Raw genomic sequence first — 55,174 nt, 5'->3', positions numbered from 1 at the left:
TGGCGATCTACGACGCCCAAGCCCAACGCCGGGCCCTTCAGGTGGGCCTGAGCAGCCCGAACCGGCCCCCTGATCAACGGCTGGTGCGCTGCCTGGACTCCACCGCCCGCACCCGCCGCCAACTGGGCCTCGCCGGCATCCGGGTGATCTGCTCAGACGAGACCAACAAACTCTACGTCGGCTTCGCCACCACGATCGGCACCAGCGACAACAGCCGTTCCACAACAGCGACCCTCATTTTCCTCAACCCGCTGGTCGAACCCCAGTTCGGCACCCACTTGAAGGAGGAGCTCAACCGCATCCAGGTTCAGCTGCAGCCCATCCCCCCAGCTGGAGTCATCGCCACGGGGGAGCCCTTGGCTGCGCTTAAACCCAAGACCTTCGGCGAGGACGGGCGACTGATGGGCGTCAAACCCGCCAATAGCCAGGCAGAGCAGCGCAGGGAACTAAACCATCTGCTGCTGCTGCTAACCGGCGGGGGACTGATCGCCCTGGCCATGCGCTTCAGCTGGAAACTGGCCGAGCGCCGACAGAGATTGCTGCTGCGCAAGAAGGAACGCTGGGCCACCCAACGCATCCGCCGAAGTCACCGTGCACTGATTGAAATCCTTGATTTCAAAGCCCCCAAGTCGCTCCCTTCAGCAGATCACAGCCCTGCCAGCCCACCCCCTAGCAGCAACTTCATCTTCAGGGGGATGCTGCAGAAGGATCGGCGCCACCATGCCTCGCCACACGCAAGCCAACCGATCGAGGGGTCGACCACATCCGGCAGCGAACCCGCTGGTCGCCAACGAGTAGACATCCATTTGATTGCCAATCGGTTTGAACAGATTCTGGGCACCGCCCGCGATCTGGCTATGCACGATGCACTCACCGGCCTGGCCAACCGCCGCTATTGCATCGAACACCTTGAAAGAGAAATCGATCGCCTTAAGGAAGAGCAGACACTTCTTGTCCTGCTATTTATCGATCTCGATAAATTTAAAAGCATTAACGATACCTATGGCCATCGCATCGGTGATCAAGCCCTGCGCAAGGCAGCCAACCAACTCAAGGCCCTCTGCCGCCAGGGTGATTTCCTGGCGCGCTACGGCGGCGACGAATTCATTCTGATTCTGGGAGACTCTCAAAACGCCAGCAATGAAGATGATCTAGCCCTCCATGCCAAACAGGTAGCCCACCGGATCCTTGAGTCCTTTGAGAAAAGTCAAGTTGACTCCGCCTCGCCCTACCGACTCAGCCTGAGCATTGGGATCACGATCAGCGATCCACACCACTTCAGTAGTGAAGACATCATTCGAAAAGCAGACCTGGCAATGTACAAGGCAAAGTCATCCCAAGGGGAACACATTCACCTGTTCACAGCGGAAAATGAGTCCAATCCGCTCAGTGACTATCGGCTATTTACTGCGCTCCAACAGGCTTGCGAAGCATCACTTGAGCCATCGCAGCCCGACTCCTTCCGGATTTTATTTCAACCGATCGTCAACGCCGCAGGCGAAGTCCTAGCCGTTGAGGCTCTCGCCCGCTGGGATCACCCAGACCTAGGGGAAGTTCCCCCAACTCTATTTATCCCGGTAGCGGAACACTATCGAATCATGGGTCGCGTTGGCTGGCAGCTCATCGAAGCCACGTTGAAGACCTTCAAGCAGCTGATCCAAGCTCTAAAAGTAACCCCCAACCAGCTCAACCTAGCGATCAATATCAGCCCATCCCAGCTCACAGACGCATCTTTTTCAGGCCAATTAACCGACGCCATTGCAGCCCATGGAATCTCTTGCAACAACATCAATCTTGAACTCACCGAAACCGCGATCTTCAACTCCACTGCAGAGGTTAAAACTAATCTGCGCCAGTGTCGAGAAGCGGGAATGCGGATTTCACTCGATGACTTTGGAACGGGCTTCTCCTCCATGGGCCTGCTGCTATCGCTAAAACCTGACGAACTGAAGATCGATCGCAGTTTTGTAATCGGAGTTCTCAACGATTCCTATGCGGAACAAATCGTGGAACTGCTCCCTAGGCTCACGAACTCCGTATCGATGACCCTCGTCGCTGAAGGGGTGGATACCGAGGAGAGCTTTCAGCGGCTGCAACAGATGGGGGTGGCCCGATTCCAGGGCTATCTATTCTGTGAGCCCCTAAACATCGCCGCCCTGGTTGAGCTTGTGGGTGGAAAGCGACTCACAATCCCACTTCCCGCTGCATAGCCTGGGCCCAATAGCCCTAATGCAAGGAATGCCCGGCTCCCCTACCCCCAGCTCCGCCGAGCTGGCCACTTACCTCGAGCAACGCGGCGAGCTCAGCAAGCCCTGGATGCTGCAGCTACTACGGCTCACCAAGCTCAAGGAGGCCAAGGACAGCATGGACCCGGATGCCTACATGGCCAGTCTGCAGGAGGCCCACGCCGATCTGATGCGACTTGGCGAATTCTGGAAAGGTCGCGAGCAGGAAGTTTTCAGCGGCCGCTACCAGCCAGAGACCCTGATCGAACCCCTACCCGGCTCCCCCGAAGATCGATGACCGGCGCCTTGGCCGTCAGCAGCGACCGCTACCCGATGGCCGCGCTGATCCGCTTCACCCTGATCGCTCTCTACTTGGCAATGGTGGCGCCCCTGCCCCTACTGGCACCAGCAGAGCTCAAATTGCTGCTTTGGCTGGCTCTACCCCTGGGGCTGGGCTTGGTAGTGGCAGCCACCAGTGAAGCCGTTGAGCTAAGTGCCGATGGCATTCGGGTTGGCCATCCCAGCTGGTGTGCCTGGCTGCTGCGCCGCGGCTGGAGCCTGCCTTGGCAATCCATCAACGGGCTCACACCAGTAGCCACAAGCCAGGGGGGCCGGGTCTTTTACGTGAGGGGAGAAGACGGATCGGCATACCTGCTGCCGCAACGGGTCGCAGCCTTCGAGCAGTTTCTGGGCCGCTTCAGCCAGGAAACGGGCATCAACACCAGCTCAATCGGCCGCATCAGCCCACCTTGGACCTACAAACTCCTAGCCGGCCTGAGTGCCGCCATGTTGCTTGGAGAGTTGGTTTGGGCTCTTAAACCAATGAGTTGAGCTGCTGACGCGCTGGCTCTTCCTCGGCAGCAGCTTCGGGCAGGGTTTCCAGGCTGAAGCGATAGCCCTGCTGGCGCATCGTTTCGATGCCGCCTCCTTCACCCAAGCCAGCCTGCTCTAACTTGCGACGCAAGGTGAGCACTTGGGTGTCAACCGAGCGAGGACCTCCGCTGAAGGGAGGCCAGGCCATACGCAGTAGCTCCTGGCGACTGCGAACAACCCCAGGGGGCATTAGCAGGGCACAAAGCAGGGCAAATTCCCGTGGACTCAGCTCGACTGGCTGGTCGCGCAGGGTTACCTGGCGTAGCAATACGTGAACTTCAAGCGGACCAACACAGACCCGTTCCTGCAGACCGGTGCCGCCACGGCGCAGCAGGGTGCGGCAGCGGGCGGCGAGTTCTTCCAGGCCAAAAGGTTTGCGCAGCACATCATCTGCACCCGCATCAAGCAGGCTCACCACGGGCTCCGAACCGGTGCGGGCCGTGAGCACCATCACGGAGCAGCGCAGCTGGGCCGCCAGGCGCAGGGCGGAACTCTCATCGAGTAGTTCTGCGCTGATCAGCAGATCGGGAGATTGGTCCTGGCACACGTCCAGAGCTTCACGAGCCGTAGCAACCGCCGCCGCAAGATGGCCGTCCTGCCGCAGGCGCTGGGCCAGCACCGTGCGCAGGGTCGCGTGGGGATCAACCACCAAAACCCGCTGGGGCTGGCTTCCGGCCTGATTGGCGGCCCCAGAGGCCGGCAGTGGCGGGTTAGAGGAGTTGATGAAGTCCACAACTGTGTTGAATTCACCTTAACGGCAGCCGCCAGGGGATCCGCGTATCAGTCGATGCGTTTGTGTGGACACCACCAACTATGCGGAGACCACCCAATCGCGGCTTCTGCCTCCAAGGGGCAAAATAGATAAAGGTCCCACGACCCCATGACTTCGCTTCAACACCCAGACGCCATCCGCCACTTCCAGTCGCTGTGCGATGCCTGCCAGGAACTGGCCCATCGCTTCCACAGCCCTGCTGAATTGCGGCTCTACGCCGATGGCTACATCCACGCCCTGCGCCGCACTGCGGTGCTTGATCCGATCTCCCAGCGGCGACTTGAGGAGCTCACCGACCGCTGGATTCGAGATCCTTCCAGCTTTGTGGGTCCCGATGGTGACCCGCGCAGCCTTTACGAAAGCGAGCGCTACTGACTCGCTGAATTGCTAGCTGCCGCTTCAGCTAGCCAGAGCCACTTCCAGCTTCTCGCGCAACTCACCAGAGTTGTACATCTCGATCAGGATGTCGGAGCCACCGATGAATTCCCCTTTCACATACACCTGGGGAATAGTGGGCCAGTCGGAAAATGACTTGATGCCATTACGGATCTCAGCATCCGAAAGCACGTCGAAGGTTTCAAATGGAACCCCAACTGAGTGCAGTATCTGCACCACGTTGTTGGAGAAACCGCACTGGGGCATCAGCTTGTTGCCCTTCATAAAAACGAATACCGGGCTGGTGGCCAGGAGTTCTTCGATGCGTTGGCGGGTAGTGGCGTCCATGGACTCAGGCGGGAGTGGATGTTTGCAGGGCTAGGGCGTGGATTGCCTCACTGGCCAATTCCTGGCGTAGGGCGCCATACACGAGTTGGTGCTGCCTGACCTTGGTCAGGCCGTCGAACGCTGTGGAGACCACCGTGACCTGCAGATGGTCGCCGCCACCGGTGAGGTCTTCAACCTCCACCAAGGCATCGGGCATGGCCAAGGTGATTGCGGCCTTCACCTGGTCTGGATGCACCATCGAAGCGAAGAGGCAGCGAACAGGGCAAATCTAGTGGTCAGCTTCCAGGGGTTGCCGCGGCCCCTGCTGTGTAGGGAGTGGCGGCGAAGCCAATCTCGACCAGGCTCTGGAAAGCCTTGCGACCCTCCGGGCTGGCCGGGGTCATCACCTTGACCACCTCGACCAGCAGGGGCACCGCCACCTCAGGCTGGTTCTGGCGACGGAACAAGGCCGCCAAGCGCAGGTTCGCCTGAGCCATGGTTTCCAAAGCTTCCCGCCCCTTCTGGTCCATTTCACGGGGGATGCGGGCATCGAGTCCGCGGAAGGAGCCGCTCAGGTCGCGATAAAAGCCGAGCAGGCGGCGACAGGCATCGCGGGCCTGGTCGTAGAGCTTGCGGGCTTCGGCCAGATTGCCCTTAGCAACGGCGGCGTCACCGCGCACCAACAGGGCGCGCACACCCTCAAGATTGAACGGACTGCCGGTGGACTCCAGGGCCTTTTGGGGCTCCTGCTGAGCTTGCACCTTGGCCGGAGCTAGGGGCGCAGCGAGGGCCATCAAGGCCAAAGCGGAGCCACAAATCAAGCGGGATGGCCTACGCACAACCAGCAAACAAATATGCAACAACTTTAGGGGGCCAGACCCAGGGCTCCCTGGGCCTGGCCTTCAACCACCGCCATGGCGGTGGCGAGGTGGGCGGTGAAAGCACTCGCAGCCTGCCTTCCCTGGCCCTCCAAGCTGAGAGGTGGGCCGAAACAGAGCACGGCCCCATCCCCGCGGCGGGGGGGGCGATGGCCATAGGCGATGCCCACGGGCACCACCGGTACCGCCACGCCTTGGCCGGCGGCCAGCATGGCCAGGCGGGCGAGGCCCTGGTGCAGCCGCAGGGGAATCTCTTCGCGCACGATGCGCCCCTCTGGAAAAACCACTAGCTGCTCACCGGCAGCCAGTAGGTCCACGGTGTAGCGCAGGCTGGCCAGGGAGGGGCGCCCCTGACTCACAGGAAAGCAGCCCAAGCGGTGCAAAAACCAGCCCTGCAGCCCACGCATCTCATCAACCGTGACCATGAAGCGGCAATCCCGCCCCGTAATGCGGCGGCCTGCGGCGTGGGTCAACAGCAGGGCATCCCAGCGGGCCCGGTGGGTCGGAGCTAGCAGCAGCGGCCCACTGAGAGGCAGATTTTCGCTGCCAAGCACCTGGACGCTACGGAAAAAAAAGCGGAGGCCAATGTCCTGGCTAGCCACCATGGCGAGCGGTGCCAGCCAGGGGCTGATGCCATTGCAGAGCCCCTTTTCCCGGGAGGAGGGTGCCTGGGTGGACAACGCCGATGGGCCGGATTGAACCGCCAACAACCCGTTAAGTGCGACCAAGCTCAAAGCTAGGGGCTAGGCAAAGGAGCTCGGCTCGAGCGCGGGCAGTTGAACTGGCGTCCTGAGCCGGCGCAGGTTGCGGTATCCATAGGATTTGGGCGGGATCATCGCCTGCCACCACTCCCCAGCCATGGCCAGCCTCGGCGTCAACATCGACCACATCGCCAATGTGCGCCAGGCCCGCCGCGCGGTGGAGCCCGATCCAGTGAGCTATGCCCTGCTGGCCGAGCTGGGGGGGGCTGACGGCATCACCGTGCACCTACGGGAAGACCGACGCCACATTCAGGACCGCGATGTGGAGCTGCTGCGTCAAACCGTGCGCAGCCGGCTCAATCTGGAGATGGCCGCCACGCCCGAGATGGAGGCGATCGCCCTGCAGATCCGGCCCGACATGGTGACCCTGGTGCCGGAGAAGCGTCAGGAGGTAACCACCGAGGGCGGCCTCGATGTGGCGGGCCAGCAGCCAGCTCTCAGCGCTCTGGTGGGTGCGCTGCAAGATGCCGGCATCGGCGTGAGCCTGTTTGTGGACGCCGAGGCGAGCCAGCTGGAGGCCTGCCGCGCCACCGGCGCCCGCTGGGTGGAGCTGCACACCGGCGCCTACGCCGAAGCCAGCTGGAGTTTGCAGCCAGCCGAGCTGGCCCGGCTCACGGAGGGGAGCTTCATCGCCCGCAGCCTCGGGCTGCGGGTAAATGCCGGCCATGGCCTCACCTACCAAAACGTGGAGCCCATCGCCGCCATCGAAGGCATGGAGGAGCTCAACATCGGCCACACAATCGTGGCCCGGGCCCTGGCGGTGGGACTGGAAGAAGCTGTTCGGCAGATGAAGGCGCTGATACAGAATCCGCGCCGCGACCCCCTGTTCGGCAGCCGCCAGCTATGAGCACCTATCACTTCATCGCCGCCAGCGAAGCGTTCCTCACCGTCGAGGAGCCCCTTGAGGAGGTGCTGCGCGAAAGGGTGCGCCACTACGGAGAACAGGGCAAGGAAATCGACTTCTGGCTGGTGAAACGGCCGGCCTTTCTCGATGCACCCCAACTCGAACCGATCGGCAGCGCCGTGCCGAGGCCGGCGGCGGCGGTGGTGTCCACCGATGAGAAGTTCATCACCTTTCTGAAGCTGCGCCTGGAATTCGTGGCCACGGGCCGCTTTGAGGCTCCCAGCACCTCAATCCCCGACGCCCTCGCCAGCGCGTCCTAAAACAGCCCCAAAAAGCGTTTGCGCGGCCCGTCATCGGAGGCTCCCTGACCGCCATCCTGCTGGTAGCGAGGCTTGTTATCACCAATAGTGAGCAAGGCCTCCTTGTTTTTCCACCACACCCAGTCGCGGATTGGTGGGGTGTTCGCCAGTTGCTGGCGGCTGAGCCCTAGGCCGAGCTTGGCGGAGGCATCGAGCAGAACGTCGAGCATCTCCTCACCGTTGCCGCAGCGGGCCAAGGCCTCATTGGTGCGCTTAGCGCCATTTAGGGCTTTTACCAGGGCGTTTACCCGCTGGACCACCGACAACGACGCTGGATTCATCTGACTGTCACTGGGTGGGGCGACCGTACCAGCGCTGGCCGGTCGACATGAATCGCTGGGGGGCTGACAAGTGGCCGTCAGGCAGGCAAGACTGGAACTAACGCGATGGACTGATGACGTCCCCTTCACGTTCCTGCCACCACTGGGTGATCGGGGACGTCCACGGCTGTGCCGACGCGCTTGAGCAGCTGGTAGCTCGCCTACCTGCAGGCGACAAGCTCGTGCTTTGCGGTGATGTGATCAACCGCGGCCCCGAGATCCGCCGCACCATGGAGCTGGCCTGGGGCTTGGTGAGCTCCGGCCGGGCCATCTGGCTGATGGGAAATCACGAAGCCGACCTAGTGGCCGCCCTGCGGCAAGGCGACTGGACCGCTCAAAGGGCCTTGGCCGGCTGCGACACCTATCGCCAGCTCGGCGATAGCCACTGCCGCATCTGGCAGGAGCGGCTGGAGCAGCTGCCCCTCACCTACTCCGGCAAAGGCTGGCTCGCCACCCACGCTGGCTTCAATCCCGACACCTGGGAACCCGACCTCAGCATCCGCATGCCCTTCTGGCAGGCCTACGACGGTCGCTTCGGTGAGGTAGTGATCGGCCACACCCCCGGGCCCCAAGTGCGTCGCCTCGGCCAGATCGTGATGGTGGATACGGGCGCCTGCTACGGCGGCGAGCTTTCGGCCTACTGCCCCGAGACCGGAGCTATTCACGCCGTTTACGGCTTGCAAGAGCGCCGGCTCTCCTCCTTCAGCCAGGAGCTGGCAGGCTGCCTGCCATGACGACCCACAGCTGAGCATCCTTTGTGCTCACAGTTTTCCGGGGCAACCGGGCCGAACACCTAGCCGAACTCCTGGCCGCCCAGTTGCTGCTCACGCCGCCCGGGCCGCTCGAGACGGTGCAGGTGGTGGTGAATACCTGGCCCACCAGCCGCTGGCTTGGTGAACAGCTGGCCGTGGGACTCGGCGGCATCGCCGCCAACATCCGCTACCCATTTCCTGGCAGCCAGCTGCGCCAAATCGTGAATGGGGTGCTGGGCGAAAACGGCGCAGACCAGGATCCCTGGCGTGCCAGCCAGCTGGTGTGGCCCGTGCTGGAACTGCTCCCCCACCTGGTGGAGCAGCCAGAAGCTGCCTCGCTTAAGCACTGGCTAGGCCGCTACCCGCAGCACGGCAGCAACCTTGAGTTGGCCCAATGGCAACTGGGCCGCAGCATCGCCGACGCCCTCGACGACCTAGCCCTGTATCGCCCTGAGCTGCTGGCAGCCTGGTGGTGTGGGGAGGACGGCCCACCCCTGCCGCCGGAGCAGGAGTGGCAGCGGCTGCTGGTGGGGCGGCTACGGGAGCGCCTGGGGGTGAAGCCCTTCGGCCTGCAGGTGCTGGAGGCCATAGCCCAGCTGCAGATCAAGGCACCGCCGGCCGGCAGCCTTCCCGATCCCCTGCGCCTGTTTGGGCTCAGCAGCCTGGCGCCGATCCAGGTGCAGCTGCTGCAGGCCCTGAGCGTGCACACAAATGTGGACCTCTACCTGCTCACCCCCTGCCGCGACCTGTGGCAGCGCTGCACCAGCCGCCGCCAACTGCTCAGCGATGCGATCGCGCTGCAGCAGCCCCTTGATGGTGACTGGCTACTGCAGGCCCCTGGCCTGGAGGCCCGCTTCGGCCGACTCGGCGGCGAGTTTCAGCAGTTGCTCGAAGGCAGCGGCGAGAGCCTCCAGGGCCAGTGGCAGGAAAAGGATTTGTTTGTGGCCCCAGCCAGCAGCCATCGGGGCCAGGGGCCAGCGCCCCTGCTGCATCAGCTGCAGCAACAACTGGCGGATCCGGCTGCCCAACCCCTGCTGCAGCGGGCACCGGCAGACAGCTCCCTGGAGTTCCACCGCTGTCCCGGCCCCCTGCGCCAGGTGCAGGTCGTGCGGGACCGCATCCTGCAGCTGCTGGCCGCCGATCCCACGCTCCAGCCCCGCGATGTGCTGGTGATGACGCCTCAGGTGGATGGCCTAGCGCCTTTGGTGGCGGCCGTATTTGGCGATCAAGAGGCCACTGGGGTGCCCCTCAATTGGCGCCTCACCGACCGCAGCCAGCAAAGCGAAGCCAGCCTCAGCCGCAGCTTGCTGGAGCTGCTGCGGCTGGCGGGGGAGCGGCTCACCGCCTCCGCCCTGGAAACCCTGCTGGAGAGTCCGGCGCTGCAGGGGCATTTCCAGCTCAGTGGTGTCGAGATGGCGGCCCTGCATCCCCTACTGCAGCGGGGGGGCTTCCACTGGGGCCTCGATGCAGAGGAGCGCGGCGGCCTGGACAGCGGCAGCCTCAGCTGGGTGATCGATCGGCTGCTACTAGGCCTGGTGCTGCCCTGCGACCCCGGCCTGGCCCCGGCCGCCACCGCCCCCCTGGCCAGTGGCGAGAGCATCGAGCTGTTGGGCCGCTGGCTGCACCTGCTCACCCGGCTGCGCCACTGGCTGGTGGAGCTGCGGCGACCCCGCTCTTGCCTGGCCTGGAACACCTGCCTGCGGGCCCTGCTGAGCGACCTGTTCGGCGACGGCGACCAGGCTGGCGGGAGTGGCCAGGACTGGGAGCTGCCCCTGGTGCTAACCGCCATTGACGACTGGCAGCAGGCCGCCGCCGGCTGCAACCTGGAGCTGGCCGCACCCGTGGTGGCTGCCGTGCTCGATGAGCGCCTGGCTGCGGATTCGGGCCGGTTTGGCCACCGCAGCGGCGCCCTCACCATCAGCGCCCTCGAGCCGATGCGGGCGATTCCCCACCGAGTGATCGTGCTGATGGGCCTGGATGCAAACGCCTATCCCCGTCAGAGCAAGCGGCCCGGCTTCCACCTGCTGGAGCAGCAGCGCCACCTCGGCGATCCCAACCCGGCCGACCAGGACCGCTACGTGCTGCTGGAGGCCCTGCTCTCAGCCCGCGACCATCTGCTGGTGACCTGGAGCAGCCGCGACCCCCGCAGCGGCGAAGAGCTGCCACCGGCCACACCGGTACGCCAGTGGCTCGAGTGGCTGCAGGGGCAGCTGCCTTGTCGCGGAAGCGAACTGGTGATTAGTCACCCTGCCAACCCCCTCGACCGGGCCAATTTCCAAGCCAGCGGCGAGCGGCCCCCCGGCAGCTGCGACGAGCGTCTGCTGAAGGCCCGTGAGCTGCTCGATCAACCACGCCAGCAGAGCGGAGCACCGCAACCGCCCCGGCCCCTGGCGGCCAGCGAACCCCCTAGCGCGCCCCCGGCCCAACCCAGCGATGCCTATGGGGATCTGCGTGACTGGCTGCTTGCTCCCCAGGCCAGCTGGCTGGCTGAATTGGGGCTAAGGCCGCGGGAATGGGCCGACAGCCTCGACGACCTCGAGCCCCTCAGCCTCGATGAGCGCGAGCGGGCGCTGCTGCTGCGCCAGGCCCTCGAAAGTCCCACCGACGCATCTCTCCTCGATGAGCCCGCTGGATGGCTGGCTCGCCACCGCGGCCAGGGCTTGCTGCCTCCTCTAGCGGCAGGCGAACTGGAGGCCGGCGGGCTCAGCCAGCGCTGGCGCAGCCTGCACACCAGCCTCGAGGCCCTGGGTCCTGAGCGCCGCCAGCTGGCCCTCTGGCAAAACTGGCAGCAGGAGCTGCAGTGGCGGGGGAGCTCGGTGCTGGTGCTGCACACCGCCCGGCCGCGCAATCGCCACCGGCTGGAGCTGTGGCTGGCGCTGCTGCTGGCCGCCGCCGCCGACCAAGGGCCGCTGGATGGGGTGCTGGTGGCCCGGGGTGCCAAGGACTTCGGCGTGCAGTTGCGGCTGCAGGCGCCCCAGGTAGATAGCGCCCGGGCCGAACTAATGCGGCTGCTGGAGTTGCGCCAGCAATGGCGCCGGAGCTGCTGGCCGGTGCCACCGGAAACCGGCTGGGCCCTGCTCGATAAGGGTGAAGCACGGGCGATCGAAACCTGGGAAGGCGGTTTTCAGCGGCGCGGCGAGCGGCTTGATCCGGAGCAGGCCCTCTGTTTCGGATCTGAACTCAGCGGCACCGCCCTGGTGGCCAGCGGTGAGCTAGCCGCCCGGGCTGAGGAGCTGCTTGGTCCCCTGCGGGAGCGGTTGATATGAACCTGTCTGCCGGCAGCGATCAGGCTTTGGCATCTGAACAAGCCCTGCCACTCCCACAACCATTTGAGGCCAATGCCTTTCCCCTGGATCCCGGGCTGCGGCTGCTGGAGGCCAGCGCCGGCACCGGCAAAACCTTCGCCCTGGCCCAGTTGGTGCTGCGCTACGTGGCCGAGGCCGAACTGGGGCTGCGCCAGCTGCTGGTGGTGACCTTTACCGAGGCCGCCGCCGCCGAACTGCGCGATCGCATCGGCCAGCGCCTGCAGCGGGCCCTGGCAGGCCTGGAAAATCCAGATCTGGAGCCGCCCGATCCCACCCTGGCCGCCTGGCTGGAGCAGCAACGACCGCGGGCCGAAAAGTTGCGGGCCCGGTTGCTGCTGGCCCTAGAGGAACTAGATGCCGCCGACATCACCACCATCCACGGTTTCTGCCGCCGCACCCTGCAGCGCCACGCCCTGGAAGCGGGCCTGCCACCGGAGCTGCAGCTCGAAACCGACAAGGGCACCCTGGTGCGCCAGGTGGCACACGACTACTGGCAACAGCAGGTGCTGCCCCTGCCAAGCCACCTGCTGGCCGGGCTGCAGCAACAGGTTGGCGGCCCCGAAACCCTCGAGGGCCTGTTGCGCCAGCTAGATGGCGATCCAGCCCTAGGCCTGGATTCCCTGCCGGCAACCCTGCGGACCGACGCCCCCTTGGCGCCCCAGCTCGAGGCCCTATGGAACGAGGCGTGGCACAACTTCCAGCAGCTCTGGGCCAGCCACGGCCAAGCCCTGGAGGCCGGCTTTTGTGCCGCCGCCAGCCAATGGCGCGGCCAGGGCTTCAAAACCACCAGCCCCTACGTTCCCAAACCCACCAAGGACCGCTGCGCTCTATTGCGGGGCTGGATCGCTGCCCAGCCCATCGGCGGCGACTACGGCGCCACGGCAGGCAGCCAGGGCGGAGGCCAGGGCCTGCTGCGCGACTACTTCCACCCCGGCGCCTTTCTCAAAGTTGCCCGCAGCCTCGAACCTGGCGATGGGAAAGGCCCCGGCCCCTCCCTGCCCGAACGCCCCTTGCAGGAGGCGATCGCCCAGGTTTTGGATGGACCGGCCGAAGCCCTAGTGCTGCACGCCTGCCACTGGGGTCGGGCCGAACTGGGCCGGCGGCGGCGCCAGAGCGGAAGGCTGGGTTTCGCCCAACTGCTGGAGGGTCTTGATCCAGGCGAGCAGGCCAGTACCCCCCTGCTAGAGGCGGTGGGAGCCCGCTATGCGGTTGCCCTAATTGATGAATTCCAGGACACCGATCCGATCCAGTGGCGCATCCTGTCGCGGGCCTTCCAGCCTGAGCGGCACCGACTGGTGATGGTGGGTGATCCCAAGCAGGCGATCTATCGCTTCCGCGGCGGCGACCTGCGCACTTATCTGCTGGCCCGTCAGGCCGCCGCCAGCTTCGGCGGTATCAGCAGCCTTCGCGATAACTACCGCTCTAGCGAAGCCCTGGTCGCCGGCCTCAACGGCCTAATGGAGCCGGGGCTGCGCCGCAGCGACCTGGCCGTACCGGCGGTGCGGCCCCAGGCGAGCGACACCAAACTGCGCCTACCCGCCGGCCAGCACCCCCTGCAGCTGCTCTGGCTCGGCGGCAGCCGCCTGGCTGGTGAGAAACCACCCAGCCGCAGCGCCCTGGAGCGGCAACTTCCCGACCAGATCGCCTGCTTCAGCGCCGAATTGCTCAACCAGGGGCTGATGCAACAGCGGGGCGAGCAGCGCCAACCCCTAGGCCCCAACGACCTATGTGTGCTGGTGGGCACCCACCGTCAGGCTGAAGCGCAGCGCGCCGCCCTCGATCGCTGCGGCATAGCCAGCAAGCTAGTGAGCCAGGGGGATGTGTTTGAAAGCGCCGGCGCCTCGGCACTGCAACGGTTACTCGATGCCCTTGCCGAACCCGGCCGATCCCAGCGCCTGCGGCTGCTGGCCGCCTCTCCCCTGCTGGGCTGGAGCGCCCAGCAAATCGCCTCCGCCAGCCCCGAAGCCTGGAGCAACCTGGCTGCGCGCCTAGCCCAGCTGGCCGTTGAACTACCCCGCCGCGGCCTGCTTGGGGTGCTGGCGAGCCTGCTGGAGCAAAAGGGGCTGGCCCAGCTATCCCTCGGCGGCCGGCTGCTGGCGGATTTGCAGCAGTGCGGTGAATTGGTGGCCGTGCGGCTCCATGCCGACCAACTGGGTCCCGCAGCCGCAGCCGACTGGCTGCGGCGTCTGCGGCTCGATCCCGACCGGGACATCCCCGACGCCCACCAGCCCCACAGCGACGTGGTGGATGAGGCCGTATCGGTGCTGACGGTGCACCGCAGCAAGGGCCTGGAATATCCAGTGGTGATCTGTCCCTACCTTTGGCAGGCCGGCGCTGAGAGCCGCAGCGGCCAGTCCATCGGCGTGCGCTGGCACCCGGGCGGCCCTGAAGGCGGGCAGCCCGAAGCCGTGCTCGACCTGCACCTGAACAACAACTGGGGCCCGGGCCAGGGCGCCAGCCAGCAGCAGCTTGGGGCCGAGCTGCAGGAGCGGGAGCGACTTGCCTATGTAGCTGCCACCCGGGCCAAGCTGCTGCTGGTGCTGGCCTGGGGCCCGGCCTTGGGCCAGCAGGGCAATCCGCTGCACCCCTGGCTGTTCGACCAGGAGCAGCCCCCCGCAAGCGACCACGACCCCTACATCGGCCGCAGTGATGCGGAGTGGCGCCAGCGGCTGGAGCAAGCAATCGCTTGCCGCCAGCTGCCCCTCACCCTGGTGCAGCCCCCCGCCAGCGGCCAGCGCAGCCAGCTGAAACCAGGCCCGGCAGCTGCTGGCCTATCCCTGCAGCGAGGCCCCGTACCCAGCCATGGCTTCGACAGCAGCTGGGGCCGCAGCAGCTACACCAGCTGGACCCAGGGCAGCCACAGCGCCGCCCCCGCAGCCGTGGAGGAGGGCCGCGAAACCGATGCCCTGGTGACCGAACTAGAGGCAGCAACGGCGGCCAACGCCATGGGCGCCGATTCCCAGGACAGCCCTCTGGCCCCCTTCCCCCGGGGCGCCCAGGCCGGCGACTGCCTGCACCGCATCCTTGAGCAGCTCGACTACTGCCAACCCTTGGCAGCCCAGGCCGAGCTGGTGGGCCGCGAGCTGCAGCGGGCCGGTATCGCTGCGCAGCACGGCGAAGCGGTGCTAGTTGGGCTTGAGCAGCTGCGGCATACGCCCCTGGGCGGCCCCTGCAACGACTTCAGCTTGGCCCAGCTTGAGCGCGGTGCCCGCCTCAATGAGATGAACTTCGATCTGCCCCTCGGCCTGGTGCGCACCCCAGACCTGGCACGCTCCTTTGCCGACCATCATGAAGGGTGGTTTGGCAGCGCCTACGCCGAGCAGCTTGCCCAGCTGAAAGTGGAAAGCCGGGGCTTTCTCACCGGCTCGATCGACCTGGTATTTCGACAGGGCGAGCGCTGGTGGGTGGCCGACTGGAAGAGCAACTGGCTGGGCGAGCGCGACGACCAGGGGCAGCCGCTGCACTGCGGTCCACGCCACTACGGAGCAGCAGCCATGGCAGAGCTGATGGCCGCCAACCACTACCCCCTACAGGCCCACCTGTACCTGGTAGCCCTGCACCGCTACCTGCGCTGGCGCCTGCCCGGCTACCGACCCGAGCAGCACCTGGGCGGCTACGTCTACGTGTTCCTGCGAGGGGTGCCCGGACCCACCACGGCCAGCGCTGTGCCCGGCATGTTTGTGGAGCAGCCGCCCTTGGCCCGCCTGCTCCAACTGGACCAGGCCCTAGGGGGCACTCCATGAGCGGCCCCACCCCCCTGGAGCAACCTCGCTGGCTCCAGAGCCTGGCAGCGGCCCTGGCTGAAGCCCTGCCGCGGCTGCATGGCAGCAGCCCCGATCCATTGCTGGCGGAACTGATCACCAACCTGGCTGCCGCCCTGGCGGAGGGACGCCTGGAAATCAGCCTGCCCAGCACCGAACATCGTCGCGCCCTGGAGGCTTCACCCCTGGGCGCCGAGCCGGATGGTCCGCTGGTGCTGGAGGGCGACCGGCTGATGTGGCGCCGCTGGCAGCGCCAGCGCCAGCAGGTGCTGCAGGCACTGATCGAGCGGGCCCAGTTTCAGCTCCCAAATGCGAGTCCCGGCGCAAGCTGCAGCGACGGGCTGGATCCTGACCAGCAGCGGGCCGTCACGGCGGTGCTGCAATACGGCCTGGTGCTGCTTGAGGGCGGTCCGGGCACCGGCAAAACCAGCACCGTGGCTCGCATGTTGGCTGCGGTGCTAGCCCAGCAACCAGGCAGCCGCATTCAGCTAGCAGCCCCCACGGGCAAAGCGGCGAGTCGGCTGCGGGCAGCCCTAGCTAGCAGCAGCCTGCAACTTCCCTGCAGCACCCTGCACCGGCTGCTGGAGAGCCGCGGCGAGCGCTTCGGCCGCAACCGCCAGCACCCCCTTGCCCTCGACCTGCTGGTGGTGGATGAGATGTCGATGGTGGATCTCCCCCTGATGCAGGCCCTGCTGGAGGCCCTGCCCCCCAGCTGCCGGCTGGTGCTGGTAGGGGACGCGGCCCAGCTGCCACCGGTAGGCCCCGGACCAGTGCTGCTGGAGCTGCAGGCTCCCGAACGCCGCCAGGCCCTGGGCGGAGCCGCCATAGAGCTGCGCACCACCTACCGCAACAACGGGGCCATCGCTGCGGTAGCAGCGGCCCTACGGGAGGCTGAGCAGCCCCTCGAGGCCCTGCTCACACCACTGAACTCTGACGACAACCTGCGCTGGCTGCAGGCCAACCCACGCCAGCTGCCAGCAGAGCTGCTGCAACGACTGCGGCAGCACCAGCACCAACTGCAGCAATGCTGCCTGGCGGGCGATCTGGACGATCCCACTTTCACCGCGAGCCTGCTGGCGGGCCTGGATAACTACCTAGTGCTGACACCAGTGCGCCAGGGCCGCTGGGGGGTGGAAGCTATCCACCAAGCGCTGCTGGGGGAGGCTGCCGCCCGCTCGCCCCAGTTTTGGCCAGTGGGCACGCCCGTGCTGTGCCGCCACAACCTCAGCGAACTGGGGCTCGCCAATGGCGACGTTGGGCTGGTGGTGGAAAGGGAAGCCAAGCGGGGGCGGGAACGCCGCCTGCTGTTTGCAAACCAGGGCGGTAGCGAGCCTCTCTGGATTCACCCGGCCCAGCTACCCAAGGCCGAGCCAGCCTTGGCCCTCACGGTGCACAAGGCCCAGGGCAGTGAGGCCCAAGAGGTATGGGTGCTGATGCCCGACACCGGCAGACCCCAACGGCGCCTGCTCTACACAGCCCTGACAAGGGCCAGAGAGCGGGCCTGCCTGATCACCCCGTTGCGCGGAGCGGCGGCGGCTGTCAGCCTGAAATCGTGAAAATCCCTGAGCCCCTAAGTCCCGCCGGCCGGGTGCAACGCCCTTGGGGCTGGTTTGAACAGCTGGCCAGCGGAGATCAATACCTGGTCAAACGCCTACTGATCCGCCGCGGCCAGCGGCTGAGCCTGCAGCGCCACCAACACCGCTGTGAGCACTGGGTGGTGGTGGCCGGCGACGGTGAACTGCAGGTAGGGGAGGAGGCCATCACCGCAACGGCAGGGACCAGCGTCTTCATCCCCCAAGGGGCAATTCACCGGGCCCAAGGGGGTCTGGCGGATCTGGAGATCGTGGAGGTGCAGCGTGGTGACTGGCTGAGCGAAGCCGACATCGAGCGCCTTTCGGACGACTTCGGCCGGAAGTGAAGCGGACCGAGGGGTGATAAAATTTGTTTTCAGCCTTTTTCAAGGGCAGGGCAGTTTTGTTAATTGCGGGTCTGAACAACTGAACATCGGGTAAAGCAGTGCAGCTTCAGTTGCCCCGCAACGGCCCATCCGTTCAGTATTTCTTGGCTCAATTGGGTTTCTGCCGGCCTGCGTTCAAGGACTTCACCAAGCCCTGATCAACCAGGCCATTTTCATCCCGTGACCGAACACGCCAACGGCGGCAGCTTTGCTTGCTCCGTCGACATTGACGCGCCCGCCCAAACAACTGAAAAGAACGCATCCGAAAACAACACCGCTGAGATCAACTCAGCCGAGATCAATTCAGCCGAAAACAACTCAGCTGAAATCAAGACAGAAGCAACCTCTGCCTCGGGCTTTGCCCGCTTCGGCTTTGCCCCAGAACTGCTGAAGGCCCTTGAAGCCATCGGCTATCAGGAGCCCTCACCAATTCAGAAGGCCGCCATCCCCGAGCTGATGCTCGGCCGCGACCTGGTGGGACAGGCCCAGACAGGCACCGGCAAAACCGCCGCCTTCGCCCTGCCAATGCTGGCGGCCCTCGACCCCGAGCAGCGCAAGCCCCAGGTGTTGGTGCTCGCCCCCACCCGGGAATTAGCGCTGCAGGTAGCCGAGGCCTTCAACAGCTATGCCAGCCACCTACCCGGTGTGCGCACCCTGGCGATCTACGGCGGCGCTGATTTCCGCGACCAGATCCATCAGCTCAAGCGCGGCGTACAGATCGTGGTGGGCACCCCCGGCCGGGTGATGGACCACATGCGTCAAGGCACCCTCGATCTCTCCAGTCTTCGCGCCCTGGTGCTGGACGAGGCTGATGAAATGCTGCGCATGGGCTTCATCGACGACGTCGAATGGGTGCTCGAACAACTACCTGAGCAGCGTCAAGTGGTGCTGTTCTCTGCCACCATGCCGCCCGAAATCCGGCGCATATCACAGAAATATCTCAACGCGCCCGCTGAGATCACGATCAAGCAAAAGGCCGCCGATGCCACCCGCATTCGTCAGCGTTTCTTGATGGTGCATGCGCCCCACAAGCAAGCAGCCCTGGAGCGGGTACTGGAGGCAGAGACCAGTGAGGGTGTGATCATTTTTGCCCGTACCAAGGCGATCACGCTCACCGTGGCCGAATCGCTTGAACAGCACGGTTACGACGTTGCCGTGCTCAACGGCGACGTGCCCCAAGCCCAGCGAGAGCGCACGATCGAGCGGCTTAAGAGCGGCCAGGTGGACGTACTGGTAGCAACCGATGTGGCTGCCCGCGGGCTCGATGTAGAGCGGATCAGCCTGGTGATCAACTACGACATCCCCTTCGATTCGGAGGCCTATGTCCACCGCATTGGCCGGACCGGTCGAGCTGGCCGCAGCGGCGACGCTATCCTGTTCCTGACCCCGAGGGAGCGCCGTTTCCTGGGCGGCATGGAGCGGGCCGTGGGCAAGCCGATCGAAGAGATGGAGGTGCCAAGCAATGCCACCATCAATCAAAACCGGCTCGACCGGATGCGCACCAAGCTCACCAACTGCTTGCAAACCCCAGCCAGCAGCGAGCAGGAACGGGCCTTACTCAGTGAAATCCTGCAACGGGTTGCTCAGGAGCAGGGCTCCAGTCCTGAGCAGCTAGCCCTGGCGGCCCTAGAGCTGAGCCTGGTGGGCAAACCCCTGCTTTTGCAGGGCGAAGAGAACTTCCAACAAGTGCGTCAGAACGGTCCTGGCCGCGATGGAGGCCGCGATGGCGGTAGGGATGGCGGTCGCGACTTCGGCCGGGACCGGGGAAGGGGCCGGGAAATGGGTCGGGAGGTTGGCCGTGATGTAGGCAGGGGAGCTCCCAGGGGCGAACGCCCCGTGGGTCCGCCAGAGGACAACATGGAGCGCTTCCGGGTGGAACTGGGCTGGCGCGACCGCATCAAGCCCGGCAACATCGTGGGAGCCATTGCCAATGAGGCTGGTCTGAACGGGCGATCCATCGGCCGTATCCAGATTTTCGACACCCACAGCACCGTGGACCTACCCAAGGGCATGCCCGAGGATGTTTTCCAGGGTCTGCGCCAACTTCGGGTGATGAACAAACCCCTGCAGCTTTCCAGGTTCCAGGGATGAACTCCTCGGGCTTCCGCCCTTTTGCTCCATGAACCCCAGCCCCCCGCGCCCGGTTCTAATCGGACTGCTTTGCCTGGGGCTGGTGTCCTTGGTTCCCGCCAGCCGCTCTATCAGCGTTGCCGAGGTAGTGAAAGCCTTCTGCCTGTCGGCTTACCAGGCGGACCTGCAAAGGGAGGGCAAAGTTGCACCCGCTGCCCAACTCGACCGCACCTGCGCCTGCGTTGGTGAGCGAGTTGCAAAGGGCAGCGACGTGGAGGAAGCCCATGACGCCTGCGGGCGAACCCTGGACCAGCGCTCCGTGAGCAAGCCCAGCACCTAGCTCCGGGCGATGATCCGCCAGGCCAAAGCGCTTCAGGCGCAAAGGCTGGTTACGCCTCCCACACTCAGGCTGGTCAAATCAGTAATAGACAACCGTTCCACGGCGGCGATCAACGTCGATTGAACCTCTGCACTTTCGCAAGCAACCAGGCTCTGCAGCAGGTCAAAACGATCCTGGGTGGCAAGTTCGCCATCCTCACGCCAGGCGAGGCTCCAAGGCACAGGTGCTGTGATCATGGGTCCGCGTTGATCAGAGTTTGCTGACATTGGGACGACATCCGGGATCACCGGTTGAACCTCAGAGTCTCTTCAGAACCGCTTTACGGTTCTCCATGAAACGCCCCGCGAGTGCTAGCTGGGGGCCTGGCCACCCGGTATCATTTGCCGTGATTCAAAGGGTACGGCCTCTCTTTTGGCACCCCTAGTTCCCACTAGGACCACTAAGAACCGCAGCTTCGACCGAATCAGTTCCAGGATTTGCTCCAGTAATGACTATCTACGTTGGCAATCTTTCGTTCCAAGCTGAACGCGAGGACTTGCTTGATCTCTTCGGCCAATACGGAGAGGTGCGCCAGTGCAGCCTGCCCCTAGACCGAGAAACCGGTCGCAAGCGCGGTTTCGCTTTTGTCGAATTAGCCGACGATGCGGCCGAACAAAAGGCTATTGACGACCTTCAGGACGTCGAATGGATGGGGCGCATGATTCGTGTCAACAAAGCCACTCCCCGTGAAGGCGGCGGTGGCGGTGGCGGTGGCAATCGTGGTGGCGGCAATCGTGGTGGCGGTGGATATGGCGGCGATGGCGGTGGTGGCGGCAACCGCTGGTAAATCCAACCCCATCAGCCTGTACTGCAAGCTCTCTAGCTCCGCCCTGAGCGACACCAACCCTGCCGCGGAAGCGCCACGGCAGGGTTATTTTTTGCAGAGCGTCTAGCGGTGAAAGCGGTTGAAGACTCTGCTCTGCTCCATGGCATTTCCTGCAGGCCTGAGTCAACAACTTCATTAACTCGTTCGAGCCCGGCCACTCTAGGCAGCGGCAAGCCCCCATTTGTGAAAGGTTCGCTTGGTGCAATAGCTTTCAGGGGATGAGAACCCCTCCGGCCAAGCGGCCCCGCAAGCGGAGTAAACGCGGTGCCATGCTCCTGGCGATCGGAGTCGGCATGGGCGGAGGCCTGTTGCTGGCGGGGCCCCTCTCCGAACTGCTCAGCGACACCGCCTCAGGAGCAAATAACGCCATCACCAATCCGTTCGCGGCCTGGAGCGGCATCACCACCCAAGACATCCTGCTGCTCGGCACCGATGTGGGAGGTGGCAACACCGATGTGATCGCCAGCCTGCGAGTGGATGGGGGCATCACCCGGATCACCCAGATACCTCGGGACACCTACATCGAGGCAGAAGGCTACGGTCCCCACAAAATCAACTCCCTCTACAGCCTCGGGGGCACCGATCTGCTCAAACGGGAATTGGCCCGCAAGTTGGGTCGACCGATCACCCACCACCTAGTGGTGAACTTGTCTGCGATCCGGCGCATGGCCGACGCCCTCGGCGGCATCGAGGTGGACGTGCCGAAACGCATGGCCTACACCGACAACAGTCAGGGCCTATACATCGACTTGCAACCCGGCCTGCAAAATCTCAAAGGCCAAGACCTAGAAGGCTTCCTGCGCTTTCGCCACGATGAGATGGGCGACATCGGCCGACTGGAGCGCCAGCAAATAGCCCTACAGGCCCTCTTTCGCAAGCTCACCAGGCCAGAGCATCTGGTGCGCCTGCCAATCCTGCTGGCTGCAGCAGGTAAGGATATGAAAACCGATCTGGGCCCCATGGAGCTGGGTGGCCTTATCACCGCCATGGGCACGACCCAGCTTGAAACCAAGCGACTGGGCGGACGGCCCTTCTATCGCGATGACATCAGCTATTGGGAAGCGGAGTGGCCCCAGCCGGTCCTGGATGGCTCCAACGAAGCTGAAAGCAGCGGCGATGGCCGCTATCGCTTCCTCTTCTGATCTGCTGCAGGATCAATGTCTGGCCGCGACTCGCCGTTGCTCCGCTGAGACAGGGTGATCAGGGCCAGAACCAGGGCCACCCCGGCAAGCAAGGGGGTGGAGGCGGCTACGGTCACCCCGAGGGCAGCCGTAAACCAGATCGAAGCCGCACTGGTGAGTCCGCGCACCTCAGGCAGGCCCCTCTTGTCAGCAGCAGGAGGCACCAGGATCTCGCCCGCCCCCAAGAAGCCAATTCCGGTGGCTACCCCCTGAATCACCCGGCTGCGGGCCTGGGGGTCGTCACCTGCCGCCAGCACCATCAGGCAGGCACTGAGACCGACCAACACATGCACCCGCAGGCGGTTGGGATGGCTGGTATTGCCGTGGTGGGCGCGGTTGATGCCCACGGCCAGGCCGCAAAGCACCGCCAGACCCAGACGCAGCAGGATCTGAAAATCAAGGGTGAAAGGCAATGATCCGGATCCAACCACCCCAATCATCGATCGCACTGGACGGGAACGCCAGAATCACCGCAAGGCTGTGATCCCTGTCCCGCGTGCTGAGCCACCCCGCCCTGCGCGCCGCCCTCAAGATCGGTTTGGCCGCCGCCCTCGCCGGCGCCTGGGCAATCAGCTTCCGCGATGTGCGCTTCGTCTGGTATCCGCTGTTGGCGGTGGTGATGTGTATGGACGAGACCGATACCCGGGTCCTGGCAGCGGCCCAGGGCCGGGTGCTGGGCACGATCGCCGCCGGCATCGTCAGTTTTCTGGTGCACACCCTTCTAAGTGGCTGGGTGGGGCTGACGGTGTCGTTGCTGGTGGTGGTGCCCCTGCTGCGGCTGATGCGCTGGCAGGCCGGCCTCGCCACCGGAATCGTGATGTGCTCGATGCTGTTTCTGGTGGCCGATTACGCCGAGCTCAACTGGCTCTACGTCGTCAACCGCACGGCCGACACTCTGGTGGGAGTGGCGGCCACCCTGCTGGTGAATGCCCTGTTCTGGCCCATCAACCGGCTCGCGGAGATGGGCCAACTGGAGCGGCAGCTGCGGAGTCTGCTGGGCCAACGCCTGGAGGCGATCCGCCGCCAGCTCAAAGATCCAGCAGCCGGCGACGGGCGAGCCAGTCAGCCGATCGTGGGTAGTCGCCTCTGCCAGCAACTCAACCAGCTGGTGAACGATGAGTTGCGCAGCAACCCCCGCGGCGCAGCCAAGCAGCATCACTGGCGCCAACGCAGCCTGCTCTGGGAGCGCATCAACCACCACAGCCTGCAGCTGCAGCGTCTTGGGCAGCTGTTACCCCCGGGGGCCCTGGCCTCGACCGCGACACCGTGGCTGGAGCGGCTGCCGGCACTGCTCGGCCCAAGCCCGGCGCCAGAGGTGCTGGGCCTGCCGGAACGGAAAAGCCTGCAGGAGCTCGCCCTGGCGCAGGGGCTTCCCCCCTTGTTGTTGCTGGCCCTCGACGATGAGTTGCAACGGCTCACCCGCAGTGCCCAGAGCCTGGCCCTGGCCAGCCGAGGACATGGAGTCCGGCCATGAAAGCTCCTCCCCTGATCACGCGAACCGACTTGCGGCTGGCCCTCACCGCCGGGCTCTCAGCTGGATTCGTGATCGTGCTGGGCCTCACCGATCCGTTCTACGCCCCGTTGGCTGTGGGGGCGGCCCTGGGAGGCACCGTGGGCGCCACCCGCTTGCTTGGAACCCAGCGGGTGCTGGGCACCCTTCTTGGGGGAGTGATCGTGGCGATCGGGTTCAACACCATGGGCCAAGCCCTGCCCCTGCCCCTGGGGGTGGCTGTAGCCCTTGCCCTGACACGGATCTTCGGAGGATCCCTCGGCCTGCGTTCCGGTTACAAAGTGGCCGGGCTCGTAGTAGCCATGGGCTGGACAGTTCACCATACCAATCTGGCCAGCTGGATTCCCACCCGCCTGGTGGTGACCCTGATAGGGGTGTTGGCCGCGTGGCTGGCGGTGAGCCAGATCTGGCCCAGCAGGGCCCTAGAGCAGCACCAGGAACACTCCCAGCGACTGTTCGGCGAGATCGCCAACCTGCTGCGTGAACGAGCCAGACTGTTGCTGGAGCAGCGGGAACTGGAGGCCAGCGCCCGTCTGCAGCGACGCAACCAGCTGGTTAATGCCACCCTCCAACTCCAGAACAAGCGCCAGGAGGCCAGCCAGGAGCTGGGCCGGGACGGCATGGGAGAAAGGATGCAGCGCCTCTGGGACCTGCAGGAGCAATGGCTCAGCGCCGTTATCAGCCAGTACCGAACCATGCTGCGCCTGCCGGTGGTGCCGTTGACCAGTCCCGGCCTGAAAGCCCTAATGGAAGCGGAACACTTTCTCCTCAAAGACCTAGCCGACCAACTCGATGGCTGGGCCAAGCACTGGCCCAGCGCCCCACCGCTGGGGGCCAATGCCGCCGCCGGTACGGACCTGGAGCGGCTGGAGCAGGCTGAAAAGTCAGCCTTCCAGGATCCCCTTGCCACAGCGGTGTTGCTGGGCAGCAGCGGTGGACGCCGGGCGATCACATGCCACCAACTGGTCGAAGCCAGCCGAGGCTTCGAGGCCGCTTGGGCTGCCGTGCCCTGAGCTGCCGTGCCCCGAGCTGCTGTGCGGGAAAGTGCACACCCCACCTAGGCAAGAGGACGTTCCATTCAGCAGACTGACCTACTTGAGGGGGCTAAACGGAACCACCGTGGCAATCCGCAACCGCGCCCTGACCCTGGTGCTGCTCGGCATCCTTCCGGCCCATGGGGCCCCGGCTGCCCTAGCAGCGTCGCTCCCAGCCCGCAAGTCCCCACCCCAGTCCACCGCGCTGATTGAGCGCAGCTGGCAGCGCCTGGATGCGGAGCTGCGGGCACTCGACCAGCTGCTCCCCACCGAGCCCGAGCCCCCGGTGGGCGACGTGCTCAGCACCCCGGAGCTGCCCGCCAACCTGATCCGGGCTAACCAACCCGCCGCCGGTCCGATCCAACCCGCCGACACGGTGACCGGTCCGCCGCTGGATCTGCCCAACCCCCAGCAGCTTCAGGCTGGCGGCGTTGCCAGCCTCAGCCTGGAGCAAGCCCTGGCCATCGCCTTCGCCAACAGCGCAACCCTGCAGGCCCAACGCGAGCAAGTGGCCGCCGCCTTGGCCAGCGTCCAGGCCGCCATGGGGACCTACTGGCCCACCATCAGCGCCTTTGCCAACGGTGGCTACGAGGGCAGCCGCACCACCACCACCGCGAAAAGCCGAACGACAACCTGGGCTTTGGCCCCCAGTTCTCACCCACAGGGCTGCTCGACTCAACTGGAAACCCCACCGCCGGCCCCTTCTATGTGCCCAACGGCGGTTCCGTGGCGGCGACCTCCGGGGAATGGGGCGTTGAGGGGGACTGCAGCTCAACTACGCCCTGCTCGACTTTGCGCGCACGCCCACGGTTCGGGCGGCACGCGCAGTCCTTGAACGGCAGCGCAACACCTACGCCAACCAGCTCCGCTCCCTGCAACTGCAGGTGAGTGAGGCCTACTACTCCCTGCAGCAAGAGGAGCAGCTGGTGCGCGTCTACGACGCCAACCTGCGCAACGACTTGGTAGTCCTGCAGGACACGCTCGACCTCAAGCAGGCGGGTCTGGTGCCCAGGCTCGATGTGCTGCGGCGCCGGGCCATCCAGGCCGCCGATGAAGAGACCCTGATCCAGGCCCTGGCCGACCGGGCGGTGGCGCGCCGCCAACTGGCGGTGCTGCTCAACCTGCCCGCCAGCGTGACCCCCAGTCCCAGCGACCCGATCGTGGTGCAGCCCCGCTGGCCCCTCGATCTGGAGGCCAGCCTGCTGGCGGCCTACCGGGGCAATCCGGAGCTGGAGGCGATCCTGGCCACTCGAACGACTCTGCTCCAGCAGAGCCAGGCCACCGCTGCGGGCCTGCTGCCACGGTTGTCGCTGTTTGCCAACGCCGGCGGCAGCGGCTCCCAAACCAGCCTGGGCGACTTCGAGCTAGGTGGAGGGGGCTGCTGCGGCTCCACCGCCCTGCCCCTGAGCACCCCCAACGGTTGGGACTGGTCGGTGGGTTTGACCTTCACCTGGCTGCTGTTTGATGCCGGCACCACCGCAGGCCAGGCCCGTGCCCTGACCAAACAGGCCGCGGCCACCGCCCAGCAGTACGCCGCCACGCGCAATGACATCCGCCTGCGGCTCGAACAGGCCTTCTTTAACCACGAAGCCAGCCTGGCCAAGCTGAGTTCAGCCCGCAGAGGCGTGGCGGCTGCCCTGGAGGCCTTCCGTGACGTGCGGCTGCGCTACCTAACCGGCCTCGACAGCGAGCTCAATCTCTCCAATACCCAAGACCGCCTGATCAACAGCCTGGTGCGGCGGATCAACGCCACGGTCAACGTGAACATCACCTACGCGAAGTTGCTGAAGGAGCTGCTGCCGATGCCCCGGGATCCCAACGCGCCGATCCAGCCGCAGCTGCAGATCAGCAGCCAACCCTGAGCAGAGGAAATAACAATGGCCCTGGTGGACTCAGGCGCTTGGCCGCGACGACCACCAGCGCTCGACGCGATAGAGCAGCACCACCACCAGCACCACCAGCCAGAACCACAGCTCCGGCGGGTTGGCGTTGAACAGGATCAGCAGCAGCACCACCTCGCTGACCAACCAGGGGAACTCTTGCCGCAGCAGGGGGTTGCGGATCCGGGGAAAGGACGGCGACTTCAAAGGGGAGCTCATGGAACGGTGTTGGGCTGGCGCAAGAAAGGCAGGTTCCAGCGTTGATCGATCCAGGGAGTGCGGTAGCCACCGGTGAGCGAACGCAGGCCGGGGATCACGTAGCTGATCGGCGAGCGCCACTCCACGTAGGCATGGGTCGACACCGTGAGGCCCTCGCGGATTGGGAAGACGCCGCTCCCCCCCGAGAGAGTCCAGCGATAGTCATCGACGCTGGAGGGATCCCGTTCCAGCTCAATTTCGCTACGCATCACCGGGCCGTTCTTGGTGAGTTCCTGGGCCAGCTGGGCGTTGCCGGTGGTCGTGGCGATGTCGTCCTCGGTGGCGGGCAGGGTGAGCACCTGCGTCACCTTGCCCACGATGCCGCCAAAGCGGCCGCGCTGGTTCCACTGCGGCACCACCTCCACGGGCAGCCCCAGCGGCAGGCGGCGGGCATCGGCGGGCGCGAAGTAGGACACCACCCGCAGCGGGCGGTCTTTGGCGCTGGGTTGCTCAGGCCGACCGATCGTCCCAAGCCGCTGGCCGGTGCCCACTGTCTGGCCGGCGATCACCTGCAGATCCAGCACCGTGCCGTCCCGGTCGGCATGCACCTTGCCGTCGAAGCTGATCTTGGCCTCGGTCACCTGGATCTGGCGCTTGAGATCGTCGATCTGATAACGGCGCTGCAGGGCCTGGGTTTCGATGCTGAGCTTCACCTGCTGGTAGTTGGTCACCACGTTCTTCTCGTTGATCTTCACGTCATCGAGATTCACGCTGGTGCTGGTGAGCCCCTGCTCCGCCGACACCACCTCAGAAGACAGCGGAGCCACCACCTCGCGCTGGGCCAGCCAATCAAGGTTGCGCAGTTTGCTGGCGTAGGTCGACTGCAATTCGCCGTAGCGACGGCGATCGTCGGAAAACTTGGCCAGAGACGTATCCAGGGCCCGCTTTTCGGTGAGCAGACGCAGGGCATCGCGCTCGTCGAGCTGGGCGTTATGGCGCTCCAACTGACGCAGGTTGCCGCGCTGCTGGTCGAGCTGGCGCTCCAGCACCGGCAGATACAGCTGCATCAGCACCTGGCCGCGCGCCACCGGCTGCCCCTCCTTGACGAACAACTCCCGCACCTGGCCGCCGGCACGGGCGTTGAGGATGCCGGCGTTGTCGGGGTAGATCAACACGCCCATGCCTTCCACCTCGGTGGGCACTGGCCAGAACAGGGCCCACAGCACCAGCACACCGCCCACCCCCGCCAGGCTCACGCCCACCTGATTGTGATCGCTCAGCCCTTGCCCGCGGGGCTTGGGCGCTGCTGCGGGGGGGCTGGGCTGAGTCATGGCGCCCAGCTTGCAGGATTAAAAGGCACCTGTCAGGCCCAGCTGCTGCAGGCGCCGCGTTGCCGCAGCTGCCTGCGCTCCCCCCGACACCAGGACCTGGGCCAGCAGGGGCGCCAACACCGGCACCTGGCTGAACCCCGCACTAAAGCCAGTGAACATCCACAAATCCGGCGCATCTGCCAGCGGACCCACCAGGGGCAAGCCCTCGCTGCAGAAGGCCACGGCCGCTTGGCGCAAGCAACCAGGCAACGCCGCTAGCGGTGCCCCCCAGGCTTGCGCCGCCAATTCTTGGCGCAGTTGCCTTTCCACCTCCAGAGGCGGCGGCTCTGGGCCCAGCTCCAGGCCTGGCCGCACCAGGGTGTGCTGGCCAAGCAGGGCCCCTTCTGCCCGGGGCACCAAACCGCCATCCACCAGCCACTCCGGCTGGCTCAGGCCAGCGGCGCGCCGCTCCAGGGCGACCCGCCCAAAGCTGACCGGCAGCCAGGCAGCCGCGCTGCCCAGCGGCGCCGGGAAGGAGGCCAGCTGCAGCGCCGCCGCCCAGCTGCTGCGCAAGCGCTTAGGCAGGGCCGGCCAGAGCTGGCGGCAGTGAGCACCTGCCGCCAGCACCAGCTGGGCAGCCGGCAGGCTGGAGCCATCACTGAGGGTCAATTCCCAGCCTGCCCCAGCCTGCGGCTCCAAGCGCTCCACCCGGCCCGTTTTGCACCTCACTCCGGCCGCCGCCAGCACCAGCGGCAAGCGCGCCGTCAGCACGGCGGAATCCACCTGGGCGAAGGGCAGCGGCCACCAGGCACTAACGGGGCGCCAACCGGCGGCAGCCCCGTGCAAACGCAAGCGGCAGGGCCGCCAGCCCAGGTCACCATGGCGTTCTTGCAGAAACCGCCAGCGCTTAGAGGCCCCGGCCGCCAAACGAGCTAAAGGGGTTGGAGCCAGGGGCCATCCCGGCAGAGCGCCATAACTGAGCTCTGAAGCGGAGCAAAGCCCATTGCTGGCGGGCGCATCGACGACCGTCACCGACGACCCCAACTCCCGCAACGCCAAGGCCAACAGACCACCAGCTACCCCACCGCCAACGATCACCACATCGGCGGGGGCCGAAGCCGTCACACCAGCAGGGTGAAAGAGGTGACGACCTGATGGAACATGTCCTTCACCTTGGCCCAACGAATCTCGTTGGTGCTGGCCGCAAACGTATATAGCCGGCCGCGATCGAGCACAACGGTGGCCAACTCGTGGCGGTCGCGGTCTTCAAGGTGCACGGCATATTCAAGGTCGTAAAAGGTGCGGGGACCTTCCTGCCGCTCGGACGCTTCCACCAGCTCAGCCTGGCGGCCACTGCCCTCAGGGGCAATCACGGTGCGGCGCAGCTGCTCGCCGACCGCCACAGCGCTGCCCAGCTTTTCCAAGTCGTTGGTGGGGTTCACCTCCGAGATCACCAGGCTGAGGGTTTCATCGCTGTTGATCAGGTCGTGGAACACCACCTGGGGGCCGCCACTCACCTGCACCCGCGTCCAACCGGTGGGATAGAGGAAGGCATAGCGGCCATCGGGGCTCTGGAAACCATTGAGCCCGGCTGCCGCAGCACTGCAAGCAACCAGCAGCCCCGCCAGCACCAAGGCAACCAGACGAGGCATAAAGGCGCGTAGGCCAGCCCGATTGCAAAAACCAGCCTGATTGCAAAAAACAGCCATGGCTCAAGGCGCGTTGCGTGGCGCCATTCTGCTGGGCAGCCGAGCCCCCAGGGGTCAGCATGGGCTCCTGATCTCCAGTCTCCCCATGCCACGCCAATCCACCTGGGTGGACCGGCAGCAGCGTCGTCACGACTCCCGCTTCTTCCGCCTGCTGGACGGCTCCTTTCTGTTCCGCCTGGCCCTATCTGGTGCAGCGGCCATGGCGCTGCTGCTGGTGGTGAACAGCTATGCCACCTGCCGCAACAACCGCTGGGCCCCGGGGTGCCTTTGGCGGGATGCGGAGGCCCTGATCAGCGTCGGCAATGTGGAATCTCTGAGCATCGTGACGGCCGCCTTCCTCTACGTCCTGGAAGCTCAAAAACGGCGCCAACGCGACAACATCGAGGCCTACGAGCTGCTGATGAACTGCAATGCCTCCGGCGTCAAATGGCTGGTGGGTCGTATTTCTGCTCTAGAGATCCTGAACAGTTCCGGGCTCCCAATCGACGGCCAGCAGCTAGCGGGCTTTGACCTACGCAATCTGCAGGCTGCCAACGGCCACTGGCACAACGTCAACCTGGAAGGGAGCGTGCTGCGCCGAGCCAACCTGGCAGGCACCGATCTGAGCGGATCCAACCTGCGCGGTGCTGATCTGCGCGATGCCGACTTGCGCGGCGCGATCCTTGTAGGTGCCGATCTTGAGGAAGCCCTGCTGGACGGTGCCCTGCTGGACGGTGCCCTGCTGGAAGGTGCCCAACTTGATGGGGCAGAACTTGATGGAGCACAACTTGATAGGGCCAGCCTCGATAGCGGTGCCCCTAATCCCAGCTGATCGAGCTGGCTGCCTAAGTTCTGAGCAATTGCGGCGGACTGCTGAGCGGCTTTACCCGCCCCCTGGCCAGGCTGATCGACCAGTTCGAGCGCTTACCTGGCATTGGCCCCCGCACGGCCCAGCGGCTTGCTCTGCACCTTTTGCGCCAGCCTGAGGAGCAGGTTCGCAACTTCGCCGACGCCCTGCTGGCGGCCCGCAGCCAGGTGGGCCAGTGCAAGTGCTGCTTCCACCTCTCGGCCGAGCCGATCTGTGAGATCTGCCGCAACGAAGAACGCGGCAACGGCCAGCTTTGTGTTGTGGCCGATTCCCGCGACCTGCTGGCGATGGAGCGCACCCGGGAGTTCAAGGGGCACTACCACGTGCTCTGCGGCTTGATCTCACCAATGGATGGCATCGGCCCCGAGCTGCTGCAGATCCAGCCCCTGGTGAACCGGGTCGACAAGGAGTCCATCACTGAAGTGATCCTGGCGCTGACTCCGAGTGTGGAAGGGGACACCACCAGCCTCTATTTAGCCCGGCTGCTCAAACCATTCACCACCGTGAGCCGCATTGCCTACGGCTTGCCCGTCGGCAGCGAGCTGGAATACGCCGACGAGGTAACCCTGGCCCGGGCCTTTGAAGGTCGGCGCCAGATGGAGTAACGCCCATGACGCGCTACAGCGCCATCCACCCCACGGAACGGCTACCTGAGTGGCTGCGGCGTCCGGTGGGCAATGCCTCAGCCCTGGAAAACGTGCAGGGATTGGTGAAGCAGCAACGGCTGCACACCATCTGCGAGGAGGGCCGCTGCCCCAACCGAGCCGAGTGCTACGCCGCTGGCACCGCCACCTTTTTGCTGGGAGGCTCGATCTGCACCCGCAGCTGCGCCTTCTGCCAGGTGGACAAGGGCCAGCCCCCCCAGCCCCTAGACGCAGGCGAGGCCGAGCGGGTGGCCGAGGCAATTGCCGCGCTCCAGCTCTCCTATGTGGTGCTCACGGCCGTGGCCCGCGACGACCTGGCCGACCACGGCGCCCACCTATTCACCACCGCCATGGGGGCGATCCGCCAGCGAACACCCGGAGTGGGCATTGAAGTGCTCACCCCCGACTTCTGGGGCGGCCATCGCGACGAACAGGAGGGGTTGGCGGCCCAACGCCAACGGCTGGCCGCAGTGCTGGCGTCGCAGCCCGCCTGCTTTAACCACAACCTCGAAACCGTGGAGCGCCTTCAGGGGGAGGTGCGCCGGGGCGCCACCTACCGCCGCTCCCTGGCCTTGTTGGCCGCTGCCCGCGAACTGGCGCCCGCCATCCCCACCAAGAGTGGGCTGATGCTGGGGCTGGGCGAAACCGAAGCCGAGGTGCTGCAGACGATGGGCGACCTGCGATCAGTCGATTGCCAGCGCCTCACCCTGGGCCAATACCTGCGCCCATCCCTTGCCCACATTCCGGTGGCTCGCTACTGGACTCCAGAAGAATTTGATCAGCTGGGAGCCATCGCCCGAGAGCTGGGGTTTGAGCAAGTGCGCAGCGGGCCACTGGTGCGTAGCAGTTATCACGCAGCCCCTCAACCGACCAGCAATCGATAGGCGGCATCAAGGCGATGGAAGGCCGTCACCTCTCCACCTAGATCGGGGTGGTGATTTTTAGCCAGTCGCCGGTAAGCCCGCCGGATCTCGGCAGGGCTGGCACCGGGCGCCAAGCCCAGTAGTGCTAGGGCTTGCTGGCGAGGATCAGCTGCGCTGGCGGTTGTGCCAGAGCTGTCTGGGCTGCGTCGCAGCAACTCCTCCACGACCCGCATTGGGGCCTCCTCCAGCCACTCCGGAGCGCGCGGACCATAGAGCGCAAAGGCCGCTCGCACAGCCCAACGCCAGCGGCAGTGGGGTCCCCGCAAGGCCTCAACCAGCTCAGAGCCCAGGCCGGGGCAGCGGCGGTTTAGCTCCTGTTCCAGCTCGAGTCGCGGATCCCACCACTGGCTGCGCAACTCCTCCACCAAACCCCGCAAGCCAGCGGGCGGCCCCAGGCGCAGCTCCTGCCAGCGGGGATGGGATGCCATGGCAGCTCCCCAGCGCTCCAGCCGGGCCGCGGTGATCCCGTGGGAAGCAGCGGAGGTGACGCGGCTGCGGGCCCGATTGGGTGACCAGGCTTGCTGGGGCGACCAATCGTGCTGCTGCGACCAAGCGTGCTGGTCCAACTGCTGCCTCAGAGCCCGCACCTCCCGGCGCAGGCTCTCGTTTTCGGCCAGTAGCTCCTCCAGATTGGCCGTAACCGGAGGGGAGGTTGCAGAGGGGCGCCAGTGGCGGGGATCAAAACCCATCCGACCCCCTACCTCAACCCAGGCCGCCATTGTTGCGGAGCATGGCGATGCCAGCAGCGGCATACTTGCCCCAACGCCGCTCCAAGCCAGTGGCAAGCCCCATCTGGAGCCTGTAAGCGTTTGAGCGGCGCGGCACGATCTCCCAAACGCCTGCTGGCACCCCTACTGCTGCTGGCAAGCCATGGGCTGCTGCCGCATTCAGTTTTGGCCGAGCCAGCGCCAACAGCCAGCTGGCTCGACCTCGACTTCAACCTGCAGGCCCAGCCCCTGGCCAACCCCAGCGGTGGCGAGCGTCAAGGCGCCAGCTGGATGCAGCAGCTCACCTTGGGTGCAACATTCAGCAGCGGGCTGGCCAAGGAGCCGCAGCAGTGGCAGGAGGCCGACCACTGGCGCACCAACCTGCAGCTGATGCTGTTCAGCGGTGATGCCAACTACGCAGAGAGCCTCGGCGCCGCCTTCCCCCTGCAGAGCACGGCCCACCCCACCGGCCTCTGGCTCACCGAAGCCAGCGTGGAGCGCCAGCCAGGCCAAGGCGGTATCGGCATCAAGGCCGGGGTGTTCTCGCTCAATCCCGGTTTCGTGAGAGCACCGGTGCTTGATGCCTACGTGCACTCAGCCCTGAACGACACCCTCAACCTCAGTGTTGATGGGCTGCCAATCAACCCCTACACCGCGCCTGGCCTGCAGCTGAGTTGGCGACCGGAGCCTGCCGGCCGCTGGGGCGAATGGCACTACGGCGCCTTTCTGCTGGATCCCGAATACAGCCTGGCTTCCCTATTCGGCGTCAACCCCGACCAGCAGCGCCTAAACGGCCACCTCCAGATAGTGCAGTGGCGCTATGAACGCTTACCGGGAGCGGCGGCGATGCAAAAGCCAATCCGCGCCGGCGACCAGCAAATCACCCGCCAGCTGCCGCCGCCCCTCCTACAAATCGCCAGCGGCTACGTCGACAACCGCAGCACAGGCAACCTGGATGGCGCCGCCATGGCCACCCTCACCATGGCGGCGCCGCTACCGCTGGGGCTCGACAACCGCTTCTGGCTGGGCGTAAACGCCGGCTTTGAGTGGGACACCAACCCCATACCCCTATTTATCGGTGGGGGCTGGCTCAGTCAGGGGCTAGTGCCAGGCCGCCCCCTCGACGTGCTGGCCCTAGGGATCGGCAGCAGCCGCTTCAGCCCCAGCCTCTCGCCTGGCCAAAGCAGTGAAACCGTGCTCGAGCTCAACTACAGCTGGCTGGTGAACGCCAACCTCAGCCTTCAGCCGGTGCTGCAACTGATCCTCAACCCCGATGGCAGCAACGCCGAACCGATCCTGGCGGCCGGCATCAGCTTGCAGCTGCAGTTTTGAAGCAGCTGCAAGCTGATGCCGGCTTCGAAGTTGATCAACCCAGGCCCAGCCGCCGTCCACTGCGGCGCAACACCTCTGTGCAATCGGCCCGCATCAACAGACCAGCGCCTCCCCAGATCAGCCGGGGGGCCAGATCGGCAACACCGGCATCGAGCTCCCGCAGGGGGCTGAAGCCCAGCTGGCGGAAGTAGCGCACCAGTCGGCGGTGCTGGGCCTCGCTGTCACGGATGGCCAGGATCGTGGCCTGGCGGCAGGGGGTTGCCTCCAGGGCCCAGGCAAAGGTGGCCGCCCAGATCAGCGGGCCCACCGCAGCAACCTGGTCACCCTGCACCCGCATCGTGTCGAGCCGCAGGCCAGCGGCCGCAGGCAGGGCCCAGCCCTTCATCTCACCCAGCAGCACCAACCTCTCCCCCTCCCTGCGCGCCACCCCCAGCCGCAGGCTCCAGGCCACCCCAGCTGGCCGGCCCACCTGCAGGCGCAGCAACAGACCGCGCCGACTGGCCTCGGCCTCCAGCTCGACCAGACTCGGTGCTGGCAGAGGGCTGGTCATGGCCGCCACGGCTCAGCCAGCCGCACCGCCTCTGGGGGCAGGGCGCCGTAGAGATGGGGGAACAGCTCCCCGCCCGTGCTGCCGGCGTTCGGGGCAGCCGGCTCAAAGCGCACCTCCAAACCGGCAGCGGCAAGGCGCTGGGGATCAATCGTGAGCAACAACACCTCAGCGGCGGGCAGATCGGCGTACAAGCGGCTAGCGGTGGCCGGCACCTGGTGCGCTGAGCTGAGGTGGATGAAGCCCACCGATTCCAAAGCCAACCCACGGGTGGAGCGGCAATAGGCGCCAGCCGCCCGGGCCGCCTGCCACTCCTGCCGCAGCGCCAGGTGATACAGCAAGCCAGGTGAGCGCCAAGGGGTCCGCGCCGCCCACGGAAACTCCTGCACCGCCCCCAGCTCCGGGGAAGCCAAAAACCGACCCAGCCAGGCCTGGAGCGCCGCCAACTGCGGCTCGGCGTCAAAGCCCGCCGGATCCACCAGGCGGAACTGGCGCACGAAGGGCAGCAAGGCCCAGTCGGCCAGGCAAGGGCGATCGCCGAGCAGCCAGCCTCCTGCCCCCAGTTGCTCGTTCCAGCGGCGCAGGATCGTGAGGCCAGCAAGCCGGTTGGTGCTGGCTGGCTCCCCTGGATAGCGATCTGGGTATTTGAACCGATCGAGATACTGCTTGAAGGGGCCGTCGTTGGCGGCGATCAGTGAATCCATATCGGCCAGCTGGGCAGGGCTCCAGCCCGCCAACCAGCCGAGGGGGTCGCGGCGCTCCAGGGCCCAGCGCATGATTGCCAGGCTTTCATCCAGCACCTGAGCCCCCAGCACCAGCACTGGCACCGTGCCCTTGGCGGAGGCCTCAAGCAGCTCGGGTGGCTTGGCCTTGAGGCTCACCTCGCGCAACTCCAAGTCCTGGCCAGGCTGCAGGCCCGCGGCAGCTAAAGCCAGCCGCGCCCGGATCGCGTAGGGACAGCGGCGGAAGCTATACAAAATTGGCTGGTGATCAGCCAACGGGGCGCCCACCGAGGTGGCACTCACCCCGCTGGCGGGCTCGCTCCATCTGGCGCTGACGCTCGGCGAAGCGCTGCCGATCAGCGTCGCTGAAGCGCTCGAGGCAGTGGCGGCAGCTCACCCCGGCCACGTAGCTGGCCAGCGCACGATCGGCAGGCGAAAGCGGCAGGCCGCAGGCATGGCAAACGCTGTGCTCACCGGGCTCGAGCTGGTGGTTGACGGCTACCCGCTTATCAAACACAAAGCACTCGCCCCGCCAGCTACTTAGCGGCTCGGGGATCTCCTCGAGGTAGCGCAGGATGCCCCCCTCAAGGTGGTGCACCCCGGCAAAACCCTGCTGCTGCAGGTAGGCCGTGGCCTTCTCACAGCGGATGCCACCGGTGCAGAACATCGCAATCGCCCGGGGCTGGCGCTGCTCAACCAGCGGCCTGAGCTCCCGCTCCACCCACTGGGGAAACTCGCGAAAAGTTGCGGTGCCCGGATCAATCGCACCCTCAAAGCTGCCGATCGCCACCTCGTAGGAGTTGCGGGTGTCAATCACCAGGGTGTCGGGGTCGGCGATCAAGGCATCCCACTGCCCAGGGGGCACGTGGGTGCCTACCTCCGAGGCCAAATAGGGACTCACCTGGGGCTCACCCATGGTCACGATTTCGCGCTTGAGCCGCACTTTGAGCCGGTGGAAAGCCTGAATCTCCGAGCGGCTGAACTTGGCTTCCAACCGCTCCAGGCCTGCCACCTGCCGCAGCCGAGCCAGCAGCGCCTGCACGCCAGCATCTGCTCCGGCAATCGTGCCGTTTACCCCCTCAGCCGCCAGCAGGATCGTGCCGCTTACCCCCTCGGCTGCCGCCAGGTCGCCCAGCTCACGCTGCAGGTCTGGCAGGCCCTCAAGGGCGGCGAAGCGATAAAACGCCGCCACCAGCACACTCATCCGCCCACCTGCACGCCGGCAGCGGCCAGGAGCTCCCGGTCGGCCTCGACTGCTGGATTGGAGGTGGTGAGCAGGGTGTCGCCGTAAAATATCGAATCAGCACCAGCGAGCAGGCAAAGAATCTGGGCTTCCCGACCCAGCTGCTCGCGGCCTGCACTGAGCCGCACGCGCGCCTGGGGCATCAAGATCCGGGCCGTGGCCACCATCCGCACCAGCTCTAGGGGGTCGACCGGCGGCAGGTCTTCTAAGGGGGTGCCCTCCACCGCCACCAGGGCATTGATAGGCACGCTCTCCGGGTGTGGATCCAGGTTGGCCAGCACCTGCAGCAGCCCGGCCCGGTCGGCGTCGGTTTCGCCCATGCCGATGATGCCGCCACAACAGAGGGTGATGCCGGAGCGCCGCACCCGGGCCAGGGTCTCCAGCCGCTCCTGGTAAGTGCGGGTGGTGATGATCCGGTCGTAGTGCTCGGGGCTGGTGTCGAGGTTGTGGTTGTAGGCGGTGAGACCGGCCTCAGCTAGGCGCTCGGCCTGGGAATCGCTCAGCATGCCGGCGGTCACACAGGCCTCCAGGCCCAGCTCGCGCACGCCGCGCACCATCTGCAGCATTGCCTCAAAGGGAGCGCCGTCGCGGATTTCACGCCAGGCCCAGCCCATGCAGAAGCGATGGGCCCCGGCTTGCTTGGCGGCCCGGGCCCGCTCCAGCACCGGCTCCACCTCCAGCTCCGGCCGGCCCGCCACATCGCTGCTGTTGTGCAGCGACTGGGGGCAGTAGGCGCAGTCCTCTTCGCAGCCGCCGGTCTTGACGCTGAGTAGGGAGGCCAGCTGCACGTGGTAGCCGGGGTTGGCGGCGCGGTGCACCTGCTGGGCCTGCCAAAGCAACTCCATCAGCGGCTGCTCCAGCAGCGCCTGGATTTCAGAACGGGACCAGTCGTGACGCGTGATCAAGGCGAGTTCAGCAGGGTTCGACACCACCAAAGCGGCGCTGGCGGCCCTGGTAGTCGAGCAGGGCATCCAGCAGGGCTGCCTGATTGAAATCGGGCCAGAGCACATCGGTGATGTGGATTTCGGCGTAGGCGAGCTGCCAAAGCAGGAAATTGCTGATGCGCCTCTCGCCACTGGTGCGGATCAACAGATCCGGATCGCACTCACCAGCGGTGTGCAGCTCGGCGGCAAGCTGCTGCTCATCGATTGCGGCAGGATCTAGTTCCCCAGCCACGCAGCGCCGCGCCAGCCGCTGGGCAGCCCGCACCAGCTCGGCTCGGCCGCCGTAGTTGGTGCAAACGTTGAAGTGAATGCCCGTATTAGCTGCCGTGCGCTCGGTGGCATCAGCAATCAGGCGCCGCAGACCCTCCGGCAGGGGCTCAAGATCGCCAAGGAAGCGAATCCGCACCTGCTCCTGCTCCAGGGATTGAAGCTCGCGGGCCAGCACCCGCTCAAACAGGGCCATCAGAAAGCCCACCTCCTCGCAAGGGCGGCTCCAGTTTTCGGTGGAAAAGGCGTAGGCGGTGAGGGCGCCGATGCCCCAGTCGCTGCAGAGCCGCAAGGTGCGCTTAAGGGCCTCAACCCCCTCCCGGTGACCCATCACCCGGGGCAGGTTGCGCTGCTTTGCCCAGCGGCCATTGCCGTCCATGATCACGGCCACATGGACCGGTAGGCGCGCGGGATCTAGGCCAACCGGAACGGGCTGGGAGGCTTTCGCAGTGGTGGTCGCCAGGGCGCGACTCATCCGCGTGATTCCGGCGTGTCCTTCGCCACGCTACGCCCAACAGGCAAGGCCAGGGCCTGGCTGAGCAGGTCGTGCAGACGGCTACTGGTAATTGGCCGCTCCAGGCGGCCCTGACTCGCCAGCGACAGGGTGCCGGTTTCCTCCGACACAACGATCGCCAGGCACTGATCGAAGCGCTCGGTCAGCCCTAGAGCCGCCAGATGGCGGGTGCCATAGCGGTTGATGCCCTGACGGGATAGGGGCAGGATCACACCTGCAGCGACGATGCGGTTGGCCTTCACCAGCACGGCACCGTCGTGCAGCGGCGTGTCAGCTGCGAAGAGGTTGAGCAGCAAATCCACCGACAGCTTGGCGTCGAGGCCAATGCCGGGATTCAAGAAGTCTTCGGGACGCAGGTCGCTGCCCAGATCCACCACGATCAAGCCACCCCGTCGGGCCTGGGAAAGACGGCCGGCAGCCTCACTCAGAACCGCCACCGATCCCGACCCCAGTTGATCTTGGCTGCGGCTGCCAAACAAAACTCCGATGCGGCCGGTGCCAAGCAGCTCCATCAGCCTGCGCAGCTCCCCCTGCCAGAGAATCGCCAGGGCGAGGCTGCAGGCCAGCACCAGTGCATCAACAAGCTTGCTGGTGAGCGGCAGGTTGGCGTAGCGCTGCACCACCCAGGCCAGGGCCACCAGCAACAAATAGCCCCTTAACAGCCAGAGGGTGCGGGCTTCGGTGACCCGGCCGAGCACAAGCACGCCCAAGCCGAAGGCAAATAGCAGATCAAGGAGCAAGCGCAAATCGATCAGCCGTAGCAACTCACCCAGTTGCGGCCCGATCACGCGTACTCCAGTCGACTAACTCACCTTACCGATCGCAACCGAGTTGGCAAAACGTCGTAGCGCAGTAGGTCTTCCGGCTGCTCGCGGCGCTGCACCAAATCAGCGACCCCGTCGTGGACCAGCACCGCCGCTGGCCGAGGGATGCGGTTGTAGTTGGAGCTCATCGAGGCGTTGTATGCGCCGGTGGCAAACACAGCCAACACATCGCCACTGCCAGCTGGCGGCAGGGCCAGATCCTTAAGCAGCACGTCGCCAGATTCGCAGTGCTTACCAGCAACGGTGACGGTTTCGGTGGCCTCGGCCGTGGGGCGATCGGCCAACACCGCCGTGTATTGAGACTGGTAGGTGATCGGCCGGGGGTTGTCGCTCATGCCGCCGTCCACCGAGAGGTAGGTGCGGATGCCGGGGATGTCCTTGCGGCTGCCCACCTCGTAGAGGGTGACCCCGCCGCTGGCCACCAGGGAACGCCCCGGTTCACAGAGCAGGCGGGGCAACTCCAGCCCCCGCTCCTGACAGGCCGCCGCCACCGCCTCGGCCACGGTGCGCACCCACTCACTGATGCTCGGCGGATCGTCGCTGGTGGTGTAGCGAATACCCAGGCCACCGCCCACGTTGAGATCAACCACCGGGTGACCCAGGGAGCGGGCCAAGGCCAGGGCATCGGCCATCACGCCAGCTAGGTCGCGATGGGGCTGGAGCTCGAAAATCTGGGAGCCGATATGGGCGTGCAGTCCGGTGAGCTGGGCCCAGGAACAGGTCGCCAGGTGCTGCAGAACCGCTTCGAGCTGGTCGGGATCAAAACCAAACTTGCTGTCGAGGTGGCCGGTGCGGATGTACTCATGGGTGTGGCACTCAATACCCGGCGTAAACCGCAGCATCAGCTGCACCGGTCGCTGCAAGTCAGGGGCAAGGGCAGCCAGCAGCTCAAGATCGCGCCAATTGTCAGCCACCACCGTGACGCCCTGCTCAGCTGCGAGGGCCAGCTCTTCGCGGCTCTTGTTGTTGCCGTGCAGCACGATGCGTTCCGCCGGCATGCCCCCCTGCAGGGCGGTGAGCAACTCGCCAGCAGAAACCGCATCAAGCCCCAGGCCTTCGGATGCCACCAGGGCAGTTATGGCCAAAGAGCTATTGGCCTTGGAGGCGTAGATGGCTAAGGACTGCCCTGGGTAGTGCTCGGCGAGGGCTTCCCGGTACGCCCGGCAGGTGCCCCGCAAAGTGGCTTCATCGAGCACATATAAAGGTGTGCCGTAATCGCGGGCCAGGTCGCTCAGCAGGCAGCCACCAACCACCAGGCGCCCCTCACTGTCGAGGGCAGTGGTGAGGGGGGTGAGATTGCGATTAGGACTATGGGGATCCCTATCGCGTTCAAAGGGATTCAGCAGCGCAACGGGCTCATGGGAGGTCAGCATGACTGTGGCCGCGCGGGTCAAGTGAGCATGAATGTAAGGAACTACTTGGCGGCGCTGCACCTGACAGCCCTGGCTCCTGAGCACCTGGAGGCCTGCTTAAACCTCGACCAGGCCAGCCTCGGCGGCCTGTGGAACCGCGCCCAGTGGCAGAGCGAGCTGGCGGAGCAGCGGCGCCCCGGGGTGGGTCTTTGGCAAGGGCAGCAGCTAATGGCCTTGGCTAGCGGTTGGCTGGTGGTAGATGAACTGCACATCACCGTGGTGGCGGTGGATCCCGAGCAGCGGCGCCGGAGCTTAGGCCAGCAGGTGCTGAAGGCCCTGCTGCTGGAGGCCGGGCAGCAGGGAGCCATGCACGCCACCTTGGAAGTAAGCCCGGCAAACACTGCGGCAGTGGCCCTATACCGACGACTGGGCTTCCGTGATGCAGGAGTGCGTCGCGGTTACTACCGCAATGGCGAAGACGCCCTGATCCAATGGCTGCGGTTATCTGACATGAATGATGCGTAGCCATGGTGTGGATAACCGGCTTTTCTTATTGCTAATGACCGGCAATTCAGCAATTTGCATTATTGCCTTCGAACGCCTTAGAGCCAGCCACCGCAGGGGATCTGCCTTTGATGCGGCGTAAACCACACCTCACCTGTTAACCCTGGTAGCTTGGAAGCACTTGTACCAGGCCTAGGCCCATGTTCGAGCGGTTTACCGAGAAAGCCATCAAGGTGATCATGCTGGCCCAAGAGGAGGCCCGCCGCCTTGGCCACAACTTTGTGGGCACCGAACAGATCTTGCTTGGCCTGATCGGTGAGGGCACTGGCGTTGCCGCCAAGGTGCTCAAGTCGATGGGGGTAAACCTGAAAGATGCCCGCGTTGAGGTTGAAAAAATCATCGGCAGAGGCTCCGGCTTCGTCGCCGTGGAGATCCCTTTCACTCCTCGCGCCAAGCGAGTGCTTGAACTCTCCCTAGAAGAAGCTCGCCAGCTTGGTCACAACTACATCGGCACCGAGCACCTGCTGCTTGGCTTGATCCGTGAGGGTGAGGGTGTAGCTGCTCGGGTCCTGGAAAACCTTGGAGTTGACCTAGCCAAGGTGCGCACCCAGGTGATCCGCATGCTGGGCGAAACAGCCGAAGTCGCCGCCGGTGGCGGCAGCGGCAAGGGCTCCACAAAAACACCAACTCTCGACGAGTTCGGCAGCAACCTCACCCAGCAGGCCGCCGATGGCAAGCTCGATCCGGTGGTGGGTCGTCAGAACGAAATTGAGCGGGTAATTCAAATACTTGGTCGTCGCACTAAGAATAATCCGGTCCTAATTGGCGAACCAGGCGTAGGCAAAACAGCCATCGCAGAGGGCTTGGCTCAGCGGATCAATTCTGGTGATATTCCAGACATCCTCGAAGACAAGCGAGTACTCACCCTGGACATCGGCCTGCTGGTGGCAGGCACCAAATATCGGGGTGAATTTGAGGAACGCCTCAAAAAAATCATGGAGGAGATTCGCAGCGCCGGCAACGTGATCCTCGTGATCGATGAGGTGCATACCTTGATCGGCGCAGGTGCAGCAGAAGGTGCAATCGATGCCGCAAACATTCTCAAGCCTGCCCTCGCCCGGGGCGAACTTCAGTGCATCGGTGCCACCACCCTTGATGAGTACCGGAAACACATCGAGCGCGACGCGGCCTTGGAGCGTCGCTTCCAGCCGGTCATGGTGGGCGAGCCTTCCGTTATCGACACGATCGAAATTCTGCGCGGTCTCAAGGATCGCTACGAAGCTCACCATCGCCTCAAGATCGCCGATGAGGCCCTGATTGCGGCAGCCACCCTGGGCGACCGCTACATCTCTGATCGCTTCCTCCCAGACAAGGCAATCGACCTGGTTGATGAGGCCGGCAGCCGAGTGCGGCTGATGAATTCCAAGTTGCCGCCGGCGGCCAAGGAAGTCGATAAACAGCTGCGCGCTGTCCAGAAAGACAAAGAACAGGCCGTGCGCGAGCAAGACTTCACCAAGGCTGGTGAGTTGCGCGATAAGGAAGTAGAGCTGCGCGAGCAGATTCGCTCGATCCTGCAGACCCGCAAAGATGAAGAGCCAGCATCCGAGGCCGTGGCCGCTGAGGCCGGTAGTAGTGCACCCGTAGCGGTTTTTGAAGGCGCCGCCGAAGGCGGTCGCACGCCCATGGTTACGGAGGAGGACATCGCCCACATCGTTGCCTCCTGGACTGGTGTGCCTGTTCAAAAGCTCACTGAAAGCGAGACAGCCAAGCTGCTGAACATGGAGGAGACCCTCCACCAGCGTTTGATTGGCCAAGACGAAGCCGTTAAGGCCGTGTCCCGTGCCATCCGCCGGGCCCGAGTGGGGCTGAAAAATCCCAACCGCCCGATTGCCAGCTTCATCTTCTCCGGCCCCACCGGTGTTGGTAAAACCGAGCTCACCAAGTCGTTGGCGGCTTACTTCTTCGGCAGCGAAGAAGCCATGATCCGGCTTGACATGTCCGAATTCATGGAGCGCCACACGGTCAGCAAGCTGATCGGCTCCCCTCCCGGCTACGTGGGCTTCAATGAAGGTGGCCAGCTAACCGAGGCTGTGCGCCGTCGTCCCTACACCGTGGTGCTATTCGACGAGATCGAAAAAGCTCACCCTGATGTGTTCAACCTGCTGCTGCAGTTGCTCGAAGACGGTCGCCTGACCGATTCCAAGGGCCGCACGGTGGACTTTAAGAACACCCTCATAATCATGACCTCGAACATTGGTTCGAAGGTGATTGAAAAGGGCGGCGGCGGCCTTGGCTTTGAGTTCGGCGGTGGTGACGCGGATGAAACCAACTACAACCGCATTCGCTCGCTAGTTAATGAGGAGCTGAAGCAATACTTCCGCCCCGAATTCCTCAACCGCCTCGACGAAATCATTGTCTTCCGTCAGCTCAACCGCGAGGAAGTCAAAGACATTGCCGAGATCATGCTCAAAGAAGTGTTCGGCAGGATGTTGGAGAAGGGTATTTCCCTATCCGTTACTGAAGCCTTTAAGGAACGGCTGGTCGAGGAGGGCTACAACCCCTCCTACGGCGCCCGTCCCCTACGCAGAGCAGTGATGCGGCTGCTTGAAGATTCGCTGGCTGAGGAATTCCTCACCGGACGGATTGGCGATGGCGACTCCGCCCTGGTGGATGTCAATGAGGACAAGCAGGTATTTATCCGCAAGCAGGCAGCCCTGCCGGCCGAGCCGGAATTGGCTGCGGCTGGAGTTTGAGGGGATTCGGGTCTACCCCGTACCATCACTTGGGGATGAAAGCAGCAGCGGGATGAGCAACTCCCTGAGCCAACACGCCATCGCACCTGCTGAGGTGTTGAGGGGCCCTGGAGCTTGGCTCCAGGGCATACCGCGGCTAGCGGACCTGGGCCAGCGCCCCCTGGTGCTAGGTCGCAGCGCCGTAACAGCCCAGCTGAGGCAGCAACTGGTTGCCGACCTACACCAGGCTGGGCTCCAGCCCCACTGCGCCGAGTTGCAGTTCGACTGCTGCGAAGAAGACCTGAAAAAGGTCTCTGCGATTTGTCAAAAGCAAGGCTGCGATTCAGTTGTGGCCATTGGTGGCGGCAAGGTGCTCGATGCCGGCAAGTTGCTGGCCCACCGGCTGAGTCTGGCCTGCATCACCGTGCCCACCAGTGCGGCCACCTGCGCGGGCTGGACTGCCCTGGCAAACATCTATTCAGTTGAAGGTGCCTTTCTGGGCGATGTGGCCCTGGCCCGCTGCCCAGATCTGTTGATCTTTGACCACGACCTGGTCCGCCAAGCCCCAGCCCGCACCATGGCAAGCGGCATCGCCGACGCCATGGCCAAGTGGTACGAGTCGTCGGTGAGTAGTGGCGCCAGCGGCGATGGCCTGGTGCAGCAAGCGGTTCAGATGGCCCGGGTGCTGCGCGACCAACTCATGCTGGAAGCTGAATTTGCCCTCCAGGATCCCCACGGCGCCGCCTGGGAGCGGGTGGCTGAAGCCTGCGGGCTCAGCGCTGGCTTGATCGGCGGTATTGGTGGAGCCCGCTGCCGCACCGTGGCTGCCCATGCCGTTCACAACGGCCTCACCCAACTGGAGGCCAGCCATGGCCGCCTACATGGCGAGAAGGTGGGCTTCGGGATCCTGGTGCAGCTGCGGCTGGAGGAGGTGCTCGGCGGCAACCAGCTCGCCGGCCAATCCCGGCGCCAGCTGCTGCCCCTGTTCCGCAAGCTCGGCCTGCCGGTGAGCCTGGAGGAGCTTGGTCTGGCTGAGGCAGGCCTGCACCAGCTGCAGCAGGCCTGCGCCTTTGCCTGCCGCGATGATTCCGATCTGCACCACCTGCCCTTTGCCGTAGGGCCCAACGACCTACTGGCCGCCCTGGTGAGCACCTGCAGCAGCGAGCGCCAGCCCGCGTGAACAGGGAGCCCACAGCCCAGCAATCCCTAGTGGCGGCAGCGGCCAGCAGCCTGCTGGATCCCCAGGGCAGGGCCCTAGCAGCGCAGGTGCAGTGGTGGCCCCTGCCTGAACTCAGCGAGGAGGGGCCCTGGCCTGTGGCCGTGCTGGGCGAAGGGCCACCGGTGTTGCTGCTGCATGGCTTTGATAGTTCCTTCCTGGAATTCCGGCGTCTGGCCCCCCTGCTGGCCAGCGGCGTGCAGCTATTCATCCCCGACCTTTACGGCTTTGGCTTCTGCCCAAGGCCCACCGGCGGCGATTACAGCCCCAGTGGCGTGCTGCGCCACTTGGAGGTTTTGGCGGGGGAAATTGGCAGCCGCAATTCCGCCCCCCTCGGCCTGATCGGCGCCTCGATGGGTGGCTCGGTGGCGGTGGAGCTAGCCCGACGCCTGCCCGAGCAGGTGAATCGGCTACTGCTGCTGGCTCCCGCCGGCCTAACTGGCCGTCCCATGCCCCTGCCGCCCCTGCTCGATGGCCTAGGGGTGCGCTTTCTGGCCCTGCCAGGGGTGCGCCGGGGCCTTTGCCGCACCGCCTTCGCCGATCCGGACGCCGCCGTGGGAGCTGCCGAACTGGAGATCGCATCGCTGCACCTGCAAAGCCCTGGCTGGGCTGATGCCCTGCGGCGCTTTGCCCGCTCCGGTGGCTTCGCCGGCGGCGGCGCCCCCCTGCCCAACCAACCAATCACGGTGCTGTGGGGAGCCAATGACCGCATCCTGCGGGCACCCCAGAAGCGGGCGGCCCTGGCCCTGTTAGGAGAACGGGTGCGTGAGCTGGATGCCTGCGGCCATTTACCGCACCTCGACCAGACCGCCACCGTCGCCTCCACCTGGCTCGGCGCCCCTTCCCAGCAATGAGCAGCAGCGACGACAAACCAGGCGGGCCGGTGATGCAGCTGCTGGCCAGCGGCCTGCAGCTCTGGGTGCGCCAGCAGTGCCAGTCCATCGGCAGTCTCGATATCCAGCTGCAAGGAACTGGCCTGCAACTACTGCGCGGTCGCCTGGCCGGCGTGCAACTGCTGGCCCGCCGGGTGATCTACAAAGACCTCCACTTCGAGCTGGTGGAGCTAAACAGCGGCCCCATCCAGGTGCACAGCGGCAACCTGCTCAAGGGCCAACCGCTGCAGCTGGAGCGGGCCTTCGAGATCCACGGCCAGGTAAGCCTCACCGCCGACGGCCTCACCCGCTCCCTCAGCGCCCCCCAGTGGCGCGCTTTAGGCGATGGCCTAGGCGAAGCCCTGCTTGGCATCGTGCCCCTGGTGGAACTGCGCATGTGCCGCGACAGCCTGGTGTTTGCAGCCCGGGCCCTCGGCACTCCAGACCTGGTCGAGCTGGCCACCACCGTTGTGGCAGCCAGGGGCAGCATCGAAATCAACTCCGTAGTCGGCAACGTCAGCAGCAGGCTGCCGATGGATCCCAGCATCCACATCAGTGATGCCCGCATAGAAGCAGGCATGGTGCAGCTGATTGGCACAGCCCAGGTGAGCCCTTAGCCCTGCACTAGCCCTGCAAAAGCGGTAATACCAGGGTTACCAGCGAGTAAACCACAGCCGGCACAAACAGATAGCTGTCGATTCGATCCAGGATCCCGCCATGGCCAGGGATGGCATCACCGGAATCCTTTAGGCCTGCATCGCGCTTCATCATCGATTCGGTGAGATCACCCACCAGGGCAAACAGGGCCACCACCGCACCGAGCACCGCACCGATCAGCCAGCCCCAGCTCCAGCCGATCAAGGTGCCGCCGAAAGCACCCACCGCCACAGCACAGGCCACCCCGCCCAGGGCACCCTCCACCGTTTTGCCAGGGGAGATTGGCGAAAGCGGATGGCGCCCCAGCCGGCGGCCGATCACGTAGGAGCCGATGTCGGTAGCAACGATCAGGAAGCAGGCCAGCAGGGTGAGGGCGAGCCCGGCGCTGGCGGGCCAGGGCTGGCCGGCCAGGTTGGGCGCCAGAGCATCGCCGGCCAGGTCGCGCAGACGTATCCAGTAGCTGGGCAGAAAACCCAGGTAAAACAGCCCGAAAATTGAAGCGGCGATGTCGGCGATGGTGCCGGTGACCGGCTGCAACAGCAGCCAGCCGCAGATCACCGCCCCAGAGGCCGGCAGCACCGCTGCGGCCACATCGCCGGCAAACCAACCGCCACCCAGTAAGCCACTGCCACTGGCCAGCTGGGTGGTGACCAGCAGCAGCTGCACCGCCACCAGGGTGGTTTTGGTGGCGGGCCGGATCCCCTTGAACTGGGCCATCCGGAAGAACTCCAGCAGCCCCAAGTGCACGATCACCCCTACGGCCACCGTGAACCACCAGCCCCCAAGCATCACCACCACGAAGCCAAAGCCCCCAGCCAGCCAGCCGCTCAGCAGCCGGGGCAGGGAGGTGGCGGTGCGGGGTTTAGCTGGCTGGGTAGGGGGTATCAACACGCGGCGATCAGGAGGGCTCAGAGCTAGCTGGGCGCTCGGCAGCAATCAAAAACAGTGGTTCGGCCGCAGCCAATTTGGCCTGGCTGCCGCGCCGTTGCATGCGATGCACGGTGGCCTGCACCACCTGCACATCGCGGGCCGCCAGCTGGCCCAGGGTATCGGTGGCATCCACCAAGCCCTCCAGGCTGGCGGTGCTAATCACCAAACGCCCGCGGGGCACCAGCGCTTCCCATACCGCCAGCAGCACATCACCCAAGGGCCGTCCCACCTCCAGCAGCACCCGATCTGGGTGGGCGGGCAGCTGGTCCAGATCATCTGGCGCAGCGCCAGCGTGAATGTGCAGGTTGGTGATGCCAAAGCGGCGTCGGTTTTGCTCCAACAACTCGATGGCATCGGGGTCGCGCTCAAGGGTATGCACCGCACCCCTGGGCATCAGCCGGGCGATTTCCAGGGCCAGGGCACCGGTGCCGCCGCCCACATCCCACACCAGGGAATCGGCGCGGGGGCGCAGATGGGCCAGCAGCATCACCCTCAGCTCCATGGGGGTGGGGCTGAAGCCCGGAGCGTCTTCAAAGGCACTATCAGGCAGCCCAGGGGTGACGAAATCCCACTGGTAGGTCGGCTGCTGGGAAGCTTGGCCTAGATCGGCCGCGGCATTGGAATCCATCGGCCTCCTATCCGGCCACAACCCTCACCGTATCAGCGATCTGGCCTGGCCAAAGGTGCTGCTGCTGTCGCAGCCAGGTAGCCCTAGCCAGATCGATCCGCTCGCCGGGCACCAGCAGGGGAATACCCGGCGGATAGGGACACAGGGGTTCGGCGGCGATCCGTCCAGCTGCCGCCGCCAAAGCCACGACTTCCGCCGGAGCGCGCCAGGCCTCGGCCAAGGGCAGCTCCGGCTCCGCTACCAGCGGCAGCGGTGGCGCGCTGAAGGGTGGCAGGGGTGGTCCCCCCAGGGCACGCCGCAGGCGCAACAGCTGGTGGGGCAGGCGCCAAAGCAGCCCAGGGGGCGGCGCCATACCCAAGCAAAAAGTGAGCGCCCCCGGTTCCGGCAGCTCGGCGATCACACCCCGCTGCAGCAACCAGGCATCGGCCTCCAGCCCATTGATTCCCATGGCAGCGGTGTGCAGCACCAACCGCAGCGGGTCGTCATTTGCAACCAGGGGCAAGCCCAGCGCACGGCAGCGGCGCTGCAGGCGCTCGCCGCAGCGCCCTGCCGCTTGCCAGCGGCGCCGGCCCGCCGAGCTGGTGAGGTCGTCGAGGGCAGCTTCTGCGGAGGCCAGCAGCAGGGCGCTGGGGCTGGAGGTCTGCAGCCAGAGCAGGGCCCGGGCCACGGCATCGCGATCAGCCCTGCCGCCCTGCAGCAGCAGGGCGGCGCTCTGGGCCAAACCGCCGCCAGCCTTCTGGCCCGAGAGCACCACCAGGTCGGCCCCGGCCGCCAAGGCCTCGCCGCGGCCGTGGGCTTGATCGACCAGCACGGGTAGCCCACGGCCGTGGGCCAATGCCACCAGGGCCGGTAGCTCGGCGCGCTGGCCCTGGTAGCTCGGCGACACCAGCACCAGGGCCGCCAGGGGACCGTTTTGCGCTGCTGCTGCAAGCACCAGCTCGAGATGGGCAGAACTTGGTGGCAGCCACAGACCGCTGGCCGTATCGAAGGGCAGGTCAAACAGCACTGGCCGCAGCTGGCCCAGCACGCAGCCGTGCAGCAGGGAGCGGTGCAGGTTGCGGGGCAGCAGCACCCGGCTGCCAGGGGGAGCCAGGGCTAGCAGGGCTGCCTGCAGCATGCCACTGGCACCATTAACACCAAACCAGAGCGCCTCCGCTCCAAGCTGGGAGGCACAACGCCGCTGAGCATCAGCGACGGAGCCGGTATCGATCAGGGGACCACCCTGCTCCGGCAGCTCCGGCAGATCCCAACTGCCCGGCCGCTGGCGCAGCAGGCGCCGCAGGGCAGGAGACAGACCCCGACCACGGCCGTGGGCCGGCAGATGCAGCGGCAGGCCCATGAAAAGAGGGATGGCGTTCATAGAGTCTGCTCAACTAGCCGCTGCCGTGCCTTGACCTACGCCGAAGCTGCCAGCGAGCTGGGTTACGACCCAGGCAGAGACCTCCGCTGGTTGCTGTTGCGTCCCTGGGTGCTGATAGCCCGGCTGCTCGTGGTGATCTGGCAGCTGTCCAGCCTGGCCCTGGTGTTGGTGGTGCAGGGGAACAGCAGCAATGCCCAGGTGCAGCAACGGCTGGGAAGGCGAATTCTGACCACGCTCACGGACCTGGGCCCCTGCTTCATCAAGGTGGGCCAAGCCCTTTCCACCCGGCCCGATCTGGTGCGGCGCGACTGGCTCGAACAGCTCACCCAGCTGCAGGACAACCTGCCCGCCTATCCCCATGGGATTGCGCTAGCAACCATTGAGCAGGAATTGGGCGCCCCGGCCGACCAGCTATTTGAGGTATTCCCCGACTACCCCGTAGCAGCAGCCAGCCTGGGCCAGGTATACAAAGCGCAGCTCGCTGATGGCCACTGGGTGGCCGTCAAGGTGCAACGCCCCAATCTGCCCACCATTCTGCGGCGGGATCTAGTGATCATCCGCCTGTTGGCTGTGCTGAGTGCGCCGCTGCTGCCACTCAACCTGGGCTTTGGCCTCGGCGACATCATCGATGAATTCGGCTCAACTTTGTTCGAGGAGATTGATTACCGGCTCGAGGCCAATAACGCTGAACGATTTGCCGATCTATTCGCCCGCCAACCAGAGGTGACCGTGCCGCGGGTGGAGCGACTGCTATCCAGCCAGCGGGTGCTCACCACCCAGTGGATCAATGGCACCAAGTTGCAGGAACGCCAGGCGCTGGAGGCTCGCAACCTGGACCCCTCGGCCCTGATCCGCACTGGCGTGATCGCCGGGCTGCAGCAACTGCTCGAATTTGGCTATTTCCACGCTGATCCCCACCCCGGCAACCTGTTTGCGCTTTCCGGCAAAACCGGCCCCCTGGGCCATGTGGCCTATGTGGATTTCGGCATGATGGATTCGATCAGCGACAGCGATCGCCTCACCCTCACCGGCGCCGTTGTTCACCTGATCAATCGGGATTTCACCGCCCTCGCGGCTGATTTCGTCAGCCTGGGTTTCCTCAATCCCCGGGCCGATCTCAAGCCAATCATTCCTGCCCTTGAGGAGGTGCTTGGTGGCGCCCTAGGCGACAACGTGGGCTCCTTCAACTTCAAAGCCATCACCGATCGCTTTTCGGAGCTGATGTATGCCTATCCCTTTCGTGTGCCGGCTCGCTTCGCCCTGATCATTAGGGCGGTGGTGAGCCAGGAGGGCCTGGCCCTGCGGCTTGATCCCAGCTTCAAGATCATCAGGGTTGCCTATCCATACGTGGCCCGGCGCCTGCTGGCAGGCGAAACCAGTGAGATGCGCGATAAACTACTTGAGGTGCTCTTTGATCGACAAGGGCGCCTGCAGCTTGAACGACTAGAAAATCTATTGGCGGTTGTGGAGAACGATTCCACTAGTCCCGATTTGCTTCCAGTTGCGGGAGCTGGCCTGAAGCTGCTTCTAGGCCCAGAGGGCGGCAGCCTGAGGCAACGGCTCCTGCTTACTCTGGTTCAGGGCGATCGCCTGCACACAGACGATTTGCGAGCCCTGATGGGCCTGATGGGACGTACTTTTTCACCTCGCAAGTTGGTGAGCGGCATGCTGGCAAAGCTCACACTGCAACCCGCTTAAATTATAGACAGGCTTAAACAATGGCCTTAAACAATAGGCTTAAACAATAAATAGCTCAACCAACCTGGGGGATCGTCATCCAGCAGAAGGTAATTGCAGCACCACCCACCAGAACCACCACTAGGGGCCAGGTATCATCAAGGCGATTTAGATGCAGCAATAACGCTTGTTTCTCGGCGGGATCTTCAATCGATTCCATCACGGCATAGCGTCGTCCAATCCATAGAACCAATACAAAAGCTGCCAGCGTGACTACGTAAGCAACGACGTACACTTGATCAAGGAAGGTAAGAAAGGGCAAATCAGGCAACTTGTCACGATAGGTTTGCTGTAGGAAAACCAGGGTAAGGAGAACAGTGACCGGGATACTGGCACGAGCATCCTGCTCATCAGGGCGCACCTTAAATACCAACAACACCATGGCCATCAACACGGAGAGGGGCAACAACAATCTCCAGAAAGACGACCACGAAGAGGTGCCGTAGGAAATCTCAAAGAGGATTTGGCTGTAGTCGTTTTCTTCGCCACCAAGCCCAAAATTTGTAGCATAATGGTGCCGGTATTCCGCAATCGACCAGCCAGTATTTAGCCAGCCAATAATGCGAGCGTAGAGACCCATCCCGCTGTTGCGAATCTCTGGGACTAAGCGGAGATTTCGATAACTAAGTTGGCCGTCTATATCGTTAGCCTCAATCACAAGTGGCAGGCTTATGCTCATGAAAGGGTAGTGTCGAAAACTAGCCTTGTCTACATAATAACGACCCACATAGGTAAACAATTGGTAGTAACTACCATCCGCAAGCCGCGCGGGAACATTGCCCACCGGCCTAAGGCTTGAATCCTTGTCAGAAAGCAGGGTATTCAGAACAATAAACATACTCGAAATATCTCCACCACGAGCCTCCACATAGCGCTGCATAGGCTCCTCCCAGCGCAGCCAAACATAGCCACTACCAGAATAGGTTGGCACCGTTAGATCAAGCTCATAATTGCTAGTTGAATACACCCCTACTTCCACTTTGTATGGGGCTAGCTCAAACTCAGCCCGATCCACCCGTTCCTCCCCGGCGCTGAGCTGGTCTCCCCGCATGGCGCTCCATACACCAAGGGCAGGCTTCTCGCCGAGGGGCAAGGTAGTGAGAGCACGGGACGCGGAAGAGAGCCGCAAAGAGTCGCGGCTTAGCACTGGGCTCACATCAATGCGCCCGATCCCCAAAATTGCCAGGATGGCCGCCAGAACAACGGCAACCATCGCCAGCACGTTCCAAGGCCTTTGCCTGCGCTTACCCATGCCCAACCGCTGCAGTTTGCTGAAGTTAAGGCCGAAAGCCGGTTGGGGGCGAGTAGGCACCGCAGTGGCGCTGGCCCTGACGCTGAGCCTGCCTGCCCTGGCATCAACAGAAATCGTGCTGGGGCAGTCGGCGGCCCTCAGCGGCCCCTCCGGCATGCTCGGCAGCGAATACCGGGAAGGGGCTCTGGCCTATTTCGCCGAAGTGAATCGCCAAGGTGGCGTCCATGGCAAGCGACTGAAGCTGCTGAGCCTCGACGACCGCTACGACCCACCTCTCACCCTGCGCAACACCAAGCAGCTGGTTGAACGCGACAAGGTGTTTGCTTTATTTGGTTATGTGGGCACCCCCACCGTCAAGGCGGTGTTGCCCTTGGTTGAGACACAGAAAATTCCACTAATAGCTCCACTCACCGGCGCCCAGCTGCTACGCCAGCCCCATCGCCCCATGGTGTTCAACCTACGTACCAGCTACCACATGGAAATTGACCGGATGGTCGACTACCTGGTGCGCAGCGGCCGCCATCGCGTTGCGGTTGTCTTTCAAAACGATGCCTTTGGCAAAGACGGCCTCAAGGGATCTCTCAAGGCCTTGAGACGCCATGGCCTCAAGCCAGTGGCCACTGCCAGCGTTGAGCGCAACTCAAACCAAACCGGCGGGGCAGCCAGCATGGTGCAAAACGCCAATGCCAACGCGGTTTTGGTGATAGCGGCCTACCCGAGCTCGGCCTCCTTAAGCCGCGAGATGCGGCGGCGCGGCAGCACAGCCCAGCTGATGAACGTGTCGTTTGTAGGTACCAGCGCCCTGCGGGCCTCGCTGCAAAGCCATGAGGCCAGTGGCATTGGCGTGGCCCAGGTGGTGCCTTTCCCTTGGAACGAAAGGGTGCCAGTGGTGAAGGAATACCAGAAATTAATGCGCCGCCAGCAGGCCAAACCCCAATTCGGCTTCATCAGCCTCGAGGGCTTCCTTGCCGCCAAGATGACGGTGGAAGGCCTGCGTCGGGCCGGGCCGGCGCCAACCCGCCAACGCTTTGTGACCGCGCTTGAAACGATGCGCGATTTAGACCTTGGCGGCTACCGGGTGCAACTGGGTCCCCAGGACCACAACGGCAGCAGCTTCGTCGAACTCACCTTCCTGGGTTCCCAGCGCTGGGAACCCTGAGGGCCTAGGGTCTCGGCCACCAAGACCAGTCTCAGCAGATGGCCAGCCTGCCCCTCGACGCCATGGACAGCAGCGCCCTGCCGGACGGCTGGATGTACGCCGACCTCGATGCGAGCGACATCCTTCTGGAATATGCCCAGATCATCCAGCCCCCCTACCTAGTAGCTGGTGTGGGCCTGGCCATCGGCGTGCTCTGCGGGCTCACCTTCGCCAAATTGGTAGAAAACAAGCTGGAGGGCTGGAAACAGGATCGCCTGCCCCTGCTACCACTTGGCAGTTTTGCGGTCACCCTGCCTTACTTCGGCGTGGTGATCGGCATCACCCTTTTTATTGGCGGCAGCCTGCAGGTATTCGGTTTCTCGGCGGGGGTTGCCCTGCTGGTTTCTTTTGTGTTGTCGATTGCCACAGCTGGCGCCCTGTGGGTGCAGCTGGAACGGCTTATGGCTCAGGTAGAAGCAGGTACCTTCAGCGCAGTCGACTTCGACAACTTCGATCAGTTTTTCTAATTTTACTACTAAAAGAAGCCATCAGCCTGCCTGCAAAATAGGCGGCAAAACCAAGATAATCACCAAAAGATAGATTCATAGCTGCCATATCATCACTTGAATTGGTTCAAAATTCCCCAATCAAACCTAAATATTTCATCCAACCATCAGCCGGAGCAAAATTATGGCCAGCGAGCCTTCAAAGCAGACAAGCGCTGGACCCGCCGATATGCTGCGCGAGCGCCTAACCAGCGGCAGGGGGCGACTAGCGGTAATTGCTGCTACGACAGGCGTCTGGGGAATGGATCTTCTGCTGGTTAATCATCTGCGGCATCGCAGCTTGATTGCTCCAAATCTCAGCGATTTAGTACACAGCATCGACATCGTTGCCACAATTGCCTTCATCGCCGTAACAATCGGGCTAACGGTCAGCCTGTTTCGCGGCAAAAACCGCCATCTTTTCCGCTGGGCCCTGGCCTATCTGCTGTTTTCAATGCTTCAGGTAATAGCAAATGTGCTGTCCATGGTTGCCACTGCAGGCAGCCATCAAGGCGGTGGATTGGCAGGATTGTGGGATGTGGCAGCCGTCTATATGGAAAGCGTGCTCGTATTTATGTTTGTCTATATCTTTCTTGATGTCAGCACTCCAGGCGGTGCATTTATTTGGCCCAGCCGACAGGGAGAAGAACCACCCGAACCCCACATCATCGACTACCTGTTTATCTCGATGAACGTCAATTCCACCTACGGACCCACATCTGAAGCCGTTATGTCACGGAGAGCCAAGCTGGTTATGGCTCTCCAGGTTCTTCTTGCCATCGTGATGCTGACCGTACTGATTGCTCGCAGCGTCAGCTCCACCGGCTGAGTCAGCTCAAGCCACCAGATAACCCTCAAGCATGCGTGACTGGGCCCGTACGCCTTCGAGGGCTTTGCGCTCCAGGTTGCGAGTTTTGTCGCGGCTCATGCCCAATTGCTTAGCAATGGCACTGAGGCTCATCGGCTCCGAGCTCTCTTGCGGCTCCCCAGCCTCAATCCCATAACGCATCTTCAGCACCCGCCCCTGCAGCTCCGGCAGTTGCTCCAGCAGCGCTCGCAGGTCGCCCTTCAGGCACTCTCCATCCACCCGGTCTTCAGGCAGCTCCGCATCTCCTGCCAGCAGGTCCAGCA

57 protein-coding genes (1 of these 57 cut by a window edge) are annotated in these 55,174 nt (G+C 64.5%); 32 read left to right on the top strand and 25 right to left on the bottom strand.

Features of this window, described 5'->3' with window-relative positions; genetic code table 11:
• The 3 genes in view from KBY85_RS04200 to KBY85_RS04190 are tightly spaced (at most 28 nt apart) and all read left to right on the top strand, a layout consistent with a single transcriptional unit that may run on beyond the window.
• Positions 1 to 2,210, top strand: partial view of an EAL domain-containing protein gene (locus KBY85_RS04200; protein ID WP_254960320.1) — the 3' portion only. The gene continues 319 nt to the left of window position 1, outside the view; the window shows 2,210 of its 2,529 coding nt (coding positions 320–2,529); the start codon falls outside the window, past its left edge; its stop codon occupies positions 2,208 to 2,210.
• A gap of 28 nt (positions 2,211 to 2,238) precedes the next feature.
• Positions 2,239 to 2,523, top strand: coding sequence for a hypothetical protein (locus KBY85_RS04195; protein ID WP_254960319.1), 285 nt, complete (start codon positions 2,239 to 2,241; stop codon positions 2,521 to 2,523).
• The gene (locus KBY85_RS04190; protein ID WP_254960318.1) at positions 2,520 to 3,056 is read left to right on the top strand and encodes a hypothetical protein; all 537 of its coding nucleotides are present in this window, start codon (positions 2,520 to 2,522) and stop codon (positions 3,054 to 3,056) included. Before KBY85_RS04195 ends, KBY85_RS04190 begins: the two co-directional genes overlap by 4 nt.
• On the opposite strand, the gene KBY85_RS04185 is transcribed toward KBY85_RS04190, so the two are convergent.
• A complete protein-coding gene (locus tag KBY85_RS04185; RefSeq protein ID WP_254960348.1) occupies positions 3,040 to 3,801 on the bottom strand; it encodes a response regulator transcription factor in 762 nt (253 codons plus the stop codon). The genes KBY85_RS04190 and KBY85_RS04185 overlap by 17 nt on opposite strands.
• A 177-nt stretch (positions 3,802 to 3,978) precedes the next feature.
• Here KBY85_RS04185 and KBY85_RS04180 point away from each other — a divergent pair, with 177 nt between their 5' ends.
• On the top strand, positions 3,979 to 4,245 hold the full coding sequence (locus KBY85_RS04180) for a DUF6761 family protein (protein WP_254936090.1): 267 nt from the start codon (positions 3,979 to 3,981) through the stop codon (positions 4,243 to 4,245).
• Positions 4,246 to 4,269: 24 nt separating this feature from the next.
• On the opposite strand, the gene grxD is transcribed toward KBY85_RS04180, so the two are convergent.
• The 4 genes from grxD to KBY85_RS04160 form a co-directional block, all read right to left on the bottom strand.
• Entirely contained in the window at positions 4,270 to 4,593 is a 324-nt protein-coding gene (gene grxD, locus KBY85_RS04175; RefSeq protein WP_106632779.1) for a Grx4 family monothiol glutaredoxin, read from the bottom strand.
• A 4-nt stretch (positions 4,594 to 4,597) separates the two neighbouring features.
• Entirely contained in the window at positions 4,598 to 4,831 is a 234-nt protein-coding gene (locus tag KBY85_RS04170; protein ID WP_254960317.1) for a BolA family protein, read from the bottom strand.
• A gap of 37 nt (positions 4,832 to 4,868) precedes the next feature.
• Entirely contained in the window at positions 4,869 to 5,366 is a 498-nt protein-coding gene (locus KBY85_RS04165) for a hypothetical protein (protein ID WP_254960315.1), read from the bottom strand.
• Positions 5,367 to 5,437: 71 nt separating this feature from the next.
• A complete protein-coding gene (locus tag KBY85_RS04160; protein WP_254960314.1) occupies positions 5,438 to 6,130 on the bottom strand; it encodes a 1-acyl-sn-glycerol-3-phosphate acyltransferase in 693 nt (230 codons plus the stop codon).
• Positions 6,131 to 6,308: 178 nt separating this feature from the next.
• On the opposite strand from KBY85_RS04160, the gene KBY85_RS04155 reads away from it, so the two are divergent.
• Positions 6,309 to 7,058 (top strand): pyridoxine 5'-phosphate synthase, encoded by a 750-nt coding sequence (locus KBY85_RS04155; protein ID WP_254960313.1) that lies wholly within the window; start codon positions 6,309 to 6,311, stop codon positions 7,056 to 7,058.
• Positions 7,055 to 7,375 carry an MgPME-cyclase complex family protein gene (locus KBY85_RS04150; protein ID WP_254960312.1) on the top strand — a complete coding sequence of 107 codons (321 nt, stop codon included), beginning with the start codon at positions 7,055 to 7,057 and terminating at the stop codon, positions 7,373 to 7,375. Before KBY85_RS04155 ends, KBY85_RS04150 begins: the two co-directional genes overlap by 4 nt.
• Here KBY85_RS04150 and KBY85_RS04145 read toward each other — a convergent pair.
• The gene (locus KBY85_RS04145; protein ID WP_254960311.1) at positions 7,372 to 7,695 is read right to left on the bottom strand and encodes a hypothetical protein; all 324 of its coding nucleotides are present in this window, start codon (positions 7,693 to 7,695) and stop codon (positions 7,372 to 7,374) included. The genes KBY85_RS04150 and KBY85_RS04145 overlap by 4 nt on opposite strands.
• A 113-nt stretch (positions 7,696 to 7,808) precedes the next feature.
• Between KBY85_RS04145 and KBY85_RS04140 the strand changes: the two genes are divergently transcribed.
• From KBY85_RS04140 to KBY85_RS04110, 7 genes are all read left to right on the top strand, one after another.
• On the top strand, positions 7,809 to 8,468 hold the full coding sequence (locus tag KBY85_RS04140; protein WP_254960310.1) for a metallophosphoesterase: 660 nt from the start codon (positions 7,809 to 7,811) through the stop codon (positions 8,466 to 8,468).
• A gap of 23 nt (positions 8,469 to 8,491) precedes the next feature.
• The gene (locus KBY85_RS04135; protein WP_254960309.1) at positions 8,492 to 11,752 is read left to right on the top strand and encodes an exodeoxyribonuclease V subunit gamma; all 3,261 of its coding nucleotides are present in this window, start codon (positions 8,492 to 8,494) and stop codon (positions 11,750 to 11,752) included.
• Positions 11,749 to 15,534 (top strand): UvrD-helicase domain-containing protein, encoded by a 3,786-nt coding sequence (locus KBY85_RS04130; RefSeq protein WP_254960308.1) that lies wholly within the window; start codon positions 11,749 to 11,751, stop codon positions 15,532 to 15,534. Before KBY85_RS04135 ends, KBY85_RS04130 begins: the two co-directional genes overlap by 4 nt.
• On the top strand, positions 15,531 to 17,108 hold the full coding sequence (locus KBY85_RS04125) for an ATP-dependent RecD-like DNA helicase (RefSeq protein ID WP_254960307.1): 1,578 nt from the start codon (positions 15,531 to 15,533) through the stop codon (positions 17,106 to 17,108). The genes KBY85_RS04130 and KBY85_RS04125 overlap by 4 nt, the downstream gene beginning before the upstream one ends.
• On the top strand, positions 17,105 to 17,470 hold the full coding sequence (locus KBY85_RS04120; protein WP_254960306.1) for a phosphomannose isomerase type II C-terminal cupin domain: 366 nt from the start codon (positions 17,105 to 17,107) through the stop codon (positions 17,468 to 17,470). Before KBY85_RS04125 ends, KBY85_RS04120 begins: the two co-directional genes overlap by 4 nt.
• Positions 17,471 to 17,689: 219 nt before the next feature.
• Entirely contained in the window at positions 17,690 to 19,600 is a 1,911-nt protein-coding gene (locus KBY85_RS04115; RefSeq protein WP_254960305.1) for a DEAD/DEAH box helicase, read from the top strand.
• A 28-nt stretch (positions 19,601 to 19,628) separates the two neighbouring features.
• Entirely contained in the window at positions 19,629 to 19,919 is a 291-nt protein-coding gene (locus KBY85_RS04110; protein ID WP_254960304.1) for a hypothetical protein, read from the top strand.
• A gap of 32 nt (positions 19,920 to 19,951) precedes the next feature.
• Here the strand turns inward: KBY85_RS04110 and KBY85_RS04105 are convergent, their stop codons facing one another.
• The gene (locus KBY85_RS04105; protein ID WP_254941943.1) at positions 19,952 to 20,155 is read right to left on the bottom strand and encodes a hypothetical protein; all 204 of its coding nucleotides are present in this window, start codon (positions 20,153 to 20,155) and stop codon (positions 19,952 to 19,954) included.
• Between the two features lie 251 nt (positions 20,156 to 20,406).
• Between KBY85_RS04105 and KBY85_RS04100 the strand changes: the two genes are divergently transcribed.
• Positions 20,407 to 20,745 carry an RNA-binding protein gene (locus KBY85_RS04100; protein ID WP_254960303.1) on the top strand — a complete coding sequence of 113 codons (339 nt, stop codon included), beginning with the start codon at positions 20,407 to 20,409 and terminating at the stop codon, positions 20,743 to 20,745.
• A gap of 308 nt (positions 20,746 to 21,053) precedes the next feature.
• Positions 21,054 to 21,926 (top strand): LCP family protein, encoded by an 873-nt coding sequence (locus tag KBY85_RS04095; RefSeq protein ID WP_254960302.1) that lies wholly within the window; start codon positions 21,054 to 21,056, stop codon positions 21,924 to 21,926.
• Here KBY85_RS04095 and KBY85_RS04090 read toward each other — a convergent pair.
• Positions 21,908 to 22,378, bottom strand: a complete 471-nt coding sequence (locus tag KBY85_RS04090) for an MgtC/SapB family protein (protein WP_254931857.1) — start codon at positions 22,376 to 22,378, stop codon at positions 21,908 to 21,910. The two genes, KBY85_RS04095 and KBY85_RS04090, sit on opposite strands and share 19 nt — an antisense overlap.
• Before the next feature lie 83 nt (positions 22,379 to 22,461).
• On the opposite strand from KBY85_RS04090, the gene KBY85_RS04085 reads away from it, so the two are divergent.
• The 4 genes from KBY85_RS04085 to KBY85_RS04070 all read left to right on the top strand — a co-directional run bounded on the left by KBY85_RS04085 (position 22,462) and on the right by KBY85_RS04070 (position 26,371).
• Positions 22,462 to 23,439, top strand: coding sequence for an aromatic acid exporter family protein (locus tag KBY85_RS04085; protein ID WP_254931858.1), 978 nt, complete (start codon positions 22,462 to 22,464; stop codon positions 23,437 to 23,439).
• The gene (locus tag KBY85_RS04080) at positions 23,436 to 24,488 is read left to right on the top strand and encodes an aromatic acid exporter family protein (protein ID WP_254931859.1); all 1,053 of its coding nucleotides are present in this window, start codon (positions 23,436 to 23,438) and stop codon (positions 24,486 to 24,488) included. The genes KBY85_RS04085 and KBY85_RS04080 overlap by 4 nt, the downstream gene beginning before the upstream one ends.
• Before the next feature lie 106 nt (positions 24,489 to 24,594).
• The gene (locus KBY85_RS04075) at positions 24,595 to 25,344 is read left to right on the top strand and encodes a TolC family protein (protein ID WP_254960301.1); all 750 of its coding nucleotides are present in this window, start codon (positions 24,595 to 24,597) and stop codon (positions 25,342 to 25,344) included.
• Positions 25,274 to 26,371: a TolC family protein gene (locus KBY85_RS04070; protein ID WP_315859966.1), complete on the top strand. Its 1,098-nt coding sequence runs from the start codon at positions 25,274 to 25,276 to the stop codon at positions 26,369 to 26,371. The genes KBY85_RS04075 and KBY85_RS04070 overlap by 71 nt, the downstream gene beginning before the upstream one ends.
• 30 nt (positions 26,372 to 26,401) lie before the next feature.
• On the opposite strand, the gene KBY85_RS04065 is transcribed toward KBY85_RS04070, so the two are convergent.
• The 4 genes from KBY85_RS04065 to psbP are packed head-to-tail and all read right to left on the bottom strand — an operon-like array spanning position 26,402 to position 29,549.
• On the bottom strand, positions 26,402 to 26,608 hold the full coding sequence (locus KBY85_RS04065) for a hypothetical protein (protein WP_254931861.1): 207 nt from the start codon (positions 26,606 to 26,608) through the stop codon (positions 26,402 to 26,404).
• Complete coding sequence (locus KBY85_RS04060; protein WP_254931862.1) at positions 26,605 to 27,918, bottom strand: NHLP bacteriocin system secretion protein; 1,314 nt, start codon at positions 27,916 to 27,918, stop codon at positions 26,605 to 26,607. Before KBY85_RS04060 ends, KBY85_RS04065 begins: the two co-directional genes overlap by 4 nt.
• Positions 27,919 to 27,936: 18 nt before the next feature.
• Entirely contained in the window at positions 27,937 to 29,022 is a 1,086-nt protein-coding gene (locus KBY85_RS04055; protein WP_254960300.1) for an FAD-dependent oxidoreductase, read from the bottom strand.
• Positions 29,019 to 29,549, bottom strand: a complete 531-nt coding sequence (psbP, locus tag KBY85_RS04050; protein ID WP_254941218.1) for a photosystem II reaction center PsbP — start codon at positions 29,547 to 29,549, stop codon at positions 29,019 to 29,021. Before psbP ends, KBY85_RS04055 begins: the two co-directional genes overlap by 4 nt.
• Positions 29,550 to 29,691: 142 nt before the next feature.
• Here psbP and KBY85_RS04045 point away from each other — a divergent pair, with 142 nt between their 5' ends.
• From KBY85_RS04045 to lipA, 3 genes are all read left to right on the top strand, one after another.
• On the top strand, positions 29,692 to 30,417 hold the full coding sequence (locus KBY85_RS04045; RefSeq protein ID WP_254960298.1) for a pentapeptide repeat-containing protein: 726 nt from the start codon (positions 29,692 to 29,694) through the stop codon (positions 30,415 to 30,417).
• A gap of 62 nt (positions 30,418 to 30,479) precedes the next feature.
• A complete protein-coding gene (recR, locus tag KBY85_RS04040; RefSeq protein WP_254960346.1) occupies positions 30,480 to 31,058 on the top strand; it encodes a recombination mediator RecR in 579 nt (192 codons plus the stop codon).
• A 5-nt stretch (positions 31,059 to 31,063) separates the two neighbouring features.
• On the top strand, positions 31,064 to 31,981 hold the full coding sequence (gene lipA, locus KBY85_RS04035; RefSeq protein ID WP_254960297.1) for a lipoyl synthase: 918 nt from the start codon (positions 31,064 to 31,066) through the stop codon (positions 31,979 to 31,981).
• Here lipA and KBY85_RS04030 read toward each other — a convergent pair.
• On the bottom strand, positions 31,960 to 32,739 hold the full coding sequence (locus KBY85_RS04030; RefSeq protein WP_254960295.1) for a J domain-containing protein: 780 nt from the start codon (positions 32,737 to 32,739) through the stop codon (positions 31,960 to 31,962). The genes lipA and KBY85_RS04030 overlap by 22 nt on opposite strands.
• Before the next feature lie 90 nt (positions 32,740 to 32,829).
• Between KBY85_RS04030 and KBY85_RS04025 the strand changes: the two genes are divergently transcribed.
• Positions 32,830 to 34,059, top strand: a complete 1,230-nt coding sequence (locus KBY85_RS04025) for a carbohydrate porin (protein WP_254960294.1) — start codon at positions 32,830 to 32,832, stop codon at positions 34,057 to 34,059.
• Positions 34,060 to 34,093: 34 nt separating this feature from the next.
• On the opposite strand, the gene KBY85_RS04020 is transcribed toward KBY85_RS04025, so the two are convergent.
• The 7 genes from KBY85_RS04020 to lysA form a co-directional block, all read right to left on the bottom strand.
• Positions 34,094 to 34,609 carry a hypothetical protein gene (locus KBY85_RS04020; RefSeq protein WP_254960292.1) on the bottom strand — a complete coding sequence of 172 codons (516 nt, stop codon included), beginning with the start codon at positions 34,607 to 34,609 and terminating at the stop codon, positions 34,094 to 34,096.
• A complete protein-coding gene (locus tag KBY85_RS04015) occupies positions 34,606 to 35,631 on the bottom strand; it encodes a DUF952 domain-containing protein (RefSeq protein ID WP_254960290.1) in 1,026 nt (341 codons plus the stop codon). Before KBY85_RS04015 ends, KBY85_RS04020 begins: the two co-directional genes overlap by 4 nt.
• Positions 35,597 to 36,532 (bottom strand): rhodanese-related sulfurtransferase, encoded by a 936-nt coding sequence (locus tag KBY85_RS04010; protein WP_254960288.1) that lies wholly within the window; start codon positions 36,530 to 36,532, stop codon positions 35,597 to 35,599. Before KBY85_RS04010 ends, KBY85_RS04015 begins: the two co-directional genes overlap by 35 nt.
• Positions 36,529 to 37,416 (bottom strand): biotin synthase BioB, encoded by an 888-nt coding sequence (gene bioB, locus KBY85_RS04005; protein WP_396121813.1) that lies wholly within the window; start codon positions 37,414 to 37,416, stop codon positions 36,529 to 36,531. The genes KBY85_RS04010 and bioB overlap by 4 nt, the downstream gene beginning before the upstream one ends.
• Before the next feature lie 67 nt (positions 37,417 to 37,483).
• Positions 37,484 to 38,257 (bottom strand): isoprenyl transferase, encoded by a 774-nt coding sequence (locus KBY85_RS04000; RefSeq protein ID WP_254960286.1) that lies wholly within the window; start codon positions 38,255 to 38,257, stop codon positions 37,484 to 37,486.
• Positions 38,254 to 39,084, bottom strand: a complete 831-nt coding sequence (cdaA, locus tag KBY85_RS03995; RefSeq protein ID WP_106632743.1) for a diadenylate cyclase CdaA — start codon at positions 39,082 to 39,084, stop codon at positions 38,254 to 38,256. Before cdaA ends, KBY85_RS04000 begins: the two co-directional genes overlap by 4 nt.
• Before the next feature lie 20 nt (positions 39,085 to 39,104).
• A complete protein-coding gene (gene lysA / locus KBY85_RS03990; RefSeq protein WP_254960284.1) occupies positions 39,105 to 40,493 on the bottom strand; it encodes a diaminopimelate decarboxylase in 1,389 nt (462 codons plus the stop codon).
• A gap of 27 nt (positions 40,494 to 40,520) precedes the next feature.
• Here lysA and rimI point away from each other — a divergent pair, with 27 nt between their 5' ends.
• The 5 genes from rimI to KBY85_RS03965 all read left to right on the top strand — a co-directional run bounded on the left by rimI (position 40,521) and on the right by KBY85_RS03965 (position 46,413).
• Positions 40,521 to 40,997, top strand: coding sequence for a ribosomal protein S18-alanine N-acetyltransferase (rimI, locus tag KBY85_RS03985; protein ID WP_254960283.1), 477 nt, complete (start codon positions 40,521 to 40,523; stop codon positions 40,995 to 40,997).
• 179 nt (positions 40,998 to 41,176) lie between these two features.
• On the top strand, positions 41,177 to 43,729 hold the full coding sequence (locus KBY85_RS03980) for an ATP-dependent Clp protease ATP-binding subunit (protein ID WP_254960282.1): 2,553 nt from the start codon (positions 41,177 to 41,179) through the stop codon (positions 43,727 to 43,729).
• Positions 43,730 to 43,781: 52 nt separating this feature from the next.
• Positions 43,782 to 44,888: an iron-containing alcohol dehydrogenase family protein gene (locus tag KBY85_RS03975; RefSeq protein WP_254960280.1), complete on the top strand. Its 1,107-nt coding sequence runs from the start codon at positions 43,782 to 43,784 to the stop codon at positions 44,886 to 44,888.
• Positions 44,885 to 45,778: an alpha/beta fold hydrolase gene (locus KBY85_RS03970; protein ID WP_254960279.1), complete on the top strand. Its 894-nt coding sequence runs from the start codon at positions 44,885 to 44,887 to the stop codon at positions 45,776 to 45,778. Before KBY85_RS03975 ends, KBY85_RS03970 begins: the two co-directional genes overlap by 4 nt.
• On the top strand, positions 45,775 to 46,413 hold the full coding sequence (locus KBY85_RS03965) for a DUF2993 domain-containing protein (RefSeq protein WP_254960277.1): 639 nt from the start codon (positions 45,775 to 45,777) through the stop codon (positions 46,411 to 46,413). The genes KBY85_RS03970 and KBY85_RS03965 overlap by 4 nt, the downstream gene beginning before the upstream one ends.
• Before the next feature lie 7 nt (positions 46,414 to 46,420).
• Here KBY85_RS03965 and KBY85_RS03960 read toward each other — a convergent pair whose 3' ends face one another.
• Genes KBY85_RS03960 through KBY85_RS03950 form a run of 3 tightly spaced genes read right to left on the bottom strand, consistent with a single transcriptional unit; the run spans position 46,421 to position 49,371 of the window.
• Positions 46,421 to 47,341 carry a phosphatidate cytidylyltransferase gene (locus KBY85_RS03960; protein ID WP_261347168.1) on the bottom strand — a complete coding sequence of 307 codons (921 nt, stop codon included), beginning with the start codon at positions 47,339 to 47,341 and terminating at the stop codon, positions 46,421 to 46,423.
• Positions 47,342 to 47,351: 10 nt separating this feature from the next.
• Positions 47,352 to 48,011 (bottom strand): precorrin-6Y C5,15-methyltransferase subunit CbiT, encoded by a 660-nt coding sequence (cbiT, locus tag KBY85_RS03955; protein ID WP_254960276.1) that lies wholly within the window; start codon positions 48,009 to 48,011, stop codon positions 47,352 to 47,354.
• Between the two features lie 7 nt (positions 48,012 to 48,018).
• A complete protein-coding gene (locus KBY85_RS03950; RefSeq protein WP_254960275.1) occupies positions 48,019 to 49,371 on the bottom strand; it encodes a lysine decarboxylase in 1,353 nt (450 codons plus the stop codon).
• Between the two features lie 57 nt (positions 49,372 to 49,428).
• On the opposite strand from KBY85_RS03950, the gene KBY85_RS03945 reads away from it, so the two are divergent.
• Positions 49,429 to 51,069, top strand: a complete 1,641-nt coding sequence (locus KBY85_RS03945) for an AarF/ABC1/UbiB kinase family protein (RefSeq protein ID WP_254960345.1) — start codon at positions 49,429 to 49,431, stop codon at positions 51,067 to 51,069.
• Positions 51,070 to 51,124: 55 nt separating this feature from the next.
• Here KBY85_RS03945 and KBY85_RS03940 read toward each other — a convergent pair whose 3' ends face one another.
• Entirely contained in the window at positions 51,125 to 52,360 is a 1,236-nt protein-coding gene (locus KBY85_RS03940) for a hypothetical protein (RefSeq protein WP_254960274.1), read from the bottom strand.
• On the opposite strand from KBY85_RS03940, the gene KBY85_RS03935 reads away from it, so the two are divergent.
• The 3 genes from KBY85_RS03935 (at position 52,359) to KBY85_RS03925 (ending at position 54,872) form a co-directional block, all read left to right on the top strand.
• Complete coding sequence (locus KBY85_RS03935) at positions 52,359 to 53,519, top strand: ABC transporter substrate-binding protein (RefSeq protein ID WP_254960273.1); 1,161 nt, start codon at positions 52,359 to 52,361, stop codon at positions 53,517 to 53,519. The two genes, KBY85_RS03940 and KBY85_RS03935, sit on opposite strands and share 2 nt — an antisense overlap.
• A gap of 38 nt (positions 53,520 to 53,557) precedes the next feature.
• Positions 53,558 to 54,025 (top strand): hypothetical protein, encoded by a 468-nt coding sequence (locus KBY85_RS03930; protein WP_106632733.1) that lies wholly within the window; start codon positions 53,558 to 53,560, stop codon positions 54,023 to 54,025.
• A 163-nt stretch (positions 54,026 to 54,188) separates the two neighbouring features.
• Positions 54,189 to 54,872, top strand: a complete 684-nt coding sequence (locus KBY85_RS03925) for a hypothetical protein (RefSeq protein WP_254960272.1) — start codon at positions 54,189 to 54,191, stop codon at positions 54,870 to 54,872.
• 6 nt (positions 54,873 to 54,878) lie between these two features.
• Here the strand turns inward: KBY85_RS03925 and KBY85_RS03920 are convergent.
• Positions 54,879 to 55,174: sigma factor-like helix-turn-helix DNA-binding protein (locus tag KBY85_RS03920; protein WP_315859965.1), on the bottom strand; the 296-nt coding region annotated here is incomplete at its 5' end.

Source organism: Cyanobium sp. BA5m-10, from assembly GCF_024346255.1.
Lineage (GTDB): Bacteria > Cyanobacteriota > Cyanobacteriia > PCC-6307 > Cyanobiaceae > Cyanobium_A > Cyanobium_A usitatum.
Note: the sequence above shows the minus strand (reverse complement) of the source record. Positions and strands in the feature narration are given on the sequence as shown.

What these genes read in the sequence shown, in the direction of transcription:
- KBY85_RS04060 (WP_254931862.1), bottom strand. Translation starts at nt 27,918, where the DNA reads ATGACTCAGCCCAGCCCCCCCGCAGCAGCGCCCAAGCCCCGCGGGCAA.
- KBY85_RS04010 (WP_254960288.1), bottom strand. Translation starts at nt 36,532, where the DNA reads ATGAGTGTGCTGGTGGCGGCGTTTTATCGCTTCGCCGCCCTTGAGGGC.
- psbP (WP_254941218.1), bottom strand. Translation starts at nt 29,549, where the DNA reads ATGCCTCGTCTGGTTGCCTTGGTGCTGGCGGGGCTGCTGGTTGCTTGC.
- KBY85_RS04095 (WP_254960302.1), top strand. Translation starts at nt 21,054, where the DNA reads ATGCTCCTGGCGATCGGAGTCGGCATGGGCGGAGGCCTGTTGCTGGCG.
- cbiT (WP_254960276.1), bottom strand. Translation starts at nt 48,011, where the DNA reads ATGGATTCCAATGCCGCGGCCGATCTAGGCCAAGCTTCCCAGCAGCCG.
- KBY85_RS03965 (WP_254960277.1), top strand. Translation starts at nt 45,775, where the DNA reads ATGAGCAGCAGCGACGACAAACCAGGCGGGCCGGTGATGCAGCTGCTG.
- KBY85_RS04045 (WP_254960298.1), top strand. Translation starts at nt 29,692, where the DNA reads ATGCCACGCCAATCCACCTGGGTGGACCGGCAGCAGCGTCGTCACGAC.
- bioB (WP_396121813.1), bottom strand. Translation starts at nt 37,416, where the DNA reads ATGGAGTTGCTTTGGCAGGCCCAGCAGGTGCACCGCGCCGCCAACCCC.
- KBY85_RS04145 (WP_254960311.1), bottom strand. Translation starts at nt 7,695, where the DNA reads ATGAATCCAGCGTCGTTGTCGGTGGTCCAGCGGGTAAACGCCCTGGTA.
- KBY85_RS04105 (WP_254941943.1), bottom strand. Translation starts at nt 20,155, where the DNA reads ATGATCACAGCACCTGTGCCTTGGAGCCTCGCCTGGCGTGAGGATGGC.
- KBY85_RS04000 (WP_254960286.1), bottom strand. Translation starts at nt 38,257, where the DNA reads ATGAGTCGCGCCCTGGCGACCACCACTGCGAAAGCCTCCCAGCCCGTT.
- KBY85_RS04180 (WP_254936090.1), top strand. Translation starts at nt 3,979, where the DNA reads ATGACTTCGCTTCAACACCCAGACGCCATCCGCCACTTCCAGTCGCTG.
- KBY85_RS04195 (WP_254960319.1), top strand. Translation starts at nt 2,239, where the DNA reads ATGCCCGGCTCCCCTACCCCCAGCTCCGCCGAGCTGGCCACTTACCTC.
- KBY85_RS03935 (WP_254960273.1), top strand. Translation starts at nt 52,359, where the DNA reads ATGCCCAACCGCTGCAGTTTGCTGAAGTTAAGGCCGAAAGCCGGTTGG.
- KBY85_RS04165 (WP_254960315.1), bottom strand. Translation starts at nt 5,366, where the DNA reads ATGGCCCTCGCTGCGCCCCTAGCTCCGGCCAAGGTGCAAGCTCAGCAG.
- KBY85_RS04020 (WP_254960292.1), bottom strand. Translation starts at nt 34,609, where the DNA reads ATGACCAGCCCTCTGCCAGCACCGAGTCTGGTCGAGCTGGAGGCCGAG.
- KBY85_RS03980 (WP_254960282.1), top strand. Translation starts at nt 41,177, where the DNA reads ATGTTCGAGCGGTTTACCGAGAAAGCCATCAAGGTGATCATGCTGGCC.
- KBY85_RS03930 (WP_106632733.1), top strand. Translation starts at nt 53,558, where the DNA reads ATGGCCAGCCTGCCCCTCGACGCCATGGACAGCAGCGCCCTGCCGGAC.
- KBY85_RS04110 (WP_254960304.1), top strand. Translation starts at nt 19,629, where the DNA reads ATGAACCCCAGCCCCCCGCGCCCGGTTCTAATCGGACTGCTTTGCCTG.
- KBY85_RS04080 (WP_254931859.1), top strand. Translation starts at nt 23,436, where the DNA reads ATGAAAGCTCCTCCCCTGATCACGCGAACCGACTTGCGGCTGGCCCTC.
- KBY85_RS03950 (WP_254960275.1), bottom strand. Translation starts at nt 49,371, where the DNA reads ATGAACGCCATCCCTCTTTTCATGGGCCTGCCGCTGCATCTGCCGGCC.
- grxD (WP_106632779.1), bottom strand. Translation starts at nt 4,593, where the DNA reads ATGGACGCCACTACCCGCCAACGCATCGAAGAACTCCTGGCCACCAGC.
- rimI (WP_254960283.1), top strand. Translation starts at nt 40,521, where the DNA reads ATGAATGTAAGGAACTACTTGGCGGCGCTGCACCTGACAGCCCTGGCT.
- KBY85_RS03940 (WP_254960274.1), bottom strand. Translation starts at nt 52,360, where the DNA reads ATGGGTAAGCGCAGGCAAAGGCCTTGGAACGTGCTGGCGATGGTTGCC.
- lipA (WP_254960297.1), top strand. Translation starts at nt 31,064, where the DNA reads ATGACGCGCTACAGCGCCATCCACCCCACGGAACGGCTACCTGAGTGG.
- KBY85_RS03975 (WP_254960280.1), top strand. Translation starts at nt 43,782, where the DNA reads ATGAGCAACTCCCTGAGCCAACACGCCATCGCACCTGCTGAGGTGTTG.
- KBY85_RS04140 (WP_254960310.1), top strand. Translation starts at nt 7,809, where the DNA reads ATGACGTCCCCTTCACGTTCCTGCCACCACTGGGTGATCGGGGACGTC.
- KBY85_RS04125 (WP_254960307.1), top strand. Translation starts at nt 15,531, where the DNA reads ATGAGCGGCCCCACCCCCCTGGAGCAACCTCGCTGGCTCCAGAGCCTG.
- KBY85_RS04065 (WP_254931861.1), bottom strand. Translation starts at nt 26,608, where the DNA reads ATGAGCTCCCCTTTGAAGTCGCCGTCCTTTCCCCGGATCCGCAACCCC.
- KBY85_RS04030 (WP_254960295.1), bottom strand. Translation starts at nt 32,739, where the DNA reads ATGGCGGCCTGGGTTGAGGTAGGGGGTCGGATGGGTTTTGATCCCCGC.
- KBY85_RS04155 (WP_254960313.1), top strand. Translation starts at nt 6,309, where the DNA reads ATGGCCAGCCTCGGCGTCAACATCGACCACATCGCCAATGTGCGCCAG.
- KBY85_RS04150 (WP_254960312.1), top strand. Translation starts at nt 7,055, where the DNA reads ATGAGCACCTATCACTTCATCGCCGCCAGCGAAGCGTTCCTCACCGTC.
- KBY85_RS03925 (WP_254960272.1), top strand. Translation starts at nt 54,189, where the DNA reads ATGGCCAGCGAGCCTTCAAAGCAGACAAGCGCTGGACCCGCCGATATG.
- KBY85_RS04100 (WP_254960303.1), top strand. Translation starts at nt 20,407, where the DNA reads ATGACTATCTACGTTGGCAATCTTTCGTTCCAAGCTGAACGCGAGGAC.
- KBY85_RS04130 (WP_254960308.1), top strand. Translation starts at nt 11,749, where the DNA reads ATGAACCTGTCTGCCGGCAGCGATCAGGCTTTGGCATCTGAACAAGCC.
- KBY85_RS04170 (WP_254960317.1), bottom strand. Translation starts at nt 4,831, where the DNA reads ATGGTGCATCCAGACCAGGTGAAGGCCGCAATCACCTTGGCCATGCCC.
- KBY85_RS04190 (WP_254960318.1), top strand. Translation starts at nt 2,520, where the DNA reads ATGACCGGCGCCTTGGCCGTCAGCAGCGACCGCTACCCGATGGCCGCG.
- lysA (WP_254960284.1), bottom strand. Translation starts at nt 40,493, where the DNA reads ATGCTGACCTCCCATGAGCCCGTTGCGCTGCTGAATCCCTTTGAACGC.